The organism is Roseibium sp. SCP14, assembly GCF_040329475.1.
In the GTDB taxonomy this organism is placed as follows: domain Bacteria; phylum Pseudomonadota; class Alphaproteobacteria; order Rhizobiales; family Stappiaceae; genus Roseibium.
In genome coordinates this window covers 57672-115342 of sequence record NZ_JBDZYH010000007.1, presented here as the reverse complement: position 1 = coordinate 115342, position 57671 = coordinate 57672, and the positions used below count along the sequence as shown (strand labels likewise).

Sequence of the window (57671 nt, the reverse complement as noted above, 5' to 3'; positions counted from 1 at the left end):
ATATGCGGGAGTGCCGACGCGGGGAGGCAGCCACGTATTCGATCATATCGTTCCCCGGCAACACACCACGCTGACGCAGCTATACCTCGATGCCGGTCTGGTCGTCTTCGGCAAGACCAGTACACCGGAACTCGGCAACTCGGGAACGTCTGAGGCCGAAGCGTATGGACCTACCCGTAATCCCTGGGACCTCAGTCGGAGCCCGGGAGGATCGAGCGGCGGTTCGGCCGCAGCCGTCGCGGCCCGGATCGTGCCGATGGCAAATGGCGGCGACGGAGGTGGATCCATCCGCAATCCGGCGAGCCAGTGCGGGATCTTCGGTCTCAAGACCACGCGTGGCCGGGTTTCCTTGGGTCCTCGAAGCTTCGAGGGCAACAACGGTCTGTCCGTGTTGCATGGACTGACGAGAAGCGTGCGCGATTCAGCCGCCTTGCTGGATGCGTCGGCGCGGTCCATGCCCGGGGACGCTTATGTCGCTCCGAAACCGGACCGGCCTTTCTTGTCCGAAGTCGGTCGAACTCCCGGCAAGTTGCGGATAGGGTTTCACACCACTCCTCACCACGATGTCGAGATCGATCCGGAGTGTATCCGAGCAGTTGAGGAAGCCGCCCGCTTCTTGAGCAAACTAGGCCACGATGTTGAACCGTTCACCCCCGAAATTGACGGCATGCTCTTCCAGGATGTCAATCTTGTGCTGTGGGGCACGAACAACCTCAACAATCTCAGTCGTGTGCTCGATATCAGCGAAGATCTGACGGATCACCCGAAGCTGGAATGGATAACCGGACGTATTGCGGAGCAAGCAAAGCGCTTTTCTGCTCTGGACCATGCGCAGGCGCGCCAGAACATGCACACACTTTCCCGGCAGGTTGCGGCCCCCTTTGCCAAGTACGACCTGATATTGTCGCCGGTGGTCTCGCAGCGCCCCTGGCCGCTCGGGGTCTACGAAACCGGCTTCAAATCCGCGGATGAGTATTTCTCGCGTGTCTACGACTATTCGCCGTTCTGCTGGCCTTACAACGTGTCCGGTCAGCCGGCGATGTCGATCCCGTTCCACTGGACGCCCGAACGTCTGCCAGTCGGCATAATGTTTGCCGCTCGCTATGGTGATGAAGCAACCCTTTTCAGACTGGCCAGGCAGATTGAACTTGAAAAACCCTGGGATCAGATTCTGCCGGAAATGTGCCAGGCGCCGGATGCAATGCAGGATCGACGCGAATTGCTTGCATGATTGAGTGCTGACAGCGACACTTGAGAGTGCTCATTTCAGTCCTGCAACTGTTCCAGATGGTTCAAAACCATCAGGAACAGTTCCCTCTCGGTCGTAATATCCAGCTTCCGGTAAATCCTTTTCCGATGGTTCTTCACCGTGCCGGACGAAATGCCAAGTTTTTCGGCAATGATCGTTGTTGGAAAACCGCGGACCGCGAGGCTGCAAATGGAAAACTCCCTGGCTGTCAGCCTGTCCTTGAAGACCTGTTTCACAACCTCCGAAAGGTCCAGGGAGGCGGATGCCATTTGCCGCAGCACGACGAATGTGATGCGGCCGCCGGGGGCGAGCGGAAAGTCTTCATGCAGCTTTTCTGAAACGACATGCCCTGAAGTCAGCAATTCCGGCTCACCGGGGTGCGAACGCCTTGCCTTTTCGACAGCGTCTGAAAGGGTGATGTTGCTGCCAACAACGCAATCCCACTTCTCACTTGCAAACAGTCTGTGTCCACTGCTGTCCTCGATCAGGAAAGAATCCGTGCCGGGGAAGCCGAAAGCGGTGCCGCCGCCGGATTTCAGTGAGTTCAACAGAAGTTTCAAGTTCAAGTCGCACAAAGCCTGAATGGCCGGGAATCCGTCTTCCAGCGCAGAAAGTTCGTCAGGTGTGAACTTTTCGCGGCGAAGAAAAAAATAGTTATCGACGGCGCTTCCGATTTTTGAACTGAGCAGCGCCAACTCGTCAGCCATGCCGGTTCGGGGATGAAAAGACATCAGGTAGTCTTCAAAGTCTTCTCGAATATGCCCCGTTGAAACGCTGAGGTCACCAAGACTGACGACACCGGTCTTTCCGGTTTGCCGCCAATATCGGAAAAACGGATCGAACCGGTAGGCGCCGGAAAGATACAGATCAATCTCCTGCTCCGGGACACTGTCGCGCAACAGGTAATAGGGCATCGAATAGCGGGAATATTGCAGCACTCCGCAGGTGTCGGCATGCAGAAAACGGCGGATTGCTTCGAGCAGGGCACTTTGAAAGTCCCCGGTGCCACAAGCGCTGATGGCGTTTGCAAAGTTGATTGATTTGCTCGGGGCTCGGTGACTCATTGCAGCATCATCTTGTATTTCGGCATGTCCCTTTTGGGACCCTTTGGTGAGCGTGTGCTTCAGCTAGTTTCAGGAACATTAGGCACTGTCCGTTCCCAAGCCAAGAAACGCAGGATTTCGGACGTTTACCCAGGGAGATTGATCATGGCGAGAGACCCGCGGTACGATGTTCTGTTCGAGCCGCTGCAAATCGGGCCGGTCACCACGAAAAACCGCTTCTACCAGGTTCCGCATTGCTCCGGCACAAGCGACAATGCTCCAGACGCAAACACCCGTATGCGCGAAATGAAAGCCGAAGGTGGCTGGGGCGTCGTCTGTACGGAAATTGCTGAGATCAGCAATACGACGGAATTCTGGCCCTTTCCATCGCTGCATTTGTGGACCGACGCCGATGTCGGAAGAATCGCCCGTATGCCCGAGGCTGTCCATCGTCACGGAGCGCTCGCGGGCGTGGAGCTCGGTCATGTCGGGCTTGCTGCTGGCAACAGGGCATCACGAACGCCTCCGCTTGGCCCGTCTTCCCATCTGACGCTGGAATCTGTGGAACCGTTTCAATCCAAGGCCATGGATAAGTCCGATATCCGTCTTTTGCGCCAGCAACATAGGGCCGCCGCGCGCCGGGCAAAGGAGGCAGGGTTTGACATCGTTTACGCCTATGCCGGGCACGGGCTTTCGATATTCAGTCAGTTCCTGCAGACGGCCTACAACACGCGCCTGGATGAATATGGAGGGTCGTTGGAAAACCGCATGCGTCTTTTGCGCGAGGTTCTGCAGGACATGCATGAAGAGATCGGCGACAGCTGCGCCGTCGCGCTCCGCTTTGCGGTCAACGAGATTGACGGTGATCTGGCGCAGGGGCAGGAATTTGTTGAAGCGATGAAAGACCTGCCCGACCTCTGGGACGTCAATCTTTCAGACTGGCCGGAAGACAGCCAGACATCACGGTTTTCCAAGGAGGGGTTTCAGGAAGAACAGATCGCTTTCGTCAAGAAGATCACGAACAGGCCGGTGGTGAGCGTGGGACGGTTTACATCTCCGGACACGATGCTCAGCCAGGTCAAACGCGGGGTGCTGGATCTTGTTGGCGCGGCACGTCCGTCGATTGCAGACCCGTTTATTCCGAACAAGATTGATGAAGGCCGGGTGGATGAGATCCGGGAGTGCATCGGCTGCAACGTTTGTGCATCGGGCGAACTGTCCTATGCGCCGATGCGTTGCACACAGAATCCGACGGTCATGGATGAATATCGTCGAGGCTGGCATCCAGAGAATGTGCCGCCCAAGGGGTCCAATGACGCTGTTCTTGTTGTTGGCAGCGGCCCCGCGGGACTGGAATGCGCCAACATCCTCGCCAAACGCGGATACGAAGTCACCGTTGCCGACGCCCGGGAAGAGCTGGGAGGGCGTGTCAGGCGGGAAGCCGGACTTCCCGGATTGTCTGAGTGGATCCGGGTAGCCGATTATAGGCTCTATGCACTACAGCAGCTTGGAAATGTAAGTCTCTATCCGGCGTCTCCTCTGAGTGTCGCGGACATTCTCGAATTCGGGACGCAGCACATTGTCATCGCAACAGGCGCGACCTGGCGGCGAGACGGAATCGGCAGATGGAACCTTTCGCCGGTTCTGAAAGGCACCGAGGCAAATGTGCTGACGCCGGACGACATCTTGGATGGCTGCGAGGTCAACGGACCAGTTGTCATCTATGATGAAGATGGTGGATATCTGGGCAACGTCATCGCGGAAAAGCTCGTCAAGGAAGGTCTCGACGTCACTTTCGTTACTCCCGCCAGCGAAGTGGCGCCTTATCTCGCCCTGACCATGGAACAGCACAAAGTCATCGCGCGCCTGCTGGACCTGGGGGTACGGATCGAACGCCTGAAGCGACTGAAGGGCGCTGATAATTCCAATGTCAGCCTGGCCTGCGTGCACAGCGATGAGGAGCTGACACTGCCGCTCGGGTCCTTGCTGGTCCTGACATCCCGTTCGCCGAACGATGAGCTCTACACAGGACTCATGCAACGGAACGAAGATTGGGCCAGTGTCGGCATCAAGACGGTTTCCCGAATTGGCGACTGCGAAGCACCTTCCATCATCGCGGCGGCCGTTCATGCCGGTCATCGATGGGCAAGGGCACTGGATGATGATGCCAACGTGAGGACGCCCGCCCATCTGCCTATGCCGCTTGCCTGATGGGGAGTGGAAAAGTACATCGCCGGTCCGACTTATGCCGGACCGGCAACGGTGCATCCTTCAGCAACCATGCTGGCCACGACCAGATCTTGTCGTCACGTGACCACAAACGGCAACTTTTGTGCCGGCGGTGTGTTGCGGCTGCGTTCGCTGCGAACAATGCCGTCAATGATCGTCATGCCGACGCCCGGCAGGTTGCCGAGCTGAACCGATTCCAGAAGTGTTTTGCCCGGAGCGTGTTGAGCCTGGTCCATCAGCACGAAGTCCGCGCTGAAACCTTCTTCGAGAAGACCGGCATCGAGTTCGCGTTGGCGGGCCGTGTTGCCGTTGGCAAAGCAAAAGGCGACTTCGGCCGGTACGTTGCCGAGGCTGGAAAGCATCGCGACCATTCTGAGAATACCCAGCGGTTGCACTCCTGACCCCGCCGGACCGTCTGTGCCGAGAATGACCCGGTCGAGCTGTTTGAGTTCGCGCGCGGTGTTCAAGGTCAAGAGGGCCGCACGTTCGTTTCCGTTGTGCACGATCTCAAGACCCTTTGTGCAGCTTTCGCAAAGGCACACGATCTGATCGTCCGGCAGTGCCGAATGGCCACCATTGATGTGGCCGATGACATCGGTTCCGGTTTCAAGAACCATATCCGCGTCGACAAGCCCCGAGCCGGGAATGGAAGGCCCGCCTGTGTGAATGGTGCTCTGGATACCGTATTTGCGCGCCCAGTCGACCATCTGCTTGCCGGTCTTGCCGTCCTTGACGGACCCCAGACCAACTTCGCCCAGCAGTTTGACGCCCGCATCTGCAAGTTCCTTGAAATCCTCCTCCACCATTCCGTGCTCGATGACAGGAGCTCCGGCGAGTACCTTCACACCTGAGGGGCGAAAATTCTCGTACCAGCGCTGCGCGGCAATTGCCATTGCCTTCAGGCCGACAATGTCCTTGGGCCGACCCGGCATATGAACTTCGCCCGCGGAAATCATCGTTGTCACGCCGCCGTTCAAAGTCGAGTCAATCCAGTGAAGCTGCTGCTGGCGCGGTGTGTAGTCACCGACAACCGGGTGGATGTGACTGTCGATCAGACCTGGCGCGAGAGTGACGCCGTTGGCATCGATTACCGTTGTCGCACCCTCCGTATCCATATCCTTTTCATAGCCGTAGCCGGCGATTTTCCCGTCAACCGCGATGACGCAGTCGCCGTCGAAAATCGGTTGCTCCAACTTTCCCGACAGTAGGAGCCCGATATTGCGGATGACCAGTTTCTGCACTTCACTTGCCACGTTGACCCTCCCGGAAGCTAGCTATTTTCATTAGTACACTAACATGATATTTACTCCGATCAAGCCGTGAAAGACGGGTTTCAGATCACAGGTGCGATTGGTGGCCGGTATGTTCACGCAAATGACTTCCCCGATCCGGATTTGGCTTTCTCGTCGGGATCGGTTCAAATAAAACCGGATGAACGTTCCAGATGCGGAAGGAATAGCATTGTCTCTCGAAGAAACTGCAAGCGCGGAAACTCGTGGTTCCTACAACCTTGATGAACAGGTGGGATATATTCTGCGTTTGGCCAGTCAACGGCATGCCGCGATATTTCAGGAACATGCGGTACTCGGACTAACGCCCACGCAATTCTCCGCATTGATCCGGCTGAACGAAGTCAGGCAATGTTCGCAGAATCAGCTGGGGCGGCTGACGTCCATGGATGTCGCGACAATCAAGGGTGTCGTGGACCGCTTGCGCGCCAAGGAACTGATCGAGCTGAACCCGGACCCCAATGACAAGCGGCGAGCTCTGATTTCCCTTACCGAAAAAGGCGAGTCGTTGATAGAAGAGCTTTATGACATGGGTCACGTGATTACACGTGAGACGCTTGGTCCTTTGACGACCAGCGAGCAGAAAACGTTTCTGCGATTGTTGAAGAAACTGGCTTGAACAGCGAAGCACCGGCACGCATTTTGGCACTCCGGGATCTCAGCGATCCCGAGGTTGATCGGTTGTATTTTTGACGTCTTTTCTCAAGGAATGGCGCTGGTTATAAGCCGGAATTGGAAGCACTGCAGCCGTGGATAGCAGTCAATACAGCGATAAAACCAGGTTTGCCAAAAATTTTTCCCTAAAGAAATCAGTAGGTTAATACTGAACATCAACCAGCCGAGAACCAATTCCATTCCGGAAGAGTTTGACAAGAAAACAAAAGCAAGATTATCGTTGGTGCACTAACGATATTGGGAGAGTATCGGGGGTGTGCTTTGAACTACCTGGCACCAACAACAATCGCGGAAGCGCTTGATCATCTTGATCGACGCGACGTTGCCATTGTTGCGGGAGGAACTGATTTCTATCCGGCGATGAAGGAAGGCGGTCCGTCACGCGACCTGCTGGATCTGACCCGTATTGAAGACCTTAAAGGGATTTCCCGGACGCCCGCAGGATGGCGGATAGGCGCAACGACCCGCTGGAGCGAGATTGTTGCCGAGCCTCTTCCGACCATGTTTGACGGGTTGAAGGCAGCTGCCCGGGAAGTTGGTTCGATACAGATCCAGAACTCGGGCACAATTGCGGGAAACCTCTGCAATGCATCACCAGCCGCAGATGGCGTGCCTCCGCTTCTGACCCTCAACGCCATGGTCGAGATATCAGCCCGATCCGGCACACGTACAATCGCCCTTTCCGATTTCATCACCGGTGTTCGCAAGACCGCGCTTGCTCCGGGGGAGCTGGTGAGCGCGATCCACATTCCCGCGCTTCCGGAAAGCACGTTTGCCGCATTCGAGAAGCTGGGCAGCCGCCGATATCTGGTGATCTCCATTGCCATGGTCGCCGCCTGCGTCACGCTGGGGAAAGGCGATGTCATCGAGACAGTCCGGGTTGCGGTCGGAGCATGTTCGCCTGTGGCTCGGCGTTTGCCTGCCCTCGAGGACGAGTTGAAAGGATCGTCTGTCCAGATCCTGAAGAATCCTGAACTGGTTACAGCAACCCATCTGGAATCTTTGAACCCGATTGACGATGTCCGCGGCAGCGCAACCTACAGGGTTGAAGTGGTTGCTGAACTTTGCCGCCGCGCTCTGCTTGCAGCAGCTACCGAAGGAAGCAGGGATGAATAAGATCCTGACACGTCAACTCACCACGTTCAGGTTGAATGGTGAAGATGTTGCTGCCGAAGTCGTGCCGGGTGAGCGTCTGTCCGAGACGCTGCGCGAGCAGTTCGACGCGCGTGACGTCAAGATCGGCTGCAACGCGGGCGACTGCGGTGCATGCACGGTTCTCCTGGATGGCAAACCGGTTTGTGCCTGCCTGACGCCGGTTCATCAGGCGGAAGGACGCAACGTTGAAACGCTGCGTGGGCTGGTATCGGAAGATCCGGCTTCCAGGCGACTGGTTGAGACGTTTCAAGACAAGGGCGCGGCCCAGTGCGGTATCTGTACACCTGGGATGATCGTCTCTGCGACGGCGCTCCTGCGCCGCGACCCGTCGCCGGATGAAGAGGCCGTAGAAGACGCACTAGGCGGCGTGCTTTGCCGCTGCACCGGGTATCGCAAGATCATTGACGCCGTTGTCGAAGCCGGAGACTTGCAGGCTGACCAGCGGCCCGAAAGCGCCGGATCGGTCGGTGAGGATATTCGCCGCCTTGACGGACATGGCAAGGTTCATGGAACGGAAGCATTTGGTGATGATGTTGCGCCGGCGGGCACGCTTGAAATCAAACTGATTCGTTCACCGTTCCCGCACGCAGCGTTCGTCTTCGGCGACCTGGATGCTTATGTCGCCACGCGGCCAGGGATTGAGGCTGTGCTGACAGCTGCCGACGTAGCTGGGTTAAATCGATTTGGCGTCATTCCGGGCTTCGAGGATCAGCCGGTATTTGCAGAGACCGAAACGCGCTTTCGCGGTGAGGCTGTCGCTGCTGTGATCGGCACGCCTTCGGCAATGCGTGTCTTCGACCCGGAAGAGTTTCCTGTCACCTGGACCGCTCTCGACAGCGTTGCTACCGTTACCGATGCATTGGCCGATAGTGCGCCTCTGCTTCATGACGACCGGAAGGGGAACGTCATGTGCGGTGGTTTCGTGGCCTGCGGCGATGCGCAGTCGGCGTTGAAATCCGCCGACGTAACGGTCGAAGGACAATTTGACAGCGGGTTTGTTGAACACGCCTATATCGAACCCGAAGCCGGCTACGCGGAAATCCGCGATGGACGCGTCGAAGTGCATGCCTGCACACAGGCGCCGGTCATGGACCTCGATGCGCTTGAAGCAATCCTGGGTATGGACCGCGAAAAGATACGGATCATACCAACCGGAGTAGGCGGTGGTTTCGGTTCCAAGCTGGACATATCGCTGCAGCCCTATCTCGCCATCAGCGCATTGAAGACCGGGCGTCCTGTCCGTCTTACATATTCCAGAACAGAGTCGATGCAGTCGACAACCAAGCGGCATCCCGCGGCGATCAAACTGAAGATCGGCGCAACAAAGGATGGTCGCATCAGCGGATTCGACTTTTACGGCGATTTCAACACCGGCGCCTATGCGTCCTGGGGACCGACTGTCGCCAACCGCGTTCCCGTCCATGCTTCCGGGCCTTACCGGATCGCCGACTACCGGGCAGAGTCGAAGGGTGTGCATACCCATTGTCCACCTTCGGGCGCCTTCCGTGGTTTCGGAGTTCCGCAATCCGCACTTGCGCAGGAAACACTGTTCGACGAACTCGCCGATAAGCTTGGAATGGATGCGCTGGAGTTCAGATTGCTGAATGCCCTTGAGGACAATGTTCCCACGGTTTGCGGTCAGATCTTCGGGCAAGGTGTCGGCATCAAACCATGCCTGGAAGCGTTGCGGCCCTCCTGGAACGATGAGCGCGAAGCCGTGGAAGAATTCAATGAAGTATCACGAACCGAAGGCCACACGATCAAACGCGGTGTCGGGATCGGGGCAGGCTGGTACGGATGTGGCAACACATCCTTGCCGAACCCGTCGACGATCAAGGCTGGGATCCGAGCTGATGGAACCCTGGTGCTGCACCAGGGTGCTATGGATATCGGGCAGGGTGCCAACACGGTCATCACCCAGATCTTTGCAACCGCCCTGGGCGTGCCGGCCGGGCAGATCGAACGTGTCGGCGCCGACACCGATGTCACTCCGGATGCAGGCAAGACATCGGCTTCGCGGCAAACTTTCGTTTCCGGAAATGCCGCCCGGCTTTCCGGGGAAGCGATGCGTTCCGACATTCTCAAACTGGCAAATGCCTCAAGCGCCGCGGCCATCACCATTGGCGATGGCGTCATCGAGATTACCGAAGCAGGTGAGAGCCACCTGATCGAGTTGTCCCGTCTGGAACCCGATGCGGAAGGTTACGTTCTTCGCTCTGAAGAGACCTACGATCCACCGACAAAACCGCTCGATGAAAACGGGCAGGGCGTTCCATATGCTCAGTTCGGCTATGCGGCCCATCTTGCGGTAGTTGAGATCGATATCCGGCTCGGAACCGCACGCGTCGTGAAGTTCGTCGCTGCGCACGACGTCGGGCGCGCGATCAACCCGATGCTGGTCGAGGGGCAGGTGCAGGGCGGGATCGCCCAAGGCCTGGGGATGGCGCTCATGGAGGAGTACCTGCCGGGTCGAACCGAAAACCTGCATGACTACCTCATTCCAACCATCGGCGATATTCCACCGATCGAGACGCATATCATCGAACAGCCGGATGCCCATGGACCGTACGGCGCCAAAGGGCTTGGCGAGCACGTTCTGATCCCGACTGCCCCCGCCATCTTGAACGCGATCACTCACGCAGCTGGCGTACGGGTGCGCAGCGTTCCGGTAACGCCTGCCCGATTGCGGGCTGCCATCAAGAGTGCAGAACCAAAATGACGAATGAAGCAACAGCCAATTCCGAGAAGATCCGCTGCGATGCCTGCCCGGTCATGTGCTACATCGCCGAGGGAAAAGCCGGAGCTTGCGACCGCTATGCCAATCACGATGGCGAACTTGTGCGGCTTGACCCGCTGACGATCATCGAGACTTCGCAGGAAAAAGGTGTCAAGGCAGTTCCGTTTCTGCGTGACGGCGACGGGAACGATTGGGACGGCGATCTTGTGCAGGGCAATCGTCCCTTCGTGACCGCTGTAGGCGCAGGCACCACTTACCCGGACTACAAGCCCGCCCCCTTCATCGTCAGTCAGGAAGTTGACGGTGTCGACATGGTTACGGTCGTGACCGAAGGCATCTTCAGTTATTGCGGTGTGAAGGTCAAAATCGACACGGATCGCCATATCGGTCACGAACGGGCACCTGTTCGGGTTGCCGGCGAGCCGATCGGTCATGTGATGACCAGTGAATACGGCTCGAAAATGCTGTCGCTGGGTGGAGTGGAACACCTGACGGGAGGCAGCAAGAAGGAAGGTCGCATCACCTGCGATGCGTTGCTGCGTCTGTGCAACCGCGAAGCGGTGGAAATGACCATCGATGACGGAGCAACCGTCGTCGTGCAGGCGGGCAAGGCTCCGATCATCAACGGTGTCGAGGAAAAACTGATGCGTGTCGGCTGCGGCTCTGCCACCATCGGCATGTTTGCCAGCCAGTGGGCGCAACAGGTGGACGAGGTGATTGTCGTCGATGACCACATTACCGGCGTCCTGTCCGAGCACCAGGCCGGTAAGCTTCTGAGCGTTCCGCCGTCCGGCATCCGCATCAAGGGACGCCGGTCGACACCCGGTCGCTACTTCCAGGTGGCGGAACCTGGAACCGGATGGGGTGGAACCGATGTCGACGACCCGCTCTCGATCCTCAAGGACTCCGATCCGAAAGTCGCCTGGCAGGGCTTGCGTTTGCTCATGGTCTCCACGACCGGCGAACAATGGGCGTATTTCGAACTCGATGAAAATCTGCAGCCGGTGGCGGCCGAAATTCCGGACAGGCTGCGCGCTTCGGCAGAGAGGATTGCAGAGAATTGCGAACCCTCGGTCTGCTCCGTCCTGTTCATGGGAGGTGCCGGTGGTTCGCTGCGTGCCGGTGTGACGGAAAATCCGGTGCGGCTCACAAATTCTGTCAAGGATTCCCTGACTTACGTGTCCTGCGGCGGCGCCGATGCCTATGTCTGGCCCGGCGGCGGTATCACCGTGATGTCAGATGTCCTGGACATGCCGACCAACTCGTTCGGTTACGTGCCGACCCCGGCGCTGGTTGCGCCTATCGAATTCACCATGCGCCTTGCCGACTATGAAGCCCTCGGCGGTCACATGAAGGAAGTGCAGCCCGTCGAAAACGTGCTGACAGACGGCATTCGCAGGGTTGGCAAGGCCGAAAACGGCAAGGATCCGACCGCAAGCCACAATTACCGCTGGAAAGCCGAAAGCAGGAGCAGGTGATGAGCGGGCCAGTCGCAGGACTGTTGGGAAGCGGTGAGAGGTTGCATCTGCAGCACGGTCCGATCGACCTGATCATCGGTGCCGACCCCTTGGCCCCGCAAACACGCGAACTTGCCTTTCGTGCTGCTGCGGACCGGTTTGAGACGATCTTGCAGGAGATTGTGTCAGAGCTACCATTGTTAAGGTCAGTGCCTGAAGCGAGGCTGCCGATCGGGGCTGTCGCTCGCAGGATGTACCGCGCTGTCAAAAGACATGCCGCCGGATGCTTTGTAACACCGATGGCAGCTGTTGCCGGTTCGGTTGCGGACGAAGTGCTGGCAGCCATGCTGAGGAGCACGCCGCTCAATCGCGCCTATGTGAACAATGGCGGCGACATTGCCTTGCACCTTGAGAGCGGAACGCATTTCACGACCGCCATGGCCGGGCTCTCAGGGACTGATCTCGGTCGTGCAATCATTCCTGCAGAGAGCGGTATCAACGGCATTGCCACGAGCGGGCAGGGCGGCCGCAGCCTGTCTCTTGGCATAGCTGACGCGGTCACCGTTCTGGCGGCAAACGCCGCCGATGCGGACGTTGCTGCCACGCTGATTGCCAACGCAGTGGATCTGCCGGGACATCCTTCGATCAATCGAAAGCCTGCCAATGAGATCCAGCCGGACAGCGATCTTGGAACGCGGCCAGTCGTGACCGGACGCGGCAATCTGACATTCCACGAATGCGGACAGGCCCTGCAAGCCGGAATGCTCGTGGCAACCCGCATGCTGAGCGACGGTCTGATCGCTGGAGCGGCCCTTCATCTTCAAGGTGAGCAGCGCATCGTCGGCGCGTCTTGCCTCAGCTCTAAACAGAACAAGCAAATGGTGGAATATGCCTGAGCCAATAGTGCGAAAAATGGCAACTGCGGTTGAAGAAATCTATCACGAAGGCGGTCCCGTCGGCGGCGTGCCATTGCGCCGGGCGGCTGTCCTGGCCGTGATCAAGAACCCGTTTGCGGGTCGGTATGAGCCCGAGATCCAGGGTTTCATCGAAGATCTGAAGCCGCTCGGACTACTGATGGCGCGGAAGCTTGTCGATGCGCTTGGAGGCGATGCGTCGGTGGTCGAGGGATATGGAAAGGGCGCTCTTGTCGGCAGCGAGGGTGAACTAGAGCATGGAGCGCTTTGGCACGCCCCGGGCGGTTATGCGATGCGCGAGCTGATTGGCGGTTCCAAGGCCATTGTGCCGTCGTCCAAAAAGGTTGGTGCTGCAGGTGCGCGTCTCGATGTTCCGGTCACACATGTCAACGCGTCCTACGTCCGCAGTCACTTCGATTCGATGGAAGTCGGTCTGAACGACGCACCGCGTACCGACGAAATCCTGCTGGCGTTGGTCATGACCACAGGGCCGCGCATCCACGCACGCTCGGGCGGACTGGAAGCCGCCGATATCAAGGGGGAGGACGGTCTGAGATGAGTGCCGAAATCAGAAAAGTTGCGGTCTGGGTCGAGGAAACCCACAAGGAAGCTGACAAGGTCATTGCCCCGGCAACGCGCAAGGCGGTTGCCGCTGCAGTCATCGCCAACCCCTTCGCCGGCCAGTATGCCGAGGACCTGGGCGAACTGATGGAGATCGGAGCCGAGCTGGGAGGTTTGCTCGGTGAAAAATGCGTTGCGGCCCTCGGCATTTCGCCATCGGCAGCGGAAAGCTACGGCAAGGCGGCAATGGTTGGCGAGAACGGCGAGCTTGAACATGCTGCCGCCATTCTTCACCCGAAGCTCGGCGCTCCATTGCGCAAGACCGTAGAAAAGGGAGCGGCACTCGTACCCTCATCAAAGAAGATGGGTGGTCCCGGCCAGGTGCTGGACGTGCCGCTCGGGCACAAGGATGCGGCCTATGTCCGTTCGCATTTCGATGGGATCGAAGTGCGTCTCAACGATGCCCCGAGAGCCAACGAAATCCTTGTTGCGGTCGCTGTCACCGACAGCGGACGCCCATTGCCGCGTGTCGGCGGACTGACAGCGGAGGAGGCTGTCGGAGAAGACGGTCTGCGCTGACGCGACGACCATAATATCGATAGAGGGAGGAATTGGATGTCCATCAATAGGCGTTTTTTGCTGGGGGCGCTGGCCGCGCTTCCCTTCCTGCAGGCCCTGAGCGTTCCTGTTCAGGCTGAAGACACGATCGTCATTGGCGAGGTGAATTCCTATACCCGTCTGCCGGCATTTACTGAGCCTTACAAAAAGGGCTGGCAGCTGGCAGTGGAGGAGATCAATGCGGCTGGGGGCATCGACGGCAAGAAGCTCGAAGTAATCAGCCGAGACGACACAGGCGACCCGGCAACCGCGATCCGCATCGCCGAGGAACTGGTCTCCAAGGAAGGCGCGGTGATGATCTTCGGCACCTTCCTGTCCAATATCGGTCTGGCTGTTGCCGATTTCGCCAAGCAGAAAGAGGTCTTGTTCCTGGCGGCAGAACCGCTGTCGGACGCCATCGTCTGGTCCAAGGGCAACAAGTACACCTATCGCCTGAGGCCTTCCACGCACATGCAGGCGGCAATGCTCGCCGAGCAGGCGGCCAAGCTTGATGCCACACGTTGGGCAACGATCGCCCCCAACTACGCCTATGGGCAGGATGCGGTGAAAGCGTTCAAGTCGGAGCTGACCAAACTGCGGCCGGATGTGGAGTTCGTCACCGAACAATGGCCGCCGGTCTTCAAGATCGATGCCGGTTCCACCGTTCGCGCGCTTGAAGCCGCCAAGCCTGATGCGATCTTTAACGTCACATTCGGTGGTGACCTGGCGAAATTCGTCCGTGAAGGATCCCTGCGCTATCTGTTTGATGATCGTGAGGTTGCATCGCTGCTCACCGGTGAGCCCGAATACCTTACCCCGCTCGGCAATGAAACACCGAAGGGCTGGATCGTGACCGGTTACCCGGGAACCGATATCGGCACGGATGTCCACAAGACCTTTGCCGATGCCTACATTGCCAAATGGGATGAGGCACCGAAAACCGGCTCCATCGTCGGCTACAACTCGGTTCTCAGCATCGCAGCGGCTCTGAAAAAAGCCGGTTCCACCGACACCGATGCGCTGCTGGCAGCTATGGAAGGCCTTGAAGTCGACAGTCCGACCGGCCCGTTCGTTTACCGTGCGGCCGATCACCAGTCCACGATGGGCGCCTATGTCGGCAAGACCGATCTGGTCGACGGCACTCCGAAGATGGTCGACTGGGTCTATGCCGAGGGCTCGAACTATCTCCCGTCTGAAGAAGACGCGGCGAAGCTGCGTCCCGCCGAGTAAGACCGGCAAATCCTCCCGGAACGCGCGGAGACATTTCTCCGCGCGCACTTGATACCGCGGCCCACACGGAGAGACAGATGGGTTTTTATCTTGCACAGCTTTTAACTGGGCTCGCCAATGCCTCTTCGCTTTTTCTGATTGCGTCCGGCCTGTCCATCATCTTCGGCGTCACACGCATCGTGAACTTTGCGCACGGCTCCTTCTTCATGCTCGGCGCCTACGTTGCCTACACAATCGTCACGTCGGTCGATCTCGGCATCTTCGGTTTCTGGTCCGGAGTGATCATAGCCGCGGCGCTCGTCAGTCTCATCGGTCTGCTCATTGAAATGACCGTGCTGCGCCGGATTTACCGCGCGCCCGAACTCTTTCAGCTGGTCGCGACTTTCGGCATCGTCCTCATCATCCAGGACGTGGCGCTGGCGATCTGGGGGGCGGAAGACTACCTTGGGCCGCGCGCTCCAGGTCTGGACCGCGCGGTGCGTATCCTCGGTGAACCCATTCCCGAATATGATCTTGCCCTGATTGTCATCGGCCCGGTTGTGCTCGGCATCATCTGGCTGCTTTTCCATCGCACGCGCTGGGGCGTGCTTGTCCGGGCAGCGACGCAGGATCGGGGAATGGTCGGCGCACTCGGCGTCAATCAGAGCTGGCTCTTCTCTGCCGCGTTCATGCTGGGTGCGTTTCTCGCCGGACTTGGAGGCGCGCTCCAGGTTCCTCGTGAGGCCGTGAGCCTGCAGATGGATCTGAACGTCATTGGCGAAGCCTTTGTCGTGGTCGTGATCGGTGGAATGGGCAGTGTTACCGGTGCCTTTGTCGCCGCCGTCCTGATCAGCGTATTGAACGCCTTTGCAGTTCTCATGTTTCCGCAGATTTCCATCGTCCTGCCGTTTATCGTGATGGCAGTGGTCCTGATTGTTCGGCCACATGGTCTCTTCGGCAAGCCCGGCAGCGAACATGGCGCGCCATCGGAGCCGGAACAGCCCTTGCGCCTCATGTCCAACAAGGCGGCCATGATACTGGCCGCGTTTGTTGCCGCCCTGGCGCTCAGCCCGGTTTTCGCTTCCGATTTCACCCTGATCCTTATGGTCGATGTGTTGATCGCGACACTCTTTGCCGTCAGTCTGCATTTTCTCATGGGAGTTGGCGGAATGGTCTCGTTCGGTCATGCCGCTTACTTCGGTCTTGGAGCCTATGCGGCCGCGTTGGCGACCAAGTTCTGGGGTTTTGGCATGCTGCCGGCAATGGTCGTCGGACCCCTGGCGGGTGCGATGGGAGCATTGATTTTCGGCTGGTTCTGCGTACGCCTTTCAGGCGTTTATCTGGCGATGTTGACGCTCGCAGCAGCTCAAATCCTCTGGGGCATCACGTTCCAGTGGCAGGATTTCACCGGTGGTGATGACGGCATACTCGGCGTCTGGCCCGCCAAATGGGCTTCGTCTGATCAAAGCTACTTCTATATCGCCCTGGTGCTTTGCGTCGGCGGTATCTGGCTCATGCGCCGGGTTGCCCATTCCCCGTTCGGCTACACGCTGCGAGGTGGCCGCGACTCCCCGACCAGAGCGGAAGCGATCGGTGTTGATCTGAAGACGCACCAATGGGTTGGCTTTACGCTTGCAGGAGCACTGGCAGGGCTTGCAGGAGTTGTCTTCGTCTTCTCAAAGGGCAGTGTCTTCCCCGATGCCCTGAGCATCTCTCTATCGGTCGATGGACTGATCATGGTGTTGCTCGGCGGAATTCATGCTCTGGCAGGCCCGATTCTCGGAGCCAGTGTCTTCGTGTTGATCGAGGACTGGGTTAGCCGCCTTGAATTCTGGCGGTTCATCTTCGGTGCCATCATCCTCGTTGTCGTGTTGGCCGCGCCGGAGGGAATTGCCGGTGGCCTGTCGAAGCTTGGACGGCTTGTCGGCCTGAAATCCAATACGGAAAGGGCACAGGCATGAATGTTCTTGAGGTTCGAAACCTGTCCAAATGGTTCGGTGGAATCAAGGCTGTTACCGACGTATCGTTCGATCTGCGCAAGGGTGAATTTCTAGCCTTGATCGGTCCCAACGGCGCCGGCAAGACCACCTGTTTCAACATGTTGAACGGTTATCTGCGCCCCAACACCGGATCGGTGAAACTTGGCGGGACTGAATTGATCGGCAGGAAACCTCGAAAAATCTGGCGCATGGGGGTAGGCCGGACCTTCCAGATCACCCAGACGTTCCAGACAATGACGGTGCGGGAAAACGTGCAGATGGCGCTGATCTCGCATCACCGCCGTACGTTCGACGTCCTGTCGCGGGCGACACGTCTCTACATCGAGGAAGCGGGCGCTTTGCTCGATCTGGTGTCAATGCGCGACTACGCGAACCGTGCGTGTTCGGAGCTTGCCTATGGCGACCTGAAACGGTTGGAACTGGCGATCGCGCTCGCGCACGATCCCGAGCTTTTGCTGATGGACGAACCGACTGCCGGAATGGCGCCTTCGGAACGTATCGCGCTGATGGCACTGACTGCTGACATCGTCGAAAAGAGCGGTGTGAGTGTCATCTTTACAGAACACGACATGGACGTGGTCTTCGCTCATTCACATCGCATTCTCGTGTTGAACCGAGGCGAGCTGATCGCGGAAGGGACGGGCAGCGAGATCCGGGCCAACGAGAGGGTGCAGCAGGTTTACCTGGGGGGCGGTGCCGTATTCGAAGACAAGAAGGATGTCGCGATCAATGCTTAGTGTCAGAAACCTGAACGCAAAATACGGCGGGGCTCACATCCTTCACAATGTGGCGCTGGATCTGGGCGAAAACGAAGTCGTTGCGCTGCTCGGGCGCAATGGAGCGGGTAAGTCCACGACCATGAAAAGTATCATGGGTATGGTCCGCCAAAGATCCGGCAAGGTCCGATATGACGATCGCGACATCATCACCCGGCCTCCGCACATGATATGCCGTGCCGGCATCGGCTATGTGCCCGAAGAACGCCGGATTTTCAGCGATCTCACCGTGGAGGAGAACCTTGAGGTCGGCCGTCGGGAACGGCGCAAGGATGCGCCGGAGTGGACGCTGGAGCATCTGTTCGAACTGTTCCCGAATTTGAAAGAACGACGCAGGAACCTCGGTTGGCAACTCAGCGGCGGCGAACAGCAGATGCTGACCATCGCCCGTACACTGATGGGCAACCCCAAGCTTGTACTGTTGGACGAGCCCTCGGAAGGGATTGCACCGGTGATTGTCGAGCAGATGGCCTATGTTATCGCCGAGTTGAAGCGAGAAGGATTGTCGATCCTGATTTCGGAACAGAACCTGCATTTTGCCCGCCTGGTTTCAGACCGCGCCTATATCATCGAAAAGGGGCAGGTGTGTTACGAGGGTACTTTCACTGACCTCGATGAGAATCCTGAAATCAGCCAGAAATACCTGGCCGTCTGAAGTGAAGGCCGGCGGCCAGAATGTTGCCGGCATCCTGGTGTTTCGGTTTGGTTCAATAGAAAATCATTAGTATACAAACAAAGCTTGACATGTTGATCAGGGTAAAATAATCGTTAGTATACTAACGATATGAGTATGCAAGATGGCCTATCTCGTCACCGAAAGCTGCATTCGCTGCAAATATCAGGATTGCGTTGAAGTCTGCCCTGTGGACTGTTTCTACGAGGGGGAGAACATGTTGGTCATTCACCCGGACGAGTGTATCGACTGTGCGGTCTGCGAGCCGGAATGCCCAGTCGACGCCATCAAGCCCGACAGCGAACCGGGCATGGATGCCTGGCTGGACTTGAATGCGAAATTTGCGGAACTCTGGCCAAACATTTCCGAAAAGGGCGAACCACCTGCCGATCACGAAAAATGGGCGCAAATCACGGACAAGCTGAAACTGCTTTCCGAAAAACCGGCCGCCTGACACAATCCTCCAGACAAAGGAGCGCACATGTCCGTAAACGAACTGAATTCGATTGAGCCCGTTGCCTTCCCGATCCCGGCGGGTGTTCATGCCGAGACGGTGACTTCGGTCCAGCATTACACTGATCGTCTTTTCAAGTTCCGGACCACACGCCCCGGAAGCTTTCGCTTCCGTTCCGGAGAGTTCGTCATGATCGGCTTGCCGAATGCGGAAAAGCCGGTGTTTCGCGCCTATTCTGTGGCGAGCCCTTCCTGGGACGAGGAGCTCGAGTTTTTTTCCATCAAGGTGCCCGGCGGCCCGTTGACGGAACATCTTCAGAAGATTCAGGTCGGTGACACCATTCTCATGCGCAAGAAGCCGACGGGCACACTGGTCAATGATGCGCTCATGCCCGGCAAGCGGCTTTACATGTTCTCTACCGGAACAGGCATAGCGCCCTTTGCTTCGTTGATCCGCGATCCGGAAACCTACGAGAAATTCGAAGAAGTCATTTTGACCCACACTTGCCGGGAGGTCGCCGAGCTGAAATACGGGCAGGACTTGGTCGCCGAAATCACCGCGGATCCTCTGGTGGGGGAATTTGCCAACGGACGGCTTCGTCACTTCGCGTCGGTTACCCGTGAACCATTTGAAAACACCGGTCGTATCACTGACCTGATGAAAAGCGGGGAATTGTTCAAGAAGCTCGGCGTGCCGCCGATCTCGCCTGATGACGACCGCGGCATGATTTGCGGTTCGATGGACATGCTGCGCGACACCAAGGCTCTGCTTGAGGGCTTCGGCCTGGTCGAGGGCGCCAACAACAAACCGGCAACATTCGTCGTTGAAAGGGCTTTCGTCGACTGACGAACGAGCTGCCATTTTCCGCACGGCGCGACACTTTCGAAGTCAAAATCCGTATAGTTGGTCCAGTCGAGTTCGAATTGAGCAAATTTCGCTTACGGAGCCGCCTATGCAGAAACGCCGGAAACTCGGTCTGTTGACGCCTTCATCCAACACGATCATGGAGCCGAGAGCGACGGAGGTCGTGTCAGGTTTGGACGATGTGTCCGTTCACTTCTCACGCGTTGAAGTCACGGAGATTTCGATGCATGACGGAACGCTTTGGCACCCCGGGTTCGAACCGCAATTGAAGGCTGCAGACTTGCTGGTGCAAGCCAGGGTAGACGTGATCGCCTGGGGTGGTACCTCTGGCGGTTGGGTTGGTGTTGAGGCCGACAGGGAGCTTTGCCGGCAGATCAGCGAAAGAAGCGGTGTTCCTGCAACAACATCGACAATTGCATTTCTGGCGGCTCTCGAAGCGTTCGGCGTTAAAAGCTTTTCGCTGGTGACGCCTTACTTAAGCGAAATTCAAAGCGCCATTCAGATGAATTTTTCCAGGTTGGGTTATTCATGTCTCGCCGAACGCCACCTCAACGACAAGGGAAACTACTCTTTTTCCGAATATGATGAGCCGACCATTGAACGTATGGTGCGCGAAGTTGCAGCCGCTGAACCGGATGCGATAGTTATCTATTGCACCAATTTCGACGGTACTCGAATTGCTCCCATACTGGAGCGGCAGCTCGCGCTGCCGGTTTTCGACAGTGTCTCCCTAACAATCTGGCATTCCATGTGTTTGGCAGGCGTCGATCCGCGCCGCGTGAGAGGTTGGGGTGAACTGTTTACAAGGACTGTACCCGGCTCTTCATAGTTGCACCGTCGCATTTCGTTGTCGGGCAACAGGAGTCGGCATGCATCACAACCGCGTCCCGGGGTTTGTGCGAACAGGTGTCCAAATGGCATTTACACCGCCAAATACATGAGACCTGTCATAACCATGGAGCTCGAGACGCTCGTGCTGTTGCCGCAAGCCCGGAATCTTCAGCGTCAGGTGATTGTAGATTTCTAGCTGACGCTGCGTAAGCAATGAGTTATTGTTGGGAGGATCTGTTGTGACAGAATTCTGAAAAGACCTCTTCCATCATGGAGGCGTCATGGTTTCCTCTTCCCGACGAGAATTTATGACCGCAGCTGCGGCAACCGGACTTGGAAGCGTGGCTGCTTCGCAAGTCTCGGCATCTGAATATCCTTCAGGCCCGTTCTGGAACAATGTTCCGGATCCGGATTTGTCGAAAAGCACACTTCCCAATTTCAAATTCGAGCTTGAAAAGTCGACGGGACGCGTAGACGGCGGCAGTTATGGAAAGGAAGTCACAGTCGAGCAATTGCCGATATCAACCGGTATTGCCGGTGTTTCGATGAAGCTACAGCCGGGTGTTGCGCGTGAATTGCATTGGCATGCAACGGCGGCGGAGTGGGCGTTCGTGATAAGCGGGAATTGCCGCACAACGGTGATCAATCCCGAGGGGCAATCTGAAACCAATGACTTTGAGCCGGGAGACGTGTGGTACTTTCCGCGTGGTTTCGGCCATTCAATCCAATGCCTGGGCAATCAGCCTTGTCACTTCATCCTGATTTTCGACAATGGCTACTTTTCCGAGTTCGGCACATTCAGCATAACTGATTGGATCGGACATACGCCAAAGGAGTTGTTGGCAAAGAATCTCGGTTTACCCGCATCCGCCTTTGACAGCTTCCCAAAGAGTGAAGTGTATTTTGTTCACGGGCAGCCGCCGCCGGCGCAACCCGCACTCCCGCATCGTGGTCACCTCGTTTCGCCGCCCAACACTCACAAGTACAAACTCCTTGCTCAGGAGCCTCATGCAACTTTTGCCGGCGGTCGTGAGTGGCTTGTCAGCGAAAGAGAATTTCCAATTTCCACCACGGTAACAGGTGTTGTTCTCGAGTTGGAGCCGGGTGGGTTGAGGGAATTGCACTGGCACCCAAATGCAGAAGAATGGCAATACGTGCTCGGCGGTACCATCAGTGTCACCTTGTTCGGTGCGAAGGGACGCTATGCAATCGAGAGTTTCCAGACCGGAGATGTTGGGTACATCCCGCAAGGTTACGGCCATTCGATTGAAAACACCGGCAGCGAAAAAGCCCGGGTTCTGATTGGCTTCAATACGGGACTTTATCAGGCCATTGATCTTTCCGAATGGCTCGCGGGCAATCCCGATTACCTGCTCGAAGCTCACTTCAACCAGAAGCCTGACGTTGTTGAAAAGTTTCCGAAACGAGACGTGTTCATAGCAACGGGAAAACCGATTTGAACACCTGTGTCGGGAGCTAGCGACGATAAGAATGCTCCCGAATGCGTCAAGCGGAGGACCATATGGACGATACTTGTCCGAATATTCAGCTCACAGACACGGTGGCGATTCCGTGTGTAGGATTTGGAACCTACTTGATCCCGGACATCGAAGCGTCGGCACTCGTAAACACCGCCTTTGGGGTGGGGTATCGACACGTGGATACTGCAGAAGGGTATGAAAACGAAAGCGGCGTCGGTGAAGGTATCGCGGTCAGCATGAGCGAACATGAGTTGTCGCGGGAAGATGTTTTTGTGACGACCAAGCTTTGGCCGGGAAATCCGGAATGGGGCGATCCTGCCAAGACCAAAGAAACGACTATCGCTTCTCTACTCGAAAGTCTTCAGCGGCTTCAGATTGACTATGTCGATCTCTATCTCATTCATGCGCCCTTTTGCCGTGAGCAGCGGCTTAACCAGTGGCGGGGACTTGTCGAATTGCAGCAATTGGGAAAGGCGCGAGCGGTCGGGGTGAGCAACTATAGTCAGGCACATATTGAGGAAATCAGGTCTGCAGGTTTGCCGATACCGTGTGTAAATCAGATTGAGCTGCATCCGTGGTCGCAAAAGCCCGAGCTTGTTGCCTATCTTGATGACAATGGAATCACCTCGATTGCCTACAGCAGTCTTGTGCCTTTATCGACGTGGCGCAGTAAGCAGGGACAGGAGAGCGCCAAAACTTCGCAAATGCGCGCCGAAGGGGAAGCGGGTCGCTCACCGTTCAGCGCAATGGCTGAGAAGTATGGGGTCTCCGAAGCTCAGGTTCTACTCAGATGGGCTGTGCAGCAAAAACACCCGGTATTGCCAAAAAGCAATAGCCGCGGGCGCATGCAACAAAACCTGGATCTGTTCTCATTTGTCATCGATGACGAAGACATGCGTGCGATCGAAAAAATGGATCGTGGGAAAAGTGTCGCCTGGCCGATGGGGGACCCAACAGAGTCACCGTAACGGCAACAACTTGCAAAAATACCTTCAGATACCGTGGCTGATCTCAGGCAAGACCTTCGATGATTGCGATATCCGCATCGCATGCACCTGCGCGCTTTTCGCGGGCGGCACGATACGCCGGTGAATTGTAACAGGCGTGGGCCTGTTCCAGGCTTTCGAACTCTATGACCACCCGGCGTTGCCAGGGTCGTCCTTCCAGAGTTTCCGCTTCGCCGCGCGCCAGGAAACGGGCGCCGAATTCGGTGAAGGCATCAGGAGCAATTGCTTGATAGTCCTTGTACGCCACCGGATCGGTGACGGTGACATTGGCAATCCAGTAAGCCTTGGGCATGGTCAGTCTTTGTTTTCTTCTGCAGCCAGCAAGCGTTCGGCAATGGCTGTTGTGTCGTCAAGATGGCGTGCAACGGCTGCACCTGCCGCATCTGCATCTCCGGAAATGATCGCATCACAGATTGCCTGCATGTGATCTGGCCCGGGGCGTTCGCGATCGGACGATGACAGGGTCATCATGCGTAGTCGGCTGATGCGCCCGTTCAGGCGCTGCACGATTTCCCAGGCGACATTGTGTCCCGCGCCGTCGAAAATCTCGGAATAAAATTCGGCGGTCACCGTGAAAACTTCCCCCGGGTTTTTGTCTGCAACACCCTTCTTCAAGGTTTTCAGAGAAGCTTGCAGGCGGGCTTTGCGTTCCGGGGTGATGCGGGCAGCGCAGGCACGCGCTGCTGCGGTTTCGAGCATCCGCCGGATATCATAGATCTGGCGTGCGTCATCCCAGCTCATCCTGGCAACGATCGGACCGCGGCCGGGCAGGATTTCGACCAGGCCTTCGGCTTCAAGATACCGGATTGTTTCGCGAATAACCGTCCGGCTGACACCAAGTTGCTCACAGAGCGGGCGCTCGACAAGGCGTTCTCCAGGCTTGAAATGTCCCGCAATAATTGCTTCGCGCATACGTTCCTGGACCATGTCGCGCAGGGTCGCGGGCGGTTGCGAGATTTTCTCAAGTTCAGATGTCGTCATGAAGCATTGGGTAGCAGAGCGATGCATTCTGAGCAAGGTGGGTTGACTTATTGTCATATGGTATACCATAATACCATTCAACAGACCACAACGTAGGTGTCACAATGCCCGCTGAAATTCGCAAAACACTGCTGCACGTCGAAAACACCCTGATCGAAGGAGGCAAGGTTGCCGAGACGCCGCTGAAAATGATCGCGGCTGTTGCCGTGATCAAGAACCCATGGGCGGGGCAGGGCTTTGTCGAGGATCTGAAGCCGGCGATTCACGATTGCGCCCCGGGACTGGGCGAACTGCTGACCGGGATGATTCTTGAGGCAGCAGGTGGTGGCGACCGGGTGGAAGGTTATGGCAAATCCGGTATCGTCGGCGTGAATGGGGAGGTCGAGCACGCATCAGCCCTGATCCACACGCTGCGTTTCGGCAATCACTTCCGTGAGGCGGTCGGTGCGAAGTCCTACCTGGCTTTCACCAATACTCGCGGACCGGCAAACGCCCCGCTGCAGATCCCCCTGATGGACAAGAATGACGGCGGTCGCCGCAGTCATTATCTGACCATCCAGCTGCAGGTCGCGGATGCGCCCGGTCCGGACGAGATCGTTATTGCACTGGGCGCATCGACAAGTGGCCGTCCGCATCACCGCATCGGCGACCGCTACCAGGATCTCAAGGACCTTGGCCATGACGTTGACAACCCTGCAGCTGTCTAAGCCCTTCGGAAAGGTTGCGTACCGCGCAACCGGCGACGGCGACCCGCTGGTCCTTATCCATGGCGTTGGCATGCAGTCGGCGGCATGGGAGCCCCAGATTGACGCGCTCTCACAGTCCCATCAGGTGATTGCGGTGGATATGCCCGGCCATGGGGGCAGCGATGCGTTGCCCACCGAGGCTTCGCTGCCGGACTTTGTTGCCTGGCTTCACGTTGTGCTGCGCGCTCTTGGCACCGGTCCGATCAGTCTGGCTGGGCATTCCATGGGAGCATTGGTCTCCGGCGGGTATGCGATCACGTATCCTGAAATGGTTACTCGTCTTGCACTCCTGAACGGCGTTTTCCGTCGTTCGCAAGAAGCGCGCACCGCCGTGATTGCCCGGGCAGAGCAGATTCGTAGCGGCATGATCGATCTGGAAACACCGTTGACCCGATGGTTCGGTGACGGGAAAGCCGATATGGCTGCGCGCGTCAAAGTCTCGGATTGGCTCGCTTCGGTTGATCCGTCTGGTTATGCGACGGCGTATTCCGCTTTCGCGCGCGGTGATGCCACATACGCGGATCGATTTTCCGCCATTTCTTGTCCGCTGCTCGCCTTGACCGGGGATGGGGATCAGAACTCAAGCCCGGCAATGTCCGCGGCGATGGCGGAAGCTGCGCAAAACGGAAAATCTCTGGTGATTGAAGGTCACCGTCACATGGTGAACCTGACGGCACCGGAGCAGGTGAACACCGCTCTCAAGGATTGGCTGAAGACGCCATTCCAGTCCCCGCTAGATCAAAAGGACACAAGCCATGAGCACGTTTGACCCACGCGCGCTTCGCAACGCTTTCGGCGCCTTCATGACAGGGGTGACCGTGGTAACCACTCACGACAGGGAGGGTAATCCGCTCGGCTTCACTGCCAACTCCTTTTCTTCCGTGTCCCTGGACCCTCCGCTGGTACTGGTATGTCTCGCCAACAGCTCGCGAAACTATGAGGCCTTCAGCAATGCGGATGGCTTTGCCGTCAACATCTTGTCGGAAGCGCAAAAGGATGTGTCGAACACGTTTGCCCGGCCGGTGGAAGACCGTTTTGCTTCGGTTTCCTGGCACAGGGGACCGGAAGGTTCACCAGTGTTCGAAGACGTATCGGCCTGGTTCGACTGTTCCATGTACAACACGGTGGAGGCCGGAGACCATATCATTCTGATCGGCAAGGTCGAGGCGTTCGAAGCCAGCACGCATCCAGGCCTCGGATATGCCCGCGGCGCATATGTAACACCTGCGGCCGAGGCCGAAGCCTTGAGCAACAGTGCACACCTGGTGGTTTCTGCTTTGATCGAGCACCAGGGCAATGTTCTCCTTGTCGACAACGACAGCGGACAGTTGAGCGTTCCGGAAATCAAGGTCGGCAAGGAAGGGGCTGCGGCGGCGCTGGAACAGCTTATTTCCACGAGCGGAGCTGAGGCGGAGCGTGGCTTCATCTACTCGGTCTATGAAGATGAAGCGCGTGAAACACAGCACATTTCGTTCCTGTGCCAGGCAAGCGAAGATACCGCGACCAAGGGCCGGTTTTACGAGCTTTCGCAAGCTACGTTGAAGGACGTGGCGGACCCGGCAATCTCTACGATGCTGGAGCGGTTCGCGGCGGAAAGCCGGATGGGAAATTTCGGAATTTATTATGGCAATCAGGCCGCCGGTGAAATTCGGCCGATGACATCAGGGAGTTGAGGCATGAGGTTCTCGCTTTTTGCGCATATGGAGCGCATTTCCCCAAACGAAGACCAGAAGCAGCTCTATGACGAGTTTATCGAGCTTTGCAAGATTGCCGACCGGGGCGGAATGCATGCGGTCTGGACGGGTGAGCACCACGGCATGAACTTCACAATCGCGCCGAACCCGATGCTCAATCTCGTGGATCTGGCCCGCCACACCGAAAATGTCCGTCTTGGCACCGGCACGGTGATAGCACCGTTCTGGCACCCGATCCGACTTGCCGGTGAGGCCGCGATGACCGATATCATCACGGATGGCCGACTTGAGCTCGGTATCGCGCGCGGCGCATATTCCTTCGAATATGAACGCCTGATGCCGGGTATGGACGCATGGGAAGCAGGAAAGCGCATGCGCGAGCTTGTCCCCGCGGTCAAGGCGCTCTGGCATGGCGATTATGAGCATCAGGGCGAATATCACCAGTTCCCGAAAACGACCTCGTCACCTCAACCGGTGCAGAAGGAAGGACCGCCAATCTGGATTGCGGCCCGCGACCCGAACAGTCACGAGTTTGCCGTGGAAAGTGGCTGTAACGTGCAGGTCACGCCTCTTTGGAACGGGGATGAGGAAATTCAGGACCTGATGCGCAAGTTCAATGAAGCTTGCCAGAAGTTTCCGAGCCTGCCACGGCCCGATATCATGCTTTTGATGCACACCTACGTGGCTGACAGTGAGGAAGACGCCAAGTTGGGTGCTGTCGAACTGAACCGTTTCTATTGCTATTTCGGCGCATGGTTCATGAACAAACGGGACATCAATCAGGGTCTGATTGATCCATTGAGCGACGATGAGATTGCCGCGCATCCCTTCTATACGCCTGAAGCAATGGAACGTGACCTGGTAATCGGCACGCCTGATAAGGTCATCGAACGGCTCAAGGCTTATGAAGCGCTCGGCTACGACGAATATTCCTTCTGGATCGACAGTTCGATGCCCTTTGAGCGCAAGAAAGCGTCATTGCTGCGGTTCATCAATGAAGTGATGCCCGCCTTTCAATAAGACAGGGATAGGACCGGAAAATGCAGGTTTTTCAGCAGTATATCGACGGCGTTTTCTCTGATGGCACCGCACAGTTCGCCAGTTTGGATCCAGCCACGGGGAAACCCTGGGCCCGGATGGCCGAGGCTGGTGCCGAAGATGTAAACCGGGCTGTTGAAGCCGCGTCCGAGGCGTTCTTTGCTCCCGAATGGGCAGACATGACCGCAACGGCGCGGGGCAAGCTGCTCTTGCGGCTTGCCGATCTGATTGCCGAGAACGCACCGAGACTTGCCGAAATCGAAACCCGCGATACCGGCAAGATCATTCGCGAAACCAGCGCCCAGATCGCCTATGTCGCCGAGTACTTCCGCTATTTCGCCGGCCTTGCCGACAAGATCGAAGGTGCGCATCTGCCGATTGACAAGCCGGACATGGAAGTCTGGTTGCGCCGTGAACCGGTGGGCGTGGTCGCGGCCATCGTTCCCTGGAATTCGCAATTGTTCCTGTCAGCCGTGAAAATCGGCCCGGCACTTGCCGCCGGATGCACGGTCGTGCTGAAAGCTTCTGAAGAAGCACCGGCCCCCATGCTGGAATTCGCCAGGATCTTTGACCTGGCCGGGTTCCCGAAAGGTGTCCTGAATGTCATCACCGGAGGTCCCGAAGCCGGAGCTGCGCTGACCAGTCACGCCAAGGTCGATCATGTCGCGTTTACCGGCGGGCCGGAGACGGCGCGTCACATCGTGCGAAATTCCGCAGAAAACCTCGCATCCACTTCGTTGGAGCTTGGTGGGAAATCGCCGTTCATCGTCTTTGAAGACGCTGATATCGAAAGCGCCGTAAATGCGCAGGTCTCGGGTATTTTCGCCGCTACGGGCCAGAGCTGCGTGGCCGGGTCGCGTCTGTTGGTGCAGGCCTCGATCAAGGATGAGTTTCTTGCGCGCTTGAAGGAGAAAGCCGAAGCGGTGGTAATCGGGTCTCCCGATGACATGGCCACTGAAGTCGGCCCATTGTGCACGTTGCGCCAGCGCGAGCTCGCACTGGATCTGATCGCTCGATCCGTTGAAGTGGGGGCAAGGCTCGTCACCGGCGGTAAGGCCCTGGACCGTGAAGGGTTCTACTTTGCGCCGACGATCCTGGATTGCTCGGGCGTTCCGGAAGCGCCCAGCCTGAACAACGAGTTTTTCGGTCCGGTTCTGTCGGTGGTTTCCTTCAAGGATGAAGCCGAGGCCGTGCGGATTGCCAACGACACCGAGTTCGGTCTCGCCTCTGGCGTTTTCACCCAGAACCTGACGCGCGCCCATCGCATGATCCGAAAGATCCGTTCGGGCATTGTCTGGGTCAACACTTATCGTGCCGTCAGCCCGATCGCACCCTTTGGCGGCCACGGGCTTTCCGGTCACGGGCGCGAAGGCGGACTGCAGGCAGCTCTCGACTACACCAAAATCAAGACGGTCTGGCTTCGTACGAGCGACGACCCCATTCCCGATCCCTTCGTGATGCGCTGACATCACATTCACCGGCACCGAGGACGAGTGCACCAAAAAATCCTGATTTGCTGATGGGAGGAAAGCATCATGACACAGGGCATCGAGCCCCGTGGAGGAGACCATCTGGTCTCTGACAGGGGACTGTTCAAAGGCCTGCACAACGGTATGAGCATTGCATCAAAGGCAATGATCGCCGCCTTTGTGGTCTTTACAATTCTCAACGTGGAATATGCAGGCAAGATTTATGGCGGTATCCGCTCATGGGTCGAGAGTGCCCTGAGCTGGTACTATATCAGTTCGGTCGTGATCCTGTTTTTCGTCTGCCTGTTCCTGATGTTCAGCCGCTTCGGCTCCATCCGGCTGGGCGACGACGATTCACGGCCTGAGTTCTCGAACTTCTCGTGGTTCGCGATGTTGTTCTCCGCCGGGGTTTCCATCGGCATCCTGTTCTTCGGCATTGCCGAGCCGTTGTTCTATTTCGACAACTCGGCGGGCTGGGGATATCCGAACAACCCGTTCGCGGATGCAGCCGGTCATACGGCGATGACGGTTGAGCGTGCAGTCGATGCCGTAAGAACCACCAACTTTCACTGGGGACTTCACGGCTGGGCAATCTACACGATGACCGGCCTTGCGCTTGGCTATTTTGCTTTCCGCAAGAAGCTGCCTCTGACCTTCCGTTCCGCGCTTTACCCGATCCTCGGTGACAAGATCTACGGTCCGGCCGGTCATGCGGTTGATCTGCTTGCCGTGTTCGGCACGGTATTCGGGATTGCCACGTCCATGGGACTTGGTGTGACGCAGATGGCCGAAGGCCTGAACGTTCTGTTCGGCACCGGGACCGGCACCGGCCTGAAGGTCGGGCTTGTCATCGCGATCTCGATCGTTGCGACCATGTCGGCAGTCTCCGGCATCGGCAAGGGCATCCGCATCCTGTCGGAGTGGAACATCATCCTGTCTATCTTGCTGGTGCTGTTCTTCCTGATCGCAGGACCGACGCAATGGTTGATCGGCTTCTTTCTGAACGCGCTGGGTGACTATGCAACCACGCTCTGGTCGATGGGTTTCTGGACTGCGTCCGAACCCGGCGATGTCAAATGGCAAGGTGGCTGGACCCTGTTCTACTGGGGCTGGTGGCTCTCATGGGCACCGTTCGTAGGCATGTTCGTGGCACGGATTTCCAAAGGCCGTACGATCCGCCAGTTCATGCTGGGTGCCATGCTGGTTCCCACAACGATGGCTTTCATCTGGATCTCCATCTTCGGTGGCAACGCGCTCTACATGGAACTGAATGCGGCAGGCGGTGTCGGTACCGCCGGGTTGATCGAGCAGGTCAACAACTGGAACCTCGGCGGTACGCTCTACGGCACGATTGAGCGTCTGGCGGAAGGCGGGGCCCTGGCCTGGATCATTTCAGCCTTGGCGACGTTCCTGTTGGCGACCTGGTTCATTACCAGCTCCGACTCCGGGACGCTTGTCGTGACCACGATCCTGTCGATGGGCAACGCACACCCGCCGAAGCAGCACCGCATCATCTGGGGCGCTGCCCAGGGCCTGGTGGCGGCCGTTCTCCTGCTTGCCGGCGGCCTGTCGGCTTTGCAAACGGCAGCCATTGCCGCGGCTCTGCCAATCTCGGTTCTGGTGGTGATGATGGCTTGGGGCGTGATCAAATCACTGATGGATGATCCAGCTGCAGTCAGCAACGTGGGTGAGATTGCGCCCGACGGGACCGCCCTCGACGGCGATCTTCACGCCTGATCCAGAAAATGAAGCGCGGGCGGAGAATTCCGCCCGCTGCATTTCTCTCAAATCCCTTGTTTCAACCTGTCTTTTGGCCACGCATGGCGTGAGCCGGGGAGGTTCAAGGTGACAACGACATTTGGGCGGGATCTCCCGTCCGTTTCCCAAATACCGGAGACGCCCTGTGCTGAACCTGAACCGCAATGACCTGCTGACCGAAAAAGCCTACATCAACGGCGTCTGGCATGAAGGCCAGGCACGTTTTGCGGTGCAGAACCCGGCAACAGGCGAAACCCTGGCAAATGTGACTGATTGCGATCTCGGCCAAGTGGACGAGGCAATTTCAGCTGCGCAATCCGCACAAAGAGAGTGGGCCGCACGAACCGGCAAGGAACGGGCAGCAATCCTGCATCGCTGGTATGAACTGATGGTGGAACATGCCGACGATCTGGCGGCGATCCTGACCGCGGAAATGGGCAAGCCGCTGGCCGAGGCAAAGGGCGAGATCCTCTATGGCGCCAGTTTCATCGAGTGGTTTTCAGAAGAAGCCAAACGGATTTACGGGGACACCATTCCCGGTCACCAGCGTGACAAGCGCATTCTGGTCATGAAGCAGCCAATCGGTGTGGTTGGAGCCATCACGCCGTGGAACTTCCCCAATGCGATGATTTCGCGCAAGGCAGCCCCCGCACTCGCGGCAGGCTGCGCGATGGTCGTTCGTCCTGCTACGGAAACTCCTCTCTCGGCGCTTGCCATGGCGCGTCTCGCAGAAGAAGCGGGTCTGCCAGCCGGTGTTTTTTCCGTCCTGCCGTCGACGGATAGTGTCGGTGTCGGCAAGGCATTTTGTGAAAATCCGATCATGCGCAAGATCAGCTTCACCGGTTCGACCCGCGTCGGCAAGATCCTGATGCAGCAAGGAGCGGCGCAACTCAAGAAGCTGTCGCTGGAACTGGGTGGCAACGCGCCGTTTATCGTCTTTGACGATGCGGATCTGGATGCAGCTGTCGAAGGCGCCATGATCTCCAAGTTTCGCAATGCAGGACAGACCTGCGTCTGTTCCAACCGGATCTATGTCCAGGATGGAGTGTATGACACCTTTGTCGAGAAGCTTTCTGCGGCCGTGGCAGCCTTGCAGGTGGGAGATGGCGCGGCGGATGGCTCCGCCATTGGACCGCTGATCACGGATGCGGCGGTCTCGAAGGTTCGAGAACACATCGCGGATGCCGTCAGCAAAGGTGCAGCCATTGCGACTGGAGGCGAAATGCATGCTCTGGGCGGCACGTTTTTCCAGCCCACGGTGATTTCCGGTGCGACCCGCGATATGGCAGTTGCGCGCGAAGAAACCTTTGGTCCTCTTGCTCCGGTGTTCCGCTTTTCAACCACTGAAGAGGTTCTGGCGGTGGCCAACGACACCGAGTTTGGCCTGGCTTCCTACTTCTACAGCCGAGACCTGAGTCGGGTGTGGCAGATGATGGAAGGACTGGAATACGGAATGGTTGGCGTTAACACGGGCTTGATCTCCACAGAAGTCGCGCCGTTTGGCGGGGTCAAGGAAAGCGGGCAGGGACGCGAAGGGTCAAAGTACGGGATCGAAGACTACCTCGAAGTGAAGTACTGCTGCCTGAGTGTTTAGAACATTCGGCGACGAACGCCGATTGTGGGACGCCGCTTGTCAGTTCGCCAACTCGAATTTGTGCTCTTCAAGAATGAACTGCGTGACGAACTGAAACACGTTTGGATTGCCTGCAAACAGACTTTGGCTGAGCGCGTGAAATTCTTTCATGTTGGCAAGGGTCAGGAACACGACGGCGTCGGTCTCGCCGGAGACAGAATAGACTTGTGACACGGAGCGCTCCTGTGCAAGCGCCTGCAACCATTCTTCGCGGGCAGTATTGCCGTGATCGAACAATTTGACACTCACAATCGCTTTCACGTTCCGGCCCAGCTTTTCGCCATCCGTCAGGACGATTGAGCGGGTGATGATGCCTTCCTTCCAGAGGTTGCGCACCCGGCGCAGGCAGCTGGAAGGAGCAAGGCCAACCCTGTCGGCCAGATCGATATTGCTTATCGAGGCGTCCTGCTGCAGGTAATCCAGTATCTTTCGATCTATCTGGTCCATTTGCTTCAAAATTTTACTTTATTCGAATTTTATTGCAAAAACCTGCCATCTTCGATCACCCATTTCAATCAATTAGTGAGATGTTGGCGACGAACTTTCAGTCATTGAATCCCTCAGAAGAAGTCCCTGACATTGCAATCTTACCTTCGCGATCTTAGCCACCGCAGCCTGAGCACCTTTTGGGAAATGGCCCGCATCATGGTCCCGATCATGATCATCATGCGCCTTGCCGACACCTATGGCGTGATTGACTGGATGAGCCCGGCCATGCAACCGGTCATGGCGTTGCTCAACCTTCCGCCGGAAGCGGCCATCGTCTGCCTGACGGCGATCCTGACGGGGCTGTACGGCGCAATCGCTACACTGCCGGTCCTGATCGGACAGGAGCTCACAGCCGCGCAAATCACCTCCATTTGCACTTTCATGCTGATTGCCCATGCCCTTCCGGTGGAGCAGGCCATTGTTCGAAAGGCAGGGGGATCGTTCTGGGGAACAGTCTTTCTGCGCCTGTTCGCGGCCTGTCTCGCCGTGCTTCTGATTGACGCCGGCAGCAAGGTGACGGGTTATCTGTCCGAGCCTCAATCGCTGGATCACTTCAAGGAATTTGCCCGCGTGGATGCCGGTCACATGGACTGGGCTCTATCAAGCCTCAAGGGAATGGTGTTGCTGTTCATTATTCTCGCGGGCCTCCTGGTCATGATGGACGCGTTTGACCGGTTTGGTGTGACGGCGGTGTTCAACCGCCTCTTCGCGCCCGTCATGCACTTGTCCGGGCTGGATCGCTCAGTCACGTCGATCACCACTGCCGGAATACTCCTCGGACTGGCCTATGGCGGTGGACTGATCATCGCCCGCGGCAACGATCCGGCAATTTCCCACAAGGCGCGATACTACGCGCTGTGCTGGTTGTCGCTTTGTCACGGCTTGATCGAGGATGTGGCACTGATGGTGGCGATCGGCGGTGATTTCTGGGTGCTGTTCTTCGGTCGGTTGATACTCACACTTTTCCTGGTTCGCGGGCTCATGCTCTGGCACCGGCTGCGCAAAAAGGAGATCCTTGCGACAACCTGAAATCGGCAGTTGTGCGCGCCCATCGCAGAATTTTCACTTCTGTTGCCAGCTGGATGAAATTCTGCTCGGTTACCTGCTCAAGGTGAAATGAGGTTTGGATGATTGGGACGATCGAGAGCGGCGCAGGAGCGGAAATCCCGGAGCGGCCCAAGCTGCCGCAGCAGTTCATTCTCGATGTCACAGAGCCTTTGACCCGTGAAGATGTCAGGCACTTCGAACCGATTTTCGATCTGATCCCTGACATCTATTTCTATGTGAAAGGAAAGAGCGGGCGATGGGTTACCTGCAACATTGCCAGCTTGCGTCTGCTGTCACTTTCGCGGCGCGAGGAGATATTCGGCGCACGGGAAGAGAGTTTCTTTCCCCCGCAAGTGGCAGAAGCCATCCTCAGGGATGATCTGAACGTCATTCGCGGCAAGACACGCATCATCAACAAGTTCGAACTGATCGCGAATGAAAGCGGTCAGCTCGTCTGGGTCGTGACCAACAAGCTTCCCATTCTCGACTTGACCGGGGACGTGCTCGGGCTGGTCGGCATAACCCGCGTCCTGCCTGAAAGCCGGGCGTTGCCGGGGCCGCTTGAAAGGTTCCGGAATGTGATCGGTCATATCGAAGACAATATGGGCGGAACATTGCGCGTTCCCGATCTTGCTCACCTTGCAGGGATGTCAGAGAGTCACTTCAGAAGACGGTTCAAGGAGACTTTTGGGGTGTCTGCTCAGGAGTTCATCTTACGCACCCGTTTGCAGGCGGCGTCACGCATGATTGCGGGTACGGGCAAGCCTTTTTCCCAGATTTCGCTCGAATGCGGTTTTTCCGATCAGAGCTATTTCACCCGTCAGTTCACCAGGTTTTTCGGGCAGCCGCCGAAGAACTATCGTCTGCGCTGGCGCAGTACATAAGCCTCAAATGATCGAATAATTATAAAACTCAGACATTTTCGTTCAAGACTTTCCGTATCCGTTCAATGGAAACTTCCCCTCAGCACTAGTTTGAATTGTTGGGTTCTCAAGGGGAGGAGGACCACGGCAGCTGCCGTGGCCTAACGGGAAATTGTTGAAACGTGTCAACGGTATAGATCACAAAGTGCAAGGGTCGAAGACCCCTTCCGATACGCTTGTGCTCATACATGGGCTTGGTGCGTCTTCCAATCAGTTTGCCGATCTGCTGGATTTTGGCGACCGGGGCATCCGGCTGCTTTTGGTCGATTTGCCCGGACATGCACGCAACATTTGCCGCGAACCAGAACGAGCTGCCGGTTTTAACACTTTCAGCGAGTTGATCATTGACCTGTGCGATCGACTGGACCTTCGCCGTTCGGTCTTTTGCGGCATTTCCATGGGTTCTGCGCTCTCGCTCAAGATCGCGGCGAAGAGACCCGATCTGGTGCGCCATGTCGTTGCTGTCCGGCCTGCATGGATGACCAGCCAGAAGCCGGTGCACCTGAAGCTGATCGGCCTGATCGGTGAGTTGTTCGAAAACCACGATGCTGAAGATGTGCTGGCCCGGCTTGAAGCCGTTCCGTCATATCGGGAGCTTGCAGCGGACGTGTCAGGTTCGGCCGCTTCGGTTCGTGGTGTCGTGACCCGGGACAATGCACGTGAACATGCTCCGGTGCTGACCGCGATTTATGGTGACCGTCCGTTCGCGCGTCTGGCGGATATGCGCGCGGTTGAATGCCCTGTCGATGTTCTTGGCACCAATGCCGATGCGCTTCATCCGATTGCGCTGGCGCACCAGACAGCAAATGCGCTGCCGAACGCGCGTTTCGGCATCTTGCCTCCCCGCTATCTCGAACCTGCTGCGCACGCTGCCGCGTTGAAAGAAACGCTGTGGAAGGTGATGCGCCAGCCGCATGGAGACCATCGTGATTACCAAAAGGGTTGATCCCCGCGAGTTTCTCGCCCGAATGAAAAAGAAGGTTGCCGATCGCGAACCGATCATGATTGCGAGCGCCGGGAGCGGGCTGGTTGCCAGGCTTCTGGAAGATGAAGGTATCGACATCATCAATACCTTTTCGGGCGCACGCCTGAGGGCCAACGGCATGGGAACCATGTCGATGATGTGGCCCATTCTCGACAGCAATGCCCAAACGCTCAACTACACCCGCGAGGACATCTTGCCGGCGCTCTCGGGCAAGGCAATGGTGTGTGCCTGCCTGAATGCAAACGATCCCCTTCGCGACATGCGCATGGTGCTGGAAGATTGCCAGCGAATGGGTGCGAATGCCGTTTCCAACATAGGTCCTTCGATTTCCTATGTGGACGAGAACAGCGAAATCAAGAAAGTGCTGACGAGTGCCGGGATCACGCTCGACAACGAAATCGAGATGCTGAAGCTCGCCAGGGAAATGGGCATGGTCACCGTAGGGTTGGCGTTCACCGTTGAAGATTCCCTGCGCATCGCGAAAGAAGCCCGGCCGCATATCTTTTGCTACCACGCCGGAACCACAAAAGGTGGACGTACAGGCTACGACAACGGTTCGACAATCGAAGACACCGCGCGCGAAACCGAAGCCGTCTATGCGCAGGTACGCAGCATCGCCCCGGACACGATCCTGGTTGGCCACGGAGCGGCGATGGAAACGCCGGAAGATGCGCAATTCATGCTGAACAACACCAGCGGAGACGGATTCTGGACGGGTTCGTCAACGGAACGTTTGCCGATCGAGCGGGCCGTCACACAGGCCGCTGCGCAGTTCCGTCGTCTTTCCTTCACGTAAATCAAGGGGCGCAGAATGTCCAAGACCGTTGCAATTCTTGCCACTGCCGACACCAAGGGTAACGAGGTCGATTATCTTCGTGCCAAGATCCGCGAGGCCGGTGTCGAAGCGCTGGTGTTCGATTTCGGTGTCATGGACGACCCACAAATCAACGTCGATTTTTCGGCGGCTGATTTAGCAATTGCCGGTGGTGCAAACCTTTCGGAACTGCGCGCAAGCGCAAAGCGCGAAGAAGCCAGCGCGGTCATGGCCCGGGGCATGACCGCTTTGCTCCTCGACCTTCTGGGACAAGAAGCACTAAGCGGTGTGATCGGTCTTGGCGGCACGCAAGGCACGGAAGCCATCACGAAGGTGTTGCAAGGGCTGCCATACGGGCTGCCGAAGGTGATGTTCTCGACCATGGCGTCGGGCAATACGGCAGGATATGTCGGCATTCGGGACATCACGATGATGTTCTCCGTCAGCGACATTCTCGGGCTCAATCCGTTTTCGCGCGCGATGTTGGCCAATGCCGCCGGTGCGATCGCCGGAATGGCGAGGGCAGGAGCCACGCTGAATTTCAAGTCCGAACGCCCAGTCATCGGAATGACCAATCTCGGCGTTCTGACAAAGGGCACCTTGCACGCAATCAAGCTGCTGAATGAAAAGGGCTACGAGGTCGTTGTCTTCCATGCGGTCGGCTCCGGCGGTGCGGCTATGGAAGCAATGATGCGCGAAGGCGTCATCACGGCGGTGTTCGACTATGGCCTTGGCGAGCTGGCCGACCAGATGTTCGGAGGTATCAGGGCTTGCGACGACAGCAGGCTGACAGTTGCCGCGGAACTGGGCCTGCCGCAGGTGATCGTGCCGGGGGGGATTGACCATATCGGCGTCGTTCTGGAAGAGCCCAACACCGTTCCTGAAGAGTATGCCGACCGTCAGCACGCCTTCCACAATCCGACGATCCTGGTTCCCCGCACATCAGCGGAGGAGGGCGCTCAGATCATGGCCGAGCTGGGCCGCCGCACGGCCAAGGCGCGCCATGTCAGTTTTCTGATGCCGCGTCAGGGAGGGAGCGCTTATTCCGTTGAAGGTGGACCGTTGCGCGACAAAGAAGCCGACGAGGTTTTATTCGCTGCTGCGCACCGGGAGCTTGGAAGCATAGGCCCGGTCATCGACGTGGATGCAGCAGCGGAGGATCCAGTCTTTGTGGAGCGGGCTATCGAAGAACTGCTCAGCAACATCGAAGCGGCACGAAGATGATGCTTGCGCTCGACAATGTGCACAAGAGCTACGGCAGGCTGCACGCCCTCAAAGGGATATCCATCAGTGTTCCCGAAGGTGCGTTCCACGCATTGCTTGGCCCGTCATCGGCGGGAAAAACGACTGCGCTGCGCGTGATCTGCGGATTGGAGACGCCGGAAAAAGGCTCGGTTTCCCTTTATGGCTACAGGGCAAATGAAGCCCCCATACAAGGGCGCGGCCTGGCGATGATCTTTCAGAGCTTCGCACTTTATCCGCATATGAATGTGCGCCAGAACCTCGCCTATCCATTGAAGCGAATGGGTGCAACTGACGAGGTCATCAAAAGAAAGGTGGGTCAGGTCGCGGAGACCTTGCGCATCGGCCACCGGCTGGAAAACAAGACGACCCAGCTCTCGGGCGGAGAACAGCAACGTGTCGCGATCGGTCGTGCGCTGATCCGGGAGCCACGTGTTCTTCTCCTGGATGAACCGCTTACAAATCTTGATGCAAAGTTGCGCGATTCAATGCGTGTGGAATTCAAGCGGTTGCACCGTGAGCTGGGCATCACGATGCTTTACGCAACACCGGATCAGCTGGAAGCCACGACTATGGCTGATGAAATCGCCGTCATCGACGATGGCAGGATCATCGCTTCCGGAAGGCCATCGGATCTCTATCACGCGCCGCAAAATACCCGGGTTGCTCAGCTTGTCGGTTCGCCGCCGGTGAACCTGTTGCCGGTTAAAAACCGCCGCGCCAACACGGTATCGCTGGGTTTTGCGGACCTGCCGCAATCAGCCCCTGAGGGAACCGTATGCGCGATCCGTCCGCACGACCTGAAGCTTGATCCGGACACGCCGGACTTCTTGGGCACGGTCGTCCTGACCGAAGCGCTTGGTGATGTCAGCGTGGTCACGGTCAGTGCCGCCGAGGCGCGGGTTCGGACAGTTCTCTACGGCGCGGACGCCGCGCGGGTGCGCATCGGCGACAGGCTGCCCCTCAAGATTGAGCGGGCGCTTTTTCTTCCAGACGCAGGCGCGATGCCGGCCTAGCGAAAAAAATCAAGCAAATCGGCATTCAACGGAGGAGAAAATGACCCATTACCTGAAGACAGGACTGTTGCTCACTGCATCGATGTTCTTGGGCTCATCCGCCCTTGCAGAAGACATCACGATCCGCATGGCCGCGCCCGATTGGGGCCCGACACGGTTCATGCAGGAATACGCAAACGAGACCTACAAGGCCCCCTCGGGAAACAACGTCAAACTCGAGATCGACTTCATTCCGTGGCCGAATTTCTTTGACCGGGTGAATGCCTCCCTGAACTCGGGTGAGCAGAAGTACCAGATGCTGGTTTCAGACAGCCAGTGGCTCGGAACGTTCATCGAAGCCGGTTACTTTTTGAAGCTCAACGACCTGATTGCCGAAGACGAAGAGTTGCAGGCAATCATCAAGGACCTGCATCCGGCGCTGGTTTCCGGCTATTCGACCTATCCCAACGTTCCGGCAGACAAGGTTGCCGAAATGGGGAACTACTCGCCTGACATAAACTATTACGGTTTTCCTCAGTTTCCCGACAACTATTTCACCTACTACAGGACCGACCTCTTCTGTGATGAAGGGGAAAATGCGGCCTACCAGGCCAAGTACGGCTCGGATCTGCCGTGTGACGCTTCCGCCTGGGAAGACATGACCTGGGACGACTGGGGCAATATCGGCGAATTCTTTACCCGCAGCGCAGGCGAGACACTTGCGGGCAAAACCCTTGAAAGCGATTTCTACGGCGTCGCTTATCAGGCCGGCAAACCGCTCGACTTCTCAACGATGCAGATCAACGCGTTCTTCTGGCAATGGGGAGGCGGTATCTGGGATGAGTCCAATGAGCCCAATTCACCTGTTCTTGGTGTCGTGAACTCGGACGAAAACGTCGCAGGCTTCGAGCGGTATCTGGAACTGCTGCAACACGCACCACCGATCGCCAAAACAGGTCAGATGGGTATCTTCGAGATCCAGGACCTCTACATGCAGGGCAAGATTGCCGCGATCATCGATTGGGCAGCTCTTGCCGCGCCCGTTGTCGATCCTCAGACAAGCCAGGTGTCTGACGTTACCGGCTTCGGTCTGATGCCGGGGAACATGCTGAACGGCAAACTCGACCGGAGTGCCAATCTCGGCGGCCAACCCTTTGTCCTCACCACCTGGAACGACGATGAAGTGATTGCCGAAGCCATTGATCTGGTCAAGTGGTGGCTGTCGGAAGACACCCAGATTGCCGCCGTCAAGGCCGGTGGGCAATCGGGCCTCATGTCGGTTCTTGGAAATCCTGACTATGACAGCTGGGCTCCGTGGAACGCGACCTACCGGCAGTCGCTGCCGTGGCAGAAGGATCTCTGGCATGTCCCGGAGATGTTCGAGATGCTGACTCAGCAACAGGAAGAATTCGACCGCGCCATCACTGGACAGATTTCAGCACGCGAAGCTCTCGATGCCGTCGCTGAATTCCAGGACGAGCTTCTGCGTGACGCAGAACGCCTGAAGTAATCGGAACAAGAAGGCCGCGATCATGGTTATGCAAACTTCCGTCTTGCCGCCCGCTTTTACCGAAAAGGCAGATGCACGCGGCCTTCTTCAATGGATCAATGCACCGGAGCGACGCGGGCCGCTCCTTGTCGCCCCGGCATTGGCAACCCTGTTTCTGATCAACATTTTGCCCCTGCTTTGGTCTTTCGGACTGAGCTTCTTCAATTATCGAGCCAACCGGCAGGCTCTGCCCCGGTTCAAGGGCCTTGAAAACTATGCCGATCTTCTGACCGACGACCGGGTTTGGGAGCGTTTCGTGACCACCGGACTGATTGTCAGCTCTTCGGTTGCGCTTCAGCTGATGATCGGATTTGGCCTGGCATTGCTGTTTGCCAAGAACTTTCCCATGCGAAGGCTGGTTCTCATGCTGGTCCTGACGCCCATGATGCTTTCATTCGTGTCTGTCGCCATATTCTTCAAGCTGTTCTACGATCCGACGCTGGGCATTCTGTCCTGGTTCGTAAGTCTTTTTACCGGTGAAAGTTTCGCGCTTCTTTCCACGCCGCAAGGTGCCATTCTCGGGATCGTCGTCGCCGACGCCTGGATGTGGTCGCCCTTCGTCATGCTGCTGGTGCTGGCAGGCCTCGTATCGGTTCCGGGCTACCTTTACGAGGCGGCCGAGATCGACCGGGCTTCGGCTTGGACACGATTTCGCACGATCACATTCCCCTATGTGAAGAGTCTGCTGCTGCTGGCCTTGCTCTTCCGGACAATCGAGACCTTCAAGACCTTCGATCTGGTTTTCCTGATCACCGAGGGCGGTCCGGGATCAAGCACGGAAACAATTGCCATCTATGCCTACCGTCTTGGTTTCCAGTTTTTCCGCACAAGCGAAGCCTCAGCCCTGGCCTACATGATCCTGTTCGTCGTGATCGTGCTGACGTCGATCTATCTCTATGTCGTCAAACGCCGCAACGCGGCGGAGGAGGTCTGATATGTCCGGTTCGTTCCGCAAACATGATCAGGCAAGCAAGCTGCGCGCTGCATGCGCCTGGATTGTCGGGGGGATCTACTTTGCGCCGGTCTTCTGGATCATCCTGACCGCGTTCAAGACGAGAGCGGACGCGTTGGCAATTCCGCCGAAGCTTTTCTTTTCGCCAACACTGGACAACTTTCACGCGGTTTTCTTCAATGTCTCCAGTACCGGCGATGTGACCGGAACCGGCGTCTGGCTCTATTTTGCGAATTCGGCCTTCATCGCGATCACCTCGGTCTTGCTGGCCCTGGTCATCGGAACGCTGGCTGCCTATGCGTTTTCCCGATATCCCCTCAAGGGCAACGACACCTATCTGTTCGTGATCCTCACGACCAGAATGCTGCCACCGATCGTGGTCATCATCCCGATCTTTCTGATGTTCCGCGTGACCGGGCTATCCGGCTCCTATCTCGGGATCATCCTGCTCTACACCGGTTTCAACCTGCCGTTCTCGATCTGGATGATGAAAAGCTTCTTTGATGACCTCAATCCGGAAGTCGAAGACAGCGCGCGGATGGATGGATCCGGCGACTGGACTGTGCTTGGAAGGATTGCGCTGCCGCAGGTGCTCGCCGGTCTGGCCGCAACAGCCGTATTTGCGCTGATCCTGACCTGGAACGAGTTCATTTTTGCCTTGTTGCTCACGGGTACTGAAACGCGAACCGTTCCGGTTGCCATTGCCAGCACGATCGGCGGTGAGATCGGCGTGCACTGGGGCAAGCTGTCGGCAATGGTTTCGCTCTTTCTCATCCCCGTTTTCATCGTGACATTTGCCTTGCAGAACCAGCTCTTGCGTGGCGTCACATTTGGCACTGTCCGCAAGTAACGAGGTCGAAATGTCAATTCTGACGCTCGAAGGGCTCTCCAAGAATTTCGGCAGCTTCGCTGCGGTCAAGGATGTGTCGATGGCCGTGCAACCTGACGAGGTTCTGTGCCTCCTGGGGCCGTCCGGTTGCGGTAAGACCACAACTTTGCGCATGATCGCCGGGCTGGAATCGGCAACCCGCGGCAGCGTGGCATTCGGTGATCAAGAGGTTACCGGTCTGCCGGCCCGGCAGCGTGATGTCGCCATGGCGTTTCAGTTTTACGCTCTTTATCCGGACCTGACAGTCGCGGAAAATCTCGTCTACCCGCTTAAGGCCGAGAAGGCGACCGCTGACGAGTGCGCGCAGCGGCTGAACCGGATATCGGACATTCTGCAGCTCGGCACCATATTGCATCGTCATCCGCATCAGCTATCGGAGGGAGAAAAGCAACGGGTCGCCGTAGGGCGATGCGTCATCCGCGCGCCCAATGCCTTCCTGTTCGACGAACCGTTAAGCCGTCTGGATGCCAAGCTCCGAGACGAGATGAGAGGATCAATCCGCAAGATCCTTGCAACGCTCGACAAACCGACCGTGATCGTGACGCACGATCAGCTTGAGGCGATGACAATGGGTGACCGGATTGCGGTCATGCGCGAGGGAAAGGTCGAGCAGATAGGGCGACCTCAGGATGTCTTCGACCGACCATGCAATACATTTGTGGCCGGGTTCATCGGTACTCCTCAAATGAACCTCCTCGAAGGCCAGTGCAAAGCTGTAAGCGAAACTGAAGTGATACTTGAACTGGGGGGCGAAGCGCTTGTCCTTCCTGGCAACCGTTTCGCCGAACTAACTGAAAACGGCGAGAAAATCACACTTGCCTTCCGACCGAGAGCAGTGTCTCCCGGCCATGCAGCTGATGTGATTTTCGAGAATGCGAAGGTGGTGCTCACAGAAAACATGGGCGCAGAAACACTGGTCCATGCCGAGTGGAACGATCTGCCGATCAGGATGCTGGCGCAAGGAAATTGCCGAGATGTCGGCACTTGTCTCGACCTTGGCGTAAGCGTCGATGCCTTGACCCTGTTCAATCGAGTTGGCCTGCGTCTGGCCTTGAAAAGTGATGGAGGGAGGCACTGATGCGTAGTGAAGCACTCATGAGTGAACGATCAGCCACTCTGGCGCGAGGTGCCATCCTGACGCTGTCTATCGGTTCGTTGGTTGCGGTGTTCCAACCCATTTCGCACCTGTTGTTTCAGGTGGGGTGCGTGACGATCTTTTTGTCTGCGATCCTCTTCAACCTGATGCCGTTTCTGATCGCAGGCCGATCCTGGCGGTCGGTCCGCACAGCCGGGAGTGTCATCCTGGCCGTTCTCATCCTTCTGATCGTGTTTGCCGTCATCTCGGCCTGGGGCTACGTGCTCTACCTGCAGGCCAGATGACCTTGTTTGGAGCGTTCCATGAAAAATCGCTGGAATCCTGTCGATGCTGCCGAGACTTCATCCGACCTCGAACTGAGGGCGTATTCCTCCCGCCTGATCGGTGTTGACCCTGAACTCGTTCTTCATGGTGGTGGAAACACGTCGGTCAAGACAACGGCATACAACATCTTCGGCGAAACGGTTGAGGCGATCTATGTCAAATCGTCCGGTTTCGATCTGGCCAAGATGGGGGTGGAGGGATTTACCGGTCTGGAGCTGTGCAGGCTTCTGGCATTGGCGGAACTTCCTGCATTGTCCGACACCGAAATGGTTCGTGAAGTCAAACGTGCCCAGTTCGACCCATCCGCCGCCAATGCATCTATCGAAGCCATCGTGCACGCACTCATCCCCTTCAGGTTTGTCGACCATTCCCATGCGGACGCGATCCTGACGATCTCAAACTCCGCCTTGCCGGTTTCTACCTGGCGCGACGTTTTTGGCGAGGCTGTCGCCGTGCTGCCCTATGTCAAACCGGGCTTCGACCTGGCTCGCCAGATATCGGAGTTTTCTGCCTCGGGCGGATTTAAGAAGCATGACGGGCTGGTTCTGGAGAACCATGGTCTCTTCACCTTCCATGATGACGCCCGCAAGAGTTACGACCGCCACATCGAACTTGTGGACGTCGCGCAGAGGTTTCTGGAACAAAACTACGGTGTTCTGGCGCCGTCGGATGCATTGGAAGAAGATCCGGTAAAGCTTGCAAAGCTGCGTCGCGCGATTGGCGATATGGCTGGTGGACCGGTCATTTCACGGCCGTCCTGCAGTGTTCCTTCGGATTTTGCTGAGCGCCTGACAAGACTAAGCAGGCGGGGCACAGTGACGCCGGAGCATGTCATTCATAACAAGCCGTTCCCTGCCTTCATAGGAGACGATGCCCACGGTGGACTGGACAACTTCGCTTCGGATTATCAAGCCTATTTCGACCGGGCAAATGACCCGGACCTCGTGCGCCTGCCGCTCAATCCGCACTGGGCTGTGTTCGGGAACGGCAATATCCGAAGCTTCGGCGTCAATCAGAAGCGCGCGGATGTTTCTGCAGATGTGGCGCGCACGACGGCCAAGGCCCTTCTTTACGCCGATCGGACAGGCGACTGGAAAGGGCTGAGTGAAGACGACCTTCGCGCGCTGGAATACTGGGAACTTGAGCAAGCGAAATTAAGGAAACAGCCCAAGGGGCCGGAACTGACCGGCAAGATTGCGTTGGTCTCGGGCGCAGCTGCGGGCATCGGTTTTGCAGTTGCGCAAAAGTTGCGCGAAAGGGGCGCCGTTGTCGTCGGTCTTGATATCAACGAGGCGGTAAGGATCAGGCTGAACGGCACGGGGTTCGAGGGGCTGGTCGTTGACGCGACGGACAGGTCTGCGGTCGAAAACGCTGTTGCTCAGGTGACGCATGCGTATGGCGGACTTGATATCGTTGTTTCCAACGCAGGCATTTTCACTGCGGGCGAGCGCGTGGAGCAGATGGATGACGATAACTGGGCGCGCTCGATGCAGGTCAATCTGGATGCGCACATGATCCTGGCAAGAGCCGCGATACCGGTGCTGCGCCATGGCTTTGATCCGTCTCTGCTTGTTATGGCGTCCCGCAATGTTCCTGCGCCCGGGGCCGGGGCTGCGGCCTATTCGGTTGCCAAGGCCGGTCTCACCCAGTTGATGCGCGTTCTGGCGCTGGAGCTCTCTCCTGAAGGGATCACCGTGAACGCCCTTCATCCGGACGCGGTGTTCGATACCGAACTCTGGACCGAAGAAGCCCTGAATCGGTCCGCCATGCGATATGGCCTCACCGTCGATGAGTACAAACGCCGCAACCTCATGAAGAACGAAGTGAGCTCGACGGATGTCGCAAATGCGGCGCTGGCGTTGGTTGGAGGAACGTTCCGGAGGACAACCGGCGCTCAAATCCCGATTGATGGCGGTAATGAGCGAGTCATCTAGAACTGCTCTCGTTCAAAATTGCACACGTCGAAACTGTCGACTGGCTCGTTTCTTGTCAGATGGGTGAGTTTATCGAACTTTTCTTTCACCCCTGTTCATCGGGTGTTGCGAAGGCCGGTTGGATGGGTCAACTGTTGCTGGCGTTGTCAGAGTTTCAATGATGCAGGAACAGAAATCGTCAAATGAGCCGTTCATTCACGTTTCCCGAACTCAAGACCGAGCGCTTGACCCTTCGTTTGCCAAAAATGGAGGATTTTGCAGCATTTTCCGAGTATCAGAAATCAGACCGGATGACATATGTCGGCGGCCCGGTCGCAAGTGCGGAACAAAGATATCGCAAGTTTTCCAATCTGGCCGGACAGTGGATCCTGCGCGGGTTTGGTCCTTTTATTTTTGAGCGCAACGATACAGGTGAGCCCATCGGGGGTGGTGGTTTGTGGTTTCCCGCCACGCATCCGGAACTGGAAATCGGTTGGGCGATCTGGTCTGCAGATGCGGAAGGCCAAGGGTATGCGTTCGAAGGTGTTTCTGCCGCCCGCGATCATGCCCGGACGGCGTTCGGTCTCGACGCTCTCGCAAGTTTCATCGATATCGATAACGAGCGGTCAATTCGGCTTGCGGAAAAACTTGGAGCCAAAAAGGAAGAAACGCGGGTTCAGGAAGATTGGACCTATCACGTCTATCGTCACCCGGCCTTTCTGTGAAATCGACGGGCACAAATTTCTACCCAGAAATCTCAGGCAACTTCCACGGCGGATTGCCTGAGCGCTGAATAGATTTCAAGCGCACCGGCGACAACTGCCTGGTCGCCTCCTTCCGTCGGGAACAACTCGAAAAGATTGGCCGCACGGGAATATCGTTCATTCAGTCCGTCATTTCCGACGATGCCGATCTTTTGCCCTGCTTCTGTCCAACCGCAGCATTGGGCCTCGCGAAATTCGTTGCCAATCAACACACCTGAAATGAAATCCCGGATGTCTTCTGGCCCCAACTCATTGGCCAGCATTCCGGTACGCGCGGAAAAGAGCTGTGTCAGAAACGCCGCATCGGCATCCAGCATGTTCTTGGCAACGTTGACGCCGCGTTCAAACGCCGGCCAGTTTGCGGTGGCGGAAGCCTCGCCTGCTGTCTTGGCGATAAAGGAGTGTTGCGAGAGCAGGGCAAAGATCTCACCGGTGACGAAGGTCTGGAATTTCGCAATTTGTCCGGTCTCAACTTTTGCCCATTTGCTGTGTGTGCCCGGCAGTACGATTGTGGCCGGTCTTTGCAATCCGAAGCCGACGATCTGGGTTTCTTCACCTCGCATCACATCTGGAAAAGGTCGACGCGATCTGTCTGTGAGACCCGGGAGCAGAAAAAGTTCCGATCCGTTTGAGAGCCGTCGGCGCACCGTTCCCTCAGCTAGATCAACCACACGGGCAGGGCATGATATGTATGGCACTTCGACCCAGCCGTTTCTGCTGGTGATCATTCCGGAGGCAATGACGGGCAGCTTGCCATGGGTCTTCAACCAAGGACCTACCGTCTTCAGCAGCTCCGGTTCGAATTTCCTGTCGGCGATGAACTGAATTCCGCACCCGTTCTCGACAAACTCGATTGTTTTACCCGCAGGAGAAACCAATGCGGCGCGAAGTGACGTCGTGCCCCAGTCAACAACGATGACTTTTCCGGACGGCTCAGAGGTTTGGGCCACGCTGGATCCTTTCATGAATTGAAAACTCGATTTTTCGAGACCTTGCAATAATCGGGTTCTTAGGTTAGTGTCAATTTATGATATTAGGTATCACAATATGGACCATTAAAGAATGAGTGCTCCGATAAACGGAATCCTGCCTGTCCTGCCCACTCCATTCACCGCAGCTGGCGATGTGGATCTTGAGGCGATGGTACGGCTCGTCGACTACGCCTGCCGGTCTGGTGTCGATGGAGTCGTCTTCCCGGGTTTTGCCAGTGAGGTGGAGCATTTGACCGGTGAGGAACGCCAGGCTCTGCTTGAAAGAGTGGTTCGGACAGCCGGGGCAAACATGCAGGTCGTTGCCGGAGCGAGCGCAGAGACGCCAGCAGCTGTCATTGCTTATGGAAAAGGGGCGCATAGCCTTGGAGTTAACTGGCTGATGATCCAGCCGCCAAAGTCTCTTGGTTCCGGTGCGGCGGAAGTCATAGACTTTCTTCAGGAAGTCACCGCCCAGCTGCCGGACGCCCGGATCATCCTGCAAAATGCGCCTGCGCCCCGCGGTTCTGATCTGTCGCCGGAGACAATCCTGAAGATCGCCGAAGCGGTGCCTCAGATCGGTTACGTCAAGGAGGAAACGCTTCCCGCCGGACCCGCGATAACTGCAATCCTGAAGGGCAAGCCGCAAAACCTCCTGGGTGTGATTGGCGGAGGCGGTGCGCGCTATATTCTGGACGAATACGAGCGCGGAGCCTGTGCCGCGATGCCTGCGATTGAAATCGCGGAGGAACACGTGGCACTGGATACTGCCTGGCGGACAGGTGACCGCCCCGCCGCGCGCGATCTTTATGTCAGGACACTACCGTTATTGACCCTTCAGGCGATCTACAGGATGCGCCTGACCAAACACGCAATGGTCCGTCGCGGTATTCTTGAAAACGCCGTGGTGAGAGCTCCAACGCCCGAACTGGATGAGTTCGCGACCGCTGACATTGACGCAAATTTGGCAGAGTTGGGCATCATCGATGCCGTGAGCGCTTAAGAGGCAGCTATGGCCGATCCAGTCAAATCCATAAAGACCTTCACGCTGACCTTGCCAAGGGAAACGCCCTATCTAGGTGCAGCGCGTCCCGGCGAGGAGCCGAATGCGCAGGGCTATCTTGTGCGTAAGGGGAACCGCACGGTGTACCCTGTCTTCGACCGGTCGGTTCTGGTGCGAATAGAAACCCGGAGCGGGGTTGTCGGCTGGGGGGAAACCTATGGGCTGGTGGCCCCCGGTGCCGTCGGTGAGCTGATCAATGACCTGTTGGCGGGGTTCACGATAGGTCGCGATCCTAGTGATCCAGAGGCCATCTACGATGATCTCTACGACCTGATGCGGGTGCGCGGTTATACCGGCGGTTTCTATGTTGACGCGCTCTGTGCCCTCGATATTGCCCTTTGGGACATTGCCGGAAAACAAGCCGGACGTTCAGTGACCGAGCTGCTCGGTGGGGTGAAACACGCTCAAATTCCGGCGTATGTTTCCGGCTTGCCTGAAAAAACGCGCGCCAGCCGTGCAGCTCTTGCGAAGTCCTGGCAGGACCGTGGTTTCAATGCGTTCAAATTTGCCACTCCTGTCGCTGACGACGGGCCGGCGGAAGAAATCAGGACCCTTCGCGAGACACTCGGTTCGTCAGCAATGATCGCGGCCGACATGCATTGGAACCAAAGCGCTGATGAAGCTCTGGCGCTTATCAGGGCCATGGAACCGCATGGGCTTTGGTTCGCGGAGGCTCCTGTTCGAACTGAAGACATCGCGGCGCTTGAGAGGGTCTCTCGGGCCAGCAATTCTTCCATTGCCGTTGGTGAGGAGTGGCGAACCCATTTCGATATGCTGCACCGGATTGAACGCTGCAACATCGCTATCGTGCAGCCTGAAATGGGCCACAAGGGCATCACGAATTTCATGCGGATCGGGAGATTGGCCGAACAGCATGAAATTGACGTCATTCCCCACGCCACCATCGGTTCCGGCATCTTTCTTGCCGCCAGCCTGCAGGCCAGCAGCGCCTTGGCGATGACCCGGTATCACGAATTTCAACATTCGATCTTCGAGCCCAACCGACGGCTTCTGTCGGGAAACATGGACTGCCGGGAAGGGTACTACACACCCTCTTCAGGCCCGGGTCTGGGTGTCGAACTGTCCGAGGAAGCGGTCAATCTGCTGAAGCCGTTGTAGCTGGAAAGCAACGCGGCACCCTCAAGATCAACTGACAGCACACCGGAACAGATGTGCGAACTGAACTGAAAACGGAGGAGACACTGTGAATATCAAAGCAATATTGATGGGAGCCGCGACAGCGTGCACCATCGCGTTCGGCGCCTCTGCTGAAACTCTGACCCTTGTAAATGCGGATTCGATCGGGTCGCCAATGGACCAGATGAACGCGCACTTCGCCAAGCTGATCGAAGAGCGGTCCGATGGTGAAATCGAGGTGAATTACATTTCCGGCAACCAGTTGGGCACACCTCCTCAGGTGATGGATCAGATTTCAGCGGGTGTCGTCGATGCCATGGGAACAGCCGGTGCCTGGCTTTCCGCCTATGCTCCCGATACGCAGATCCTGACCTGGGGCTTTACGTTCCGGGACGGAGATCATGTGTTTGACTTCTTCAACAGTGATCTGTTTCAGGATCTGACGACGGAGATGCGTGACACGGGCCGCATTCGTGTTCTGTCGGCCGGGCCGACCGAGCCGCGCGTTGCGTTCCTGACCGAGCCGCTTGAGGAAGGCGGCAATTTCAATGACCGCAAGATGCGCATTCCGCAGATCCAGTCTTACCTGGAACTCTGGAAAGCGCTTGGAGCGCAACCGACCCAGGTTGCCTGGAGTGAAGTGTATCTTGCCATGAGTACAGGGGTCGTGGAGGGAGCAGAAGGTCCTCCGACGGCGGCAATCTCCCAGCGATTTCATGAGGTTGCGCCGAACGTTTACCTGACCAATCATGTCTGGGCCACGTCGACCATCGTCATCAACGAGGACAAGTTCAACAGCCTGTCGCCGGAACACCAGGAGATCGTGAAGCAGGCCGCGCTCGATTCCGCTGTCTGGGCCTATGACGATGCAACGACCCGTCGGGAAGAAGTCCTTGCAAAGATGAAAGAGGGCGGAGCGACGATCAATCAGTACGACGCCTCGGGATTGCAGGCCGCAGCTCGGGAAGCTGTCGCGAAGCTCGAAGCTGACGGCCTGTGGCGAGAAGGCCTCTTCGACGCAGTTCAGCAGCAATAAGCTGTCTGGTTGCCGGGTGCCAAACCCGGCAACCTTTCCGGCCGGAGAGATGTTTCCGGCGCAGATGGGAGGAGCCGATGCAAGGCGTTCTTAAGTCCGTCATTCGATGGATGGGCAAGTTTGAAATGGCATGCGCCATGGCGCTTACAGTGCTGATCGTGGTCACGATCACGATGCAAATCGTGATGCGCTACATCTTCAACGCGCCCGTGCCGTGGATGGAAGAAAGCGTGATGATCATGTTCATCTATGTCACGCTGTTGGCAGCAGCCGTCGCTGCGAAGGAGAAGCGCCACATCCTTGTGGATCTTCTTCCTGCGGGTCGGATGTCACGCTTCCTTGGTCTGTCCATGTCGGTTCTGACGGTGGCAACGCTTCTCCTGATCCTGGCAAATATGGGGCCGATCATGACGGTCGAAATGCGCCGCACCACGGTGTCGCTGCCGGTAAACTTTCCGATCGCCTATTACAATTCAGTCCCTCTCGCATACTGCTTTTGCTCGATCATCCTGGCGATCCTTTACGATGTGATCTTTGAGCGAAAAGACGACCAAGAGGCGCTTGTCTGATTATGGAAGCCCTGGTTCTTCTCGCCATTCTTTTCGGCCTCATCTTTCTTCGAATGCCGGTGCCGTTTGCGATGCTCACCTCGGCGGTGGCGTTTATCCTCATCCAGATGTGGGCCGGAACTCAGCCGATTTTTGCGATTGCCGGCCTCAAAGTGATCCCCCAGAGGATCACACCGTCGCTTGAGAGCTTTCCGCTGCTGGCCATTCCCCTTTTTGTCTTCGCAGGGAACCTCCTGAACGCAACGGGAATCTCAGACAGGATTTTTGCCTTCGCCAAAACTCTGGTGGCTCATATTCACGGTGGGCTGGCCCATGTAAACATCCTTGCCTCCATTGTCTTTTCCGGAATGTCGGGCGTCGCGACCGCGGATGCAGCCGGTCTCGGTGCAATCGAGATCAAGGCAATGACAAAGGCCGGATACGACCGGGCGTTCAGTGCTGCCGTAACAGCGGCTTCTTCGATCATTGGTCCGGTCATTCCGCCAAGCGTGATCATGGTGATCTATGCGGTCCTGTCGGGCGAGTCGATTGCTAAACTGTTTCTGGCAGGCATTGTGCCGGGCCTCTTTCTTGGCTTTGTTCTGATGGCCCTGATTTACGGTTTGGCTGTTACCGGCCGGGTACATTCTCCCCGTACACCGAGAGCGACATTTCGGGATGTAACCTGTGCCGCCTGGCGGGCATTGCCCGGTCTCATGGCGCCGATCCTGCTGGTCACCGGTTTGTTGACCGGGGTCGCGACGCCAACCGAACTCGGGGCGGTCGTCACCGTCTATGCCATCCTTCTCGGTGTTCTGACCCGTGAACTCACAATGGAGAACTTCATCGGGGCCTTGCGCACGACGGTGTTCACGATCGGTGCCCTTGTGTTCATCCTCGGCTGCGCCGCACCGATTTCATGGATCATTTCTGTATTGAATGTCCCGGCTGCACTTCAGAACGGCTTGCTGTCTGTATCGGACAATCCGATCGTCCTGCTTCTGATGATCAATCTCATGCTGCTGGTCGCAGGACTGTTCCTGGAAACGACAGCAATTCTCCTGATTGCTGTGCCGACACTTCTGCCGCTGATCAAGACCATAGGAATGGACCCGACACAATTCGGTGTGATGATGATCTTCAATCTGCTGATAGGTGCGATAACGCCGCCATTCGGCGTGATCCTGTTCATCATGATGGACATTGCCAAGCTTAGCTATGGCGCTCTGGTCCGCGCGATGTTGCCGTTTTATCTACCCATCGTGATCACGTTGATCGTTATCACCTTGATCCCCGCCATTACGCTGTTTCTGCCCAACCTGGTGGCGAACGGATTGCCCTGAGTTTTCACCTTTGCCGTTTGCCGTTCGGGCCCAACCCAACGCGATAAGGACACACAATGAAAATACTGGTTACGGGCTCTTCCGGGCGCATCGGATCGCGGGCAGTGGAACGACTTCTGGCGCGCGGTGACCGGGTGAGGGGACTGGATATGCGGGCGTCCGGCAGACAGGCAGAAGGCTACGAGGAGATCGTGGCCGAGCCTGGGGATGTCAGTAGAGCAGAACAGGCGGTTGCCGGTGTGGATGCGGTGCTGCATCTCGGTGCGTTCATGTCCTGGTCACCGTCAGATCGGGCCACAATGTTTGCAGCCAACGTGGAAGGAACGCGCATCTTGCTGGATGCTGCCGCAGACGGCGGCGTGAAACGGTTCGTCTTCGCGTCTTCCGGAGAGGTTTATCCGGAAAACCGACCCGAATTCCTCCCGGTGACGGAAAACCACCCCTGCCATTCCAACACAACCTACGGTCTGACGAAAATGCTGGGAGAGGAATTGGTCAGGTTCCATCAGCGTACCGGCTCCTTCGAAACGGTTATTCTGCGCTTCTCGCATACACAGGATGCATCCGAGCTTCTGGAGGAGGAAAGTTTCTTTTCAGGTCCTCGCTTCTTTTTGCGTCAGCGGGTGGCGCAACAGAGAAACTTCGGCAATCACGCTGTTGCGGACCTGCTTGCCGCCGCCGATCCCGGCATTCCTGCCCATATCCTGGCGCGCAATGAAAACGGACGTCCGTTTCAGATGCACATCACCGACACCCGAGACATGATCCAGGGGGTGGAGCTTGCCCTCGATGCTTCGGAAGCTGCTGGAGACATCTTCAATCTCGGTGCAACCGATCCTGTTGATTTTACAACTCTTCTGGAGAAGATGTCGAAGATTACCGGTTACCCCGTGGTAACAGTCGATCTTCCAGGTGCCGGCGTCTACTATGAAACCTCGAACGAGAAAATCCGACAGGAACTGGGATTTAAGCCGGAATGGACAATAGACCGAATGCTGACAGAGGCAGCCGAGGCCCGAACGAAACGGATGACGGGGTAATGCAGCGCGACAAGACCGTGCCTGCAGGGGCTGCGGCGTTGGCAAAAGGGCTCACATTGCTCAACCTGATCGCCGATGCGGAAAGTCCAATTCGTTTTGCCGAGTTACAGCGTTTGTCGGAACTTTCAAAGCCGACATTTGCAAGAATCCTCAGAACCCTGATCGCCTTCGGACTTGTTCGTCACGATGAGAACAAGGGCACTTATTTTCTGGGACCGAGATTTCTTGAACTGTCGCATCGCGTCTGGGACACGTTCGACCTGAATTCCTTTTCCCAGGCGGAGCTGGATCGGCTGTCGCAAGAGTTGGGTGAGACCGTTGCGCTGTGCAAACTCGATCAGGACAAGATTGTTTATCTGCTGGAACGATCCGGCGCCGGACTTGGCGTGCGGGTGGAACCCGGACAACGCGAGCCGCTTCATTGCACAGCTGCGGGTAAGGCGCTGCTTGCGTTTCAGGAACCGTCCGCCGGCAGAGCCCTTATTGACCGGCTGGAACTGGATGGCTTTACGAAACAGACATTGACCAACCAGACGGCCCTGAATGCGGATCTCGCCCTGACCAGGGCGCGCGGGTATGCGATTTCGTTTGAGGAGTACCAACAGGGCGTGAACTCGGTTGCCGTTGCCATTGGCGCACCGGACGGCACCCCGCTTGGGGCGCTGACCGTTCTTGCGCCAGCCTCCAGGCTTGATGAAACCAACATTCATCCCGTCGGCCGGGACCTGATTGCAGCCGCAAGGCGCATTACCGGTTCCGCGGGTGCCGTTGCAATCAGCTCAAGGCCACAGCCAAGGGACAGTGAAGCGAGGCAAGTCGCGGATCTGGATTGCATTTTGCCCTGGGGAGCGCAACTGGGCGAGGCCCCTGTCTGGCATCCGCTTGAGAACCGGCTTTACTGGGTCGATATCCTGCGGCCCGCCGTCTATCGCTTTTCTCCCGAGACCGGGATCAACGAGGTCTGCACGCTGGACAAGCTGGTCAGCGCCGTGCTGCCGAAGTCCGGCGGTGGCGTCATGGTTGCTACGCAGGACGGAATCGAGGCACTGGACTTTGAGACCGGTCGTCTGAACTCCTTCAGTCATCCGGAAAACGATCGTCCGGAAAACCGTCTCAACGACGCCAAGGTCGGTCCTGGAGGAGCCATATGGGTAGGATCGATGCGGATGGACGCCGCCAAACCAAGCGGCGGTCTTTATCGTGTCGACCCGGATGGCGGATTTTCCCAGAAGGAAAGCGGTATCACCGTCTCCAACGGTCTCGGTTGGAGCCCGGACAACAGCACCTTCTACTTCGTTGATACGGTGCCGGGCGTCATTTATGCCTATGACAGCACTCCGGGCACGGGCAATCTCGCCAATCGACGCGTTTTTGCGAAGATCCCACAAGAACAGGGGCGTGCGGATGGCATAACGATCGACCGCGATGGCGGTGTCTGGTGCGCGCTCTGGGATGGCTGGAGCGTTCGCAGATACACGCCGGACGGAAAGATCGACTTTTCCATTGAGCTGCCAGTGCCGCGTCCGACCAGTCTGTGCTTTGGGGGGGCGAACAACGACATGCTGTTCATCACCAGTGCACGTACCAGATTGCCGGCGTCCACGCTCTCCGAGGCGCCTCTCTCTGGTGGAGTTTTTGCCTGTAAGCCGGGGTTCAGTGGTCTTGACTCCACCTTGTTCACGCCAGCCACATAAGACCGATATGCAGTACTCACCGCAGACCATTTTCGACCTGACGGGTCGCACTGCTCTTGTCACCGGTTCAAGCCGCGGGATCGGCGCCGCGATCGCCTGCGGTCTTGCCGGAGCCGGGGCGAAAGTGTTCGTTCATGGCCAATCGAAAGCTTCGACTGAAGACACTCTTGCGCAGATCCGAGCGGCAGGGGCCGAAGGAGAAGCCGTCTTTGGCGACCTTGCAATAAAGGGGCAGGGGAGGAAGCTCATTGAAGAGTGTGAGCGCCGGGCTGATCACCTCGACATTCTCGTCGTTAATGCATCAGCGCAAATCAACGCACCGCTCGCTGGACTTACCGAAGCCGACCTTTCCCATCAGATCGATGTCAATCTTCGCTCGACCATCGACATGCTGCAAACCTGCCTGCCGCTGATGGCTGCGCGTGGTTGGGGCCGTGTGGTCAATATCGGTTCCATAAACCAGTCCGGTCCGAAGCCAGTTGTTACGGCTTATGCAGCGACGAAAGCAGCGCAGCACAACCTGATCCAGAGCCAGGCGCGTGAATATGCACGCTCCGGGGTCACGTTGAACACCCTGTCTCCCGGCCTGATCGATACCGACCGGAATGCGGACAGAAAGTCGAGCGACCCGGAAGCTTGGGGCGACTACGTTTCAACGGCCAACTGGATGGGAAGAGCCGGTAACGCGGAAGAGATGATTGGAGCCGCCTTGTTGCTCGCTTCTAGTGCGAGCAGTTTCATGACAGGAGAAGTCGTCACCCTCTCAGGCGGCTACTAGGCTAGTTTAATCCAGCTACTGGTGGTGAACTTGAAAGAACGGGGCGCCGGGTCAGCAGGGTTCTCCGGGCTTCTTTCGCATGTCCAAGTTTCATCAGTGCGTTGACATATGCCAACTCAATCAAGTCGCGTTGCGCCCGACTGCCACCAAGACGTTCAGTCGTCGCCATGACAGCAGAGAGCTCCGAGAGCGCTGCGGACCAATTGCCACGCGCAATCTCTCCCCAGGCTCTTGCAACGGGACGTACCAGATCCCCTGCAAACCCTTTGGTGGTTTCAGCGATCGTGGCCAGGCGATCACCGTTCCCCGCCATGGCGTGACTCAATGCGGCGTGGATATCGGCGAAACTCTGTCCGGTCTGAGGGAAACAACGGGCGGCATAATCGCTCAGGTCTTTCCAGCGCCGAGGTTCAACGGTCATTCCAGCAATCTCTGCACGATGCAATATGGCGGCCGTGTCCGTCAGGACGTTTATTGGAAGTCCCTTGGCGGTACCCGGTTTGACACCGCTGTCCACGGCCTCCCACATCGCCGTTTCGTCGCCGTCATGCAGGGCCCACAGCGCAAGATGCCAGGTCAAATGTCCATGCAGAACAGACCTGTCGTCATATGCCTCCATCCATTCACCCAGATAGGCGCGTCCTGCAGCGGTTTCCCCCACTTCGTATTGAGCGTGTGCTTTGAAATGCGATCCGTTGGCATTTCGCGGGTTCTGTTTGAGAGACTTCTCCATGAGTTCGGCTGATGCGTCCACCTGGCCGGTTTCGCACAGGGAAAGCGCATGCATGGACATCATCCACCAATCTTCTCCGTAATGCGGCAGTAGCGCCTCGGTGAATGCGAGCAATTCCGCTTCACGGCCAGGCTCGCCGGAAAAGCCGATCAATCCGAAGACGTTGGTGCAGAGCTGCGCGGCCATCGTGTCGCGCGGGAACTCTCGCACGTGCCCCAAAACGGCCGTCCTTGTCTCACTGGCCTTCCCGGCGAGGAGCGACGACATCATTGCAATATGAGCGCGTTCCCGCGTGTCCGCGGAACCTGCCAGTTCCAGGCTCTTTGCAATCGAAACCTTCGCCTCAGGCATTCTTGCGCTCATCATCAGTGCGCGGGCATGGGCCGCATGTCCAAGTGCAAATCCCGGGTCAGCGGCTATCGCATCTTCGAACGCTTCAATTGCACCGTAATTTGCACCGAGGAACAGCTGCAGTCCCTGGTCATAGTGATCCCGGGCCCGTGAAGAGCTCGTCGAAATCGCATTGCCGTACTCGTCGGTCAATCTCAACGTCCAGTACCTCCCTGCAAGGCCTCCCGCTGCAGCGTAGGCCATGAAAGTTACCCGGCCAAACGATCTTTAATTGAATAACCGATTGGTTATATAAATTAATGGTTGTAGTGCTGAGGTAATTGCTGCCAGCCGAAACCTTCAGCCTACTTACTGGTGGAAGAGTGCGGACTCCATCAAACAGTAGTCAGAGAGTGACTTCCCCCTTTATCAGGATATGCACTTCACCTCCGATCAGGATCGGTCCGCCGGGTGAGGTTCTCACAGAGACACGTCCACT

At 57.3% G+C, this 57671-nt stretch carries 54 protein-coding genes (2 of these 54 cut by a window edge); 46 read left to right on the top strand and 8 right to left on the bottom strand.

What is annotated here, in order from left to right; genetic code table 11:
• Positions 1–1231, top strand: the 3' portion of a protein-coding gene (locus tag ABLQ08_RS24950) for an amidase (protein WP_352947936.1). It extends 239 nt beyond the left edge of the window; only the last 1231 of its 1470 coding nucleotides appear in the window; its start codon lies off the left edge, out of view; the stop codon is at positions 1229–1231.
• A 35-nt stretch (positions 1232–1266) separates the two neighbouring features.
• On the opposite strand, the gene ABLQ08_RS24945 is transcribed toward ABLQ08_RS24950, so the two are convergent.
• Positions 1267–2313: a helix-turn-helix transcriptional regulator gene (locus ABLQ08_RS24945; protein ID WP_352947933.1), complete on the bottom strand. Its 1047-nt coding sequence runs from the start codon at positions 2311–2313 to the stop codon at positions 1267–1269.
• Positions 2314–2457: 144 nt separating this feature from the next.
• Here ABLQ08_RS24945 and ABLQ08_RS24940 point away from each other — a divergent pair, with 144 nt between their 5' ends.
• Entirely contained in the window at positions 2458–4503 is a 2046-nt protein-coding gene (locus ABLQ08_RS24940) for an FAD-dependent oxidoreductase (protein WP_352947930.1), read from the top strand.
• Between the two features lie 95 nt (positions 4504–4598).
• Here ABLQ08_RS24940 and ABLQ08_RS24935 read toward each other — a convergent pair whose 3' ends face one another.
• Positions 4599–5774, bottom strand: coding sequence for an amidohydrolase family protein (locus ABLQ08_RS24935; RefSeq protein ID WP_352947927.1), 1176 nt, complete (start codon positions 5772–5774; stop codon positions 4599–4601).
• A gap of 208 nt (positions 5775–5982) precedes the next feature.
• Between ABLQ08_RS24935 and ABLQ08_RS24930 the strand changes: the two genes are divergently transcribed.
• The 16 genes from ABLQ08_RS24930 (at position 5983) to ABLQ08_RS24855 (ending at position 23162) form a co-directional block, all read left to right on the top strand.
• The gene (locus ABLQ08_RS24930; protein WP_352947924.1) at positions 5983–6429 is read left to right on the top strand and encodes a MarR family winged helix-turn-helix transcriptional regulator; all 447 of its coding nucleotides are present in this window, start codon (positions 5983–5985) and stop codon (positions 6427–6429) included.
• 317 nt (positions 6430–6746) lie between these two features.
• Positions 6747–7601: an FAD binding domain-containing protein gene (locus ABLQ08_RS24925; RefSeq protein ID WP_352947921.1), complete on the top strand. Its 855-nt coding sequence runs from the start codon at positions 6747–6749 to the stop codon at positions 7599–7601.
• The gene (locus tag ABLQ08_RS24920; RefSeq protein ID WP_352947918.1) at positions 7594–10359 is read left to right on the top strand and encodes a molybdopterin-dependent oxidoreductase; all 2766 of its coding nucleotides are present in this window, start codon (positions 7594–7596) and stop codon (positions 10357–10359) included. Before ABLQ08_RS24925 ends, ABLQ08_RS24920 begins: the two co-directional genes overlap by 8 nt.
• A complete protein-coding gene (locus ABLQ08_RS24915; protein ID WP_352947916.1) occupies positions 10356–11855 on the top strand; it encodes a 6-hydroxynicotinate reductase in 1500 nt (499 codons plus the stop codon). Before ABLQ08_RS24920 ends, ABLQ08_RS24915 begins: the two co-directional genes overlap by 4 nt.
• Positions 11855–12730: a UPF0280 family protein gene (locus tag ABLQ08_RS24910; RefSeq protein ID WP_352947913.1), complete on the top strand. Its 876-nt coding sequence runs from the start codon at positions 11855–11857 to the stop codon at positions 12728–12730. The genes ABLQ08_RS24915 and ABLQ08_RS24910 overlap by 1 nt, the downstream gene beginning before the upstream one ends.
• The gene (locus ABLQ08_RS24905) at positions 12723–13307 is read left to right on the top strand and encodes an amino acid synthesis family protein (RefSeq protein WP_352947910.1); all 585 of its coding nucleotides are present in this window, start codon (positions 12723–12725) and stop codon (positions 13305–13307) included. The genes ABLQ08_RS24910 and ABLQ08_RS24905 overlap by 8 nt, the downstream gene beginning before the upstream one ends.
• On the top strand, positions 13304–13888 hold the full coding sequence (locus ABLQ08_RS24900) for an amino acid synthesis family protein (protein WP_352947907.1): 585 nt from the start codon (positions 13304–13306) through the stop codon (positions 13886–13888). The genes ABLQ08_RS24905 and ABLQ08_RS24900 overlap by 4 nt, the downstream gene beginning before the upstream one ends.
• A gap of 36 nt (positions 13889–13924) precedes the next feature.
• Positions 13925–15136 (top strand): ABC transporter substrate-binding protein, encoded by a 1212-nt coding sequence (locus tag ABLQ08_RS24895; RefSeq protein ID WP_417714951.1) that lies wholly within the window; start codon positions 13925–13927, stop codon positions 15134–15136.
• Positions 15137–15213: 77 nt separating this feature from the next.
• Positions 15214–17076: an ABC transporter permease gene (locus ABLQ08_RS24890; protein WP_352947904.1), complete on the top strand. Its 1863-nt coding sequence runs from the start codon at positions 15214–15216 to the stop codon at positions 17074–17076.
• Positions 17073–17852: an ABC transporter ATP-binding protein gene (locus ABLQ08_RS24885; RefSeq protein WP_352947902.1), complete on the top strand. Its 780-nt coding sequence runs from the start codon at positions 17073–17075 to the stop codon at positions 17850–17852. The genes ABLQ08_RS24890 and ABLQ08_RS24885 overlap by 4 nt, the downstream gene beginning before the upstream one ends.
• On the top strand, positions 17845–18546 hold the full coding sequence (locus tag ABLQ08_RS24880) for an ABC transporter ATP-binding protein (protein WP_352947899.1): 702 nt from the start codon (positions 17845–17847) through the stop codon (positions 18544–18546). Before ABLQ08_RS24885 ends, ABLQ08_RS24880 begins: the two co-directional genes overlap by 8 nt.
• Before the next feature lie 142 nt (positions 18547–18688).
• Entirely contained in the window at positions 18689–19018 is a 330-nt protein-coding gene (fdxA, locus tag ABLQ08_RS24875; protein ID WP_352947896.1) for a ferredoxin FdxA, read from the top strand.
• 27 nt (positions 19019–19045) lie between these two features.
• Positions 19046–19864 carry a ferredoxin--NADP reductase gene (locus ABLQ08_RS24870; RefSeq protein ID WP_352947893.1) on the top strand — a complete coding sequence of 273 codons (819 nt, stop codon included), beginning with the start codon at positions 19046–19048 and terminating at the stop codon, positions 19862–19864.
• A 106-nt stretch (positions 19865–19970) separates the two neighbouring features.
• Positions 19971–20711, top strand: coding sequence for a maleate cis-trans isomerase family protein (locus ABLQ08_RS24865; protein WP_352947891.1), 741 nt, complete (start codon positions 19971–19973; stop codon positions 20709–20711).
• Positions 20712–21021: 310 nt separating this feature from the next.
• On the top strand, positions 21022–22173 hold the full coding sequence (locus tag ABLQ08_RS24860; RefSeq protein ID WP_352947888.1) for a cupin domain-containing protein: 1152 nt from the start codon (positions 21022–21024) through the stop codon (positions 22171–22173).
• Positions 22174–22235: 62 nt separating this feature from the next.
• Positions 22236–23162, top strand: a complete 927-nt coding sequence (locus ABLQ08_RS24855; RefSeq protein ID WP_352947886.1) for an aldo/keto reductase — start codon at positions 22236–22238, stop codon at positions 23160–23162.
• A gap of 43 nt (positions 23163–23205) precedes the next feature.
• Here the strand turns inward: ABLQ08_RS24855 and ABLQ08_RS24850 are convergent, their stop codons facing one another.
• Complete coding sequence (locus ABLQ08_RS24850; protein WP_352947883.1) at positions 23206–23493, bottom strand: DUF1330 domain-containing protein; 288 nt, start codon at positions 23491–23493, stop codon at positions 23206–23208.
• A gap of 2 nt (positions 23494–23495) precedes the next feature.
• Positions 23496–24182 carry a GntR family transcriptional regulator gene (locus ABLQ08_RS24845; RefSeq protein ID WP_352947880.1) on the bottom strand — a complete coding sequence of 229 codons (687 nt, stop codon included), beginning with the start codon at positions 24180–24182 and terminating at the stop codon, positions 23496–23498.
• Positions 24183–24286: 104 nt separating this feature from the next.
• On the opposite strand from ABLQ08_RS24845, the gene ABLQ08_RS24840 reads away from it, so the two are divergent.
• From ABLQ08_RS24840 to ABLQ08_RS24810, 7 genes are all read left to right on the top strand, one after another.
• Positions 24287–24889, top strand: a complete 603-nt coding sequence (locus ABLQ08_RS24840) for an amino acid synthesis family protein (protein ID WP_352947878.1) — start codon at positions 24287–24289, stop codon at positions 24887–24889.
• Complete coding sequence (locus ABLQ08_RS24835; protein WP_352947876.1) at positions 24861–25697, top strand: alpha/beta fold hydrolase; 837 nt, start codon at positions 24861–24863, stop codon at positions 25695–25697. Before ABLQ08_RS24840 ends, ABLQ08_RS24835 begins: the two co-directional genes overlap by 29 nt.
• Positions 25684–26601, top strand: coding sequence for a flavin reductase family protein (locus ABLQ08_RS24830; RefSeq protein WP_352947874.1), 918 nt, complete (start codon positions 25684–25686; stop codon positions 26599–26601). The genes ABLQ08_RS24835 and ABLQ08_RS24830 overlap by 14 nt, the downstream gene beginning before the upstream one ends.
• Positions 26602–26604: 3 nt before the next feature.
• Entirely contained in the window at positions 26605–27642 is a 1038-nt protein-coding gene (locus ABLQ08_RS24825; protein WP_352947872.1) for an LLM class flavin-dependent oxidoreductase, read from the top strand.
• Positions 27643–27662: 20 nt separating this feature from the next.
• The gene (locus ABLQ08_RS24820) at positions 27663–29126 is read left to right on the top strand and encodes an aldehyde dehydrogenase (protein ID WP_352947869.1); all 1464 of its coding nucleotides are present in this window, start codon (positions 27663–27665) and stop codon (positions 29124–29126) included.
• A gap of 69 nt (positions 29127–29195) precedes the next feature.
• Entirely contained in the window at positions 29196–30866 is a 1671-nt protein-coding gene (locus ABLQ08_RS24815) for a BCCT family transporter (RefSeq protein WP_352947866.1), read from the top strand.
• 166 nt (positions 30867–31032) lie between these two features.
• Positions 31033–32481 (top strand): NAD-dependent succinate-semialdehyde dehydrogenase, encoded by a 1449-nt coding sequence (locus ABLQ08_RS24810; protein WP_352947864.1) that lies wholly within the window; start codon positions 31033–31035, stop codon positions 32479–32481.
• Between the two features lie 39 nt (positions 32482–32520).
• Here the strand turns inward: ABLQ08_RS24810 and ABLQ08_RS24805 are convergent, their stop codons facing one another.
• On the bottom strand, positions 32521–32967 hold the full coding sequence (locus ABLQ08_RS24805; RefSeq protein WP_352947861.1) for an Lrp/AsnC family transcriptional regulator: 447 nt from the start codon (positions 32965–32967) through the stop codon (positions 32521–32523).
• 186 nt (positions 32968–33153) lie between these two features.
• On the opposite strand from ABLQ08_RS24805, the gene ABLQ08_RS24800 reads away from it, so the two are divergent.
• From ABLQ08_RS24800 to ABLQ08_RS24740, 13 genes are all read left to right on the top strand, one after another.
• Positions 33154–34038, top strand: coding sequence for a nucleoside recognition domain-containing protein (locus ABLQ08_RS24800; RefSeq protein ID WP_352947859.1), 885 nt, complete (start codon positions 33154–33156; stop codon positions 34036–34038).
• Positions 34039–34136: 98 nt separating this feature from the next.
• Entirely contained in the window at positions 34137–34940 is an 804-nt protein-coding gene (locus ABLQ08_RS24795) for an AraC family transcriptional regulator (RefSeq protein WP_352947856.1), read from the top strand.
• A 154-nt stretch (positions 34941–35094) separates the two neighbouring features.
• Positions 35095–35925, top strand: coding sequence for an alpha/beta fold hydrolase (locus ABLQ08_RS24790; RefSeq protein WP_352947854.1), 831 nt, complete (start codon positions 35095–35097; stop codon positions 35923–35925).
• Positions 35906–36760 (top strand): phosphoenolpyruvate hydrolase family protein, encoded by an 855-nt coding sequence (locus tag ABLQ08_RS24785; RefSeq protein ID WP_352947851.1) that lies wholly within the window; start codon positions 35906–35908, stop codon positions 36758–36760. The genes ABLQ08_RS24790 and ABLQ08_RS24785 overlap by 20 nt, the downstream gene beginning before the upstream one ends.
• A 15-nt stretch (positions 36761–36775) precedes the next feature.
• Positions 36776–38002, top strand: coding sequence for a Tm-1-like ATP-binding domain-containing protein (locus ABLQ08_RS24780; RefSeq protein ID WP_352947849.1), 1227 nt, complete (start codon positions 36776–36778; stop codon positions 38000–38002).
• On the top strand, positions 37999–39036 hold the full coding sequence (locus ABLQ08_RS24775; RefSeq protein ID WP_352947847.1) for an ABC transporter ATP-binding protein: 1038 nt from the start codon (positions 37999–38001) through the stop codon (positions 39034–39036). The genes ABLQ08_RS24780 and ABLQ08_RS24775 overlap by 4 nt, the downstream gene beginning before the upstream one ends.
• A 40-nt stretch (positions 39037–39076) precedes the next feature.
• Positions 39077–40525, top strand: a complete 1449-nt coding sequence (locus tag ABLQ08_RS24770; protein ID WP_352947846.1) for an extracellular solute-binding protein — start codon at positions 39077–39079, stop codon at positions 40523–40525.
• A gap of 22 nt (positions 40526–40547) precedes the next feature.
• On the top strand, positions 40548–41498 hold the full coding sequence (locus ABLQ08_RS24765) for a carbohydrate ABC transporter permease (RefSeq protein WP_352947843.1): 951 nt from the start codon (positions 40548–40550) through the stop codon (positions 41496–41498).
• Position 41499: 1 nt separating this feature from the next.
• The gene (locus tag ABLQ08_RS24760) at positions 41500–42366 is read left to right on the top strand and encodes a carbohydrate ABC transporter permease (protein WP_352947840.1); all 867 of its coding nucleotides are present in this window, start codon (positions 41500–41502) and stop codon (positions 42364–42366) included.
• Between the two features lie 10 nt (positions 42367–42376).
• Complete coding sequence (locus ABLQ08_RS24755; protein WP_352947838.1) at positions 42377–43483, top strand: ABC transporter ATP-binding protein; 1107 nt, start codon at positions 42377–42379, stop codon at positions 43481–43483.
• On the top strand, positions 43483–43785 hold the full coding sequence (locus tag ABLQ08_RS24750; RefSeq protein ID WP_352947835.1) for a hypothetical protein: 303 nt from the start codon (positions 43483–43485) through the stop codon (positions 43783–43785). The genes ABLQ08_RS24755 and ABLQ08_RS24750 overlap by 1 nt, the downstream gene beginning before the upstream one ends.
• An 18-nt stretch (positions 43786–43803) precedes the next feature.
• Positions 43804–45759 carry an SDR family oxidoreductase gene (locus ABLQ08_RS24745; RefSeq protein WP_352947834.1) on the top strand — a complete coding sequence of 652 codons (1956 nt, stop codon included), beginning with the start codon at positions 43804–43806 and terminating at the stop codon, positions 45757–45759.
• Between the two features lie 182 nt (positions 45760–45941).
• Entirely contained in the window at positions 45942–46463 is a 522-nt protein-coding gene (locus tag ABLQ08_RS24740) for a GNAT family N-acetyltransferase (RefSeq protein WP_352947832.1), read from the top strand.
• A gap of 32 nt (positions 46464–46495) precedes the next feature.
• On the opposite strand, the gene ABLQ08_RS24735 is transcribed toward ABLQ08_RS24740, so the two are convergent.
• Positions 46496–47452, bottom strand: a complete 957-nt coding sequence (locus tag ABLQ08_RS24735; protein WP_352947830.1) for a 2-dehydro-3-deoxygalactonokinase — start codon at positions 47450–47452, stop codon at positions 46496–46498.
• A gap of 112 nt (positions 47453–47564) precedes the next feature.
• Between ABLQ08_RS24735 and ABLQ08_RS24730 the strand changes: the two genes are divergently transcribed.
• The 8 genes from ABLQ08_RS24730 (at position 47565) to ABLQ08_RS24695 (ending at position 56109) form a co-directional block, all read left to right on the top strand.
• Positions 47565–48473, top strand: coding sequence for a dihydrodipicolinate synthase family protein (locus ABLQ08_RS24730; protein WP_352947828.1), 909 nt, complete (start codon positions 47565–47567; stop codon positions 48471–48473).
• Between the two features lie 9 nt (positions 48474–48482).
• Positions 48483–49652: a mandelate racemase/muconate lactonizing enzyme family protein gene (locus tag ABLQ08_RS24725; RefSeq protein ID WP_352947825.1), complete on the top strand. Its 1170-nt coding sequence runs from the start codon at positions 48483–48485 to the stop codon at positions 49650–49652.
• An 85-nt stretch (positions 49653–49737) separates the two neighbouring features.
• Positions 49738–50706 (top strand): TRAP transporter substrate-binding protein, encoded by a 969-nt coding sequence (locus ABLQ08_RS24720; RefSeq protein ID WP_352947822.1) that lies wholly within the window; start codon positions 49738–49740, stop codon positions 50704–50706.
• A gap of 77 nt (positions 50707–50783) precedes the next feature.
• Positions 50784–51275: a TRAP transporter small permease gene (locus ABLQ08_RS24715; protein WP_352947819.1), complete on the top strand. Its 492-nt coding sequence runs from the start codon at positions 50784–50786 to the stop codon at positions 51273–51275.
• A 2-nt stretch (positions 51276–51277) separates the two neighbouring features.
• Positions 51278–52597: a TRAP transporter large permease gene (locus ABLQ08_RS24710; RefSeq protein ID WP_352947816.1), complete on the top strand. Its 1320-nt coding sequence runs from the start codon at positions 51278–51280 to the stop codon at positions 52595–52597.
• Between the two features lie 56 nt (positions 52598–52653).
• Positions 52654–53637, top strand: a complete 984-nt coding sequence (locus ABLQ08_RS24705; RefSeq protein ID WP_352947813.1) for an NAD-dependent epimerase/dehydratase family protein — start codon at positions 52654–52656, stop codon at positions 53635–53637.
• A complete protein-coding gene (locus ABLQ08_RS24700) occupies positions 53637–55331 on the top strand; it encodes an SMP-30/gluconolactonase/LRE family protein (protein ID WP_352947810.1) in 1695 nt (564 codons plus the stop codon). The genes ABLQ08_RS24705 and ABLQ08_RS24700 overlap by 1 nt, the downstream gene beginning before the upstream one ends.
• A gap of 7 nt (positions 55332–55338) precedes the next feature.
• Positions 55339–56109: an SDR family NAD(P)-dependent oxidoreductase gene (locus ABLQ08_RS24695; protein WP_352947808.1), complete on the top strand. Its 771-nt coding sequence runs from the start codon at positions 55339–55341 to the stop codon at positions 56107–56109.
• Position 56110: 1 nt separating this feature from the next.
• Here ABLQ08_RS24695 and ABLQ08_RS24690 read toward each other — a convergent pair whose 3' ends face one another.
• The gene (locus ABLQ08_RS24690) at positions 56111–57436 is read right to left on the bottom strand and encodes a tetratricopeptide repeat protein (protein ID WP_352947806.1); all 1326 of its coding nucleotides are present in this window, start codon (positions 57434–57436) and stop codon (positions 56111–56113) included.
• Positions 57437–57578: 142 nt separating this feature from the next.
• On the bottom strand, positions 57579–57671 hold the 3' portion of the coding sequence (locus tag ABLQ08_RS24685; protein WP_352947804.1) for a PhzF family phenazine biosynthesis protein. It continues 747 nt past the right edge of the window; 93 of the gene's 840 nt are visible here — the last part of the coding sequence; the start codon falls outside the window, past its right edge; the stop codon is at positions 57579–57581.

Excerpts from the sequence above, each read along its gene's own strand:
- ABLQ08_RS24945 (WP_352947933.1), bottom strand. The coding sequence starts at position 2,313 with ATGAGTCACCGAGCCCCGAGCAAATCAATCAACTTTGCAAACGCCATC.
- ABLQ08_RS24940 (WP_352947930.1), top strand. The coding sequence starts at position 2,458 with ATGGCGAGAGACCCGCGGTACGATGTTCTGTTCGAGCCGCTGCAAATC.
- ABLQ08_RS24920 (WP_352947918.1), top strand. The coding sequence starts at position 7,594 with ATGAATAAGATCCTGACACGTCAACTCACCACGTTCAGGTTGAATGGT.
- ABLQ08_RS24915 (WP_352947916.1), top strand. The coding sequence starts at position 10,356 with ATGACGAATGAAGCAACAGCCAATTCCGAGAAGATCCGCTGCGATGCC.
- ABLQ08_RS24910 (WP_352947913.1), top strand. The coding sequence starts at position 11,855 with ATGAGCGGGCCAGTCGCAGGACTGTTGGGAAGCGGTGAGAGGTTGCAT.
- ABLQ08_RS24905 (WP_352947910.1), top strand. The coding sequence starts at position 12,723 with ATGCCTGAGCCAATAGTGCGAAAAATGGCAACTGCGGTTGAAGAAATC.
- ABLQ08_RS24900 (WP_352947907.1), top strand. The coding sequence starts at position 13,304 with ATGAGTGCCGAAATCAGAAAAGTTGCGGTCTGGGTCGAGGAAACCCAC.
- ABLQ08_RS24895 (WP_417714951.1), top strand. The coding sequence starts at position 13,925 with ATGTCCATCAATAGGCGTTTTTTGCTGGGGGCGCTGGCCGCGCTTCCC.
- ABLQ08_RS24890 (WP_352947904.1), top strand. The coding sequence starts at position 15,214 with ATGGGTTTTTATCTTGCACAGCTTTTAACTGGGCTCGCCAATGCCTCT.
- ABLQ08_RS24885 (WP_352947902.1), top strand. The coding sequence starts at position 17,073 with ATGAATGTTCTTGAGGTTCGAAACCTGTCCAAATGGTTCGGTGGAATC.
- ABLQ08_RS24880 (WP_352947899.1), top strand. The coding sequence starts at position 17,845 with ATGCTTAGTGTCAGAAACCTGAACGCAAAATACGGCGGGGCTCACATC.
- fdxA (WP_352947896.1), top strand. The coding sequence starts at position 18,689 with ATGGCCTATCTCGTCACCGAAAGCTGCATTCGCTGCAAATATCAGGAT.
- ABLQ08_RS24870 (WP_352947893.1), top strand. The coding sequence starts at position 19,046 with ATGTCCGTAAACGAACTGAATTCGATTGAGCCCGTTGCCTTCCCGATC.
- ABLQ08_RS24865 (WP_352947891.1), top strand. The coding sequence starts at position 19,971 with ATGCAGAAACGCCGGAAACTCGGTCTGTTGACGCCTTCATCCAACACG.
- ABLQ08_RS24860 (WP_352947888.1), top strand. The coding sequence starts at position 21,022 with ATGACCGCAGCTGCGGCAACCGGACTTGGAAGCGTGGCTGCTTCGCAA.
- ABLQ08_RS24855 (WP_352947886.1), top strand. The coding sequence starts at position 22,236 with ATGGACGATACTTGTCCGAATATTCAGCTCACAGACACGGTGGCGATT.
- ABLQ08_RS24850 (WP_352947883.1), bottom strand. The coding sequence starts at position 23,493 with ATGCCCAAGGCTTACTGGATTGCCAATGTCACCGTCACCGATCCGGTG.
- ABLQ08_RS24845 (WP_352947880.1), bottom strand. The coding sequence starts at position 24,182 with ATGACGACATCTGAACTTGAGAAAATCTCGCAACCGCCCGCGACCCTG.
- ABLQ08_RS24840 (WP_352947878.1), top strand. The coding sequence starts at position 24,287 with ATGCCCGCTGAAATTCGCAAAACACTGCTGCACGTCGAAAACACCCTG.
- ABLQ08_RS24835 (WP_352947876.1), top strand. The coding sequence starts at position 24,861 with ATGACGTTGACAACCCTGCAGCTGTCTAAGCCCTTCGGAAAGGTTGCG.
- ABLQ08_RS24830 (WP_352947874.1), top strand. The coding sequence starts at position 25,684 with ATGAGCACGTTTGACCCACGCGCGCTTCGCAACGCTTTCGGCGCCTTC.
- ABLQ08_RS24825 (WP_352947872.1), top strand. The coding sequence starts at position 26,605 with ATGAGGTTCTCGCTTTTTGCGCATATGGAGCGCATTTCCCCAAACGAA.
- ABLQ08_RS24820 (WP_352947869.1), top strand. The coding sequence starts at position 27,663 with ATGCAGGTTTTTCAGCAGTATATCGACGGCGTTTTCTCTGATGGCACC.
- ABLQ08_RS24815 (WP_352947866.1), top strand. The coding sequence starts at position 29,196 with ATGACACAGGGCATCGAGCCCCGTGGAGGAGACCATCTGGTCTCTGAC.
- ABLQ08_RS24805 (WP_352947861.1), bottom strand. The coding sequence starts at position 32,967 with ATGGACCAGATAGATCGAAAGATACTGGATTACCTGCAGCAGGACGCC.
- ABLQ08_RS24800 (WP_352947859.1), top strand. The coding sequence starts at position 33,154 with ATGGCCCGCATCATGGTCCCGATCATGATCATCATGCGCCTTGCCGAC.
- ABLQ08_RS24795 (WP_352947856.1), top strand. The coding sequence starts at position 34,137 with ATGATTGGGACGATCGAGAGCGGCGCAGGAGCGGAAATCCCGGAGCGG.
- ABLQ08_RS24780 (WP_352947849.1), top strand. The coding sequence starts at position 36,776 with ATGTCCAAGACCGTTGCAATTCTTGCCACTGCCGACACCAAGGGTAAC.
- ABLQ08_RS24775 (WP_352947847.1), top strand. The coding sequence starts at position 37,999 with ATGATGCTTGCGCTCGACAATGTGCACAAGAGCTACGGCAGGCTGCAC.
- ABLQ08_RS24770 (WP_352947846.1), top strand. The coding sequence starts at position 39,077 with ATGACCCATTACCTGAAGACAGGACTGTTGCTCACTGCATCGATGTTC.
- ABLQ08_RS24765 (WP_352947843.1), top strand. The coding sequence starts at position 40,548 with ATGGTTATGCAAACTTCCGTCTTGCCGCCCGCTTTTACCGAAAAGGCA.
- ABLQ08_RS24760 (WP_352947840.1), top strand. The coding sequence starts at position 41,500 with ATGTCCGGTTCGTTCCGCAAACATGATCAGGCAAGCAAGCTGCGCGCT.
- ABLQ08_RS24755 (WP_352947838.1), top strand. The coding sequence starts at position 42,377 with ATGTCAATTCTGACGCTCGAAGGGCTCTCCAAGAATTTCGGCAGCTTC.
- ABLQ08_RS24750 (WP_352947835.1), top strand. The coding sequence starts at position 43,483 with ATGCGTAGTGAAGCACTCATGAGTGAACGATCAGCCACTCTGGCGCGA.
- ABLQ08_RS24745 (WP_352947834.1), top strand. The coding sequence starts at position 43,804 with ATGAAAAATCGCTGGAATCCTGTCGATGCTGCCGAGACTTCATCCGAC.
- ABLQ08_RS24740 (WP_352947832.1), top strand. The coding sequence starts at position 45,942 with ATGAGCCGTTCATTCACGTTTCCCGAACTCAAGACCGAGCGCTTGACC.
- ABLQ08_RS24730 (WP_352947828.1), top strand. The coding sequence starts at position 47,565 with ATGAGTGCTCCGATAAACGGAATCCTGCCTGTCCTGCCCACTCCATTC.
- ABLQ08_RS24725 (WP_352947825.1), top strand. The coding sequence starts at position 48,483 with ATGGCCGATCCAGTCAAATCCATAAAGACCTTCACGCTGACCTTGCCA.
- ABLQ08_RS24715 (WP_352947819.1), top strand. The coding sequence starts at position 50,784 with ATGCAAGGCGTTCTTAAGTCCGTCATTCGATGGATGGGCAAGTTTGAA.
- ABLQ08_RS24710 (WP_352947816.1), top strand. The coding sequence starts at position 51,278 with ATGGAAGCCCTGGTTCTTCTCGCCATTCTTTTCGGCCTCATCTTTCTT.
- ABLQ08_RS24705 (WP_352947813.1), top strand. The coding sequence starts at position 52,654 with ATGAAAATACTGGTTACGGGCTCTTCCGGGCGCATCGGATCGCGGGCA.
- ABLQ08_RS24700 (WP_352947810.1), top strand. The coding sequence starts at position 53,637 with ATGCAGCGCGACAAGACCGTGCCTGCAGGGGCTGCGGCGTTGGCAAAA.
- ABLQ08_RS24695 (WP_352947808.1), top strand. The coding sequence starts at position 55,339 with ATGCAGTACTCACCGCAGACCATTTTCGACCTGACGGGTCGCACTGCT.
- ABLQ08_RS24690 (WP_352947806.1), bottom strand. The coding sequence starts at position 57,436 with ATGGCCTACGCTGCAGCGGGAGGCCTTGCAGGGAGGTACTGGACGTTG.